This window comes from Amycolatopsis sp. ATCC 39116 (assembly GCF_000231075.2).
GTDB lineage: Bacteria > Actinomycetota > Actinomycetes > Mycobacteriales > Pseudonocardiaceae > Amycolatopsis_E > Amycolatopsis_E tucumanensis.
Genome location: NZ_AFWY03000050.1, coordinates 1 through 57,178 on the forward strand (window position 1 = coordinate 1; position 57,178 = coordinate 57,178).

Sequence of the window (57,178 nt, forward strand, 5' to 3'; positions counted from 1 at the left end):
CGCGCTCCTGGGATGGCGCGGGTGAGCGCGCCCGTGGTGTGGCCGGTGGAACCCGTTGCGGGGCCGGCCGTTGTGCCCGTGGTGATCTCAGCCGGAGGTGGCCGATGAGCGAGGTGTCCGTCCGACCGGCCCGCCCCGAGGAGTACGCGGCCATCGGCGAGTTGACCGCCTCCGCCTACCTCGCGGACGGCCTGATCACCGCCGACGACGACTACGTCCGCGAACTGGCCGACGCCGCCCACCGCGCCGAACACGCCGAACTCCTGGTCGCCACGGACGACGACGGCCTGCTCGGCTCGGTCACGATCGTCCACCCGGGAACGCACTACGCCGAAATCGCCCGCGACGGTGAGCTGGAGTTCCGCATGCTGGCCACCGCACCCGCCGCCCGGGGCCGCGGCGTCGGCGAGGCCCTCACGCGAGCAGTGCTCGACCGGGCGCGTGCCCTCGGCGCCCGCGCCGTGGTGATGTCCAGCCTGGACACCATGAAGACAGCGCACCGCCTCTACACCCGGCTCGGTTTCATCCGCCTGCCGGAACGGGATTGGGAGCCGTTGCCGGGCCTGTGGTTGCGGGCTTTCCGGTTGCTTCTGTGAGGGGGCAGTGACGCCGGGGGCGTTCGTGCCAGGGTTGTGGTGCTGGCGGGGGTGAGGCGCTGCCTGGCTCTGCGGCGGGTGGGTTTCAGTCGCGGTCGGGGTTGGGGACCGTTGCCGGGCCTGTGGTTGCGCGCCTTCCGGCTGCAGCTGTGACGCGCCGGCTCGCGTTCACCGGCGGGTGAACTCAGCCAAGCCCCATGGCCTCTACCCGCGGCTCAGCCGGCGGGCTCGGGAGCCGTCGCCGGGGCCGGGGCCTCACCAGCAGCAATCGCGGCGTGCCGCTCCTCGATCGCGGCCGTCCGCTGCTCGATCGCGTGCACCACCGCCGCCATGTCCTCCGCGCCGTGGCCGAGCCGCAGCGTCTCCCCGTACAGCTCGTGGCACACGTCCAGCAGCGGCGACGCCAACCCCGCCCCGCGAGCCGCCTCCGCGACCAGCTGGTTGTTCTTCAGCACGTCCGCGATCGCCGCCTGCACCCCGAAATCCCGGGCCACCAGCTTCGCCACCTTCACCCGGGACACGTCACTGGCCATCGGGCCCGCGTTCAGCACCTCCACGAACCGCGCCAAGTCCAGGCCCTGCCGCTCCGCGAAGTGCGTCGCCTCGGCCAGGCCCGTCACCATCGTGATCAGGTACAGGTTCACCGCGAGCTTCATCAGCAACGCGCCCGGCACCGGCCCGCACTCCACCACCTGACGGCACACCGGCGCCAGCAACGGCCCCACCTCGGCCACCGCCCCCGGCTCGCCCGCCAGCATCGCCACCAGCTGCCCCGCCTCGGCCGGCTTCCGCGACCCCGACACCGGCGCCTCGACGTACCGGCCACCAGCTGCGGCGACATCGGCCGCCAGCCCGCGCGAGTACTCCGGCGACGTCGTCCCCATGTGCACGACGATCCGCCCGCCGACATTCGCCGCGAACCCGCTCCCGCCGCGGCCCAGCACGGCATCCACCGCCGCGCCGTCGGCGAGCATCAGGAACACCACGTCCGCCCGCCGGCACACCTCCGCCGCGCTCCCGGCGACCGCCGCCCCCGCCGCACGCAGCACCTCGGCCTTGGCGGCGGTCCGGTTCCAAACCACGAGCGGCGTGCCCGCGCGGACGAGGTTCAGCGCCATCGGCGTGCCCATCGTGCCCAGCCCCAGGAAACCCAGCTCCATCCCAGCACACTAGCGCGCGACTATGACACTTGTCATGAGCCGGTCAGGTGCCCGATCAGTTCGATCAGCTGCCGCCGGAAGGCCGCGTCGTCGCCGAGGGCGCCGATCACCGACGAGTCCTCCCGCGCGATTTGCTCCGAGGTGGCCAGCACCTCTTCGCCCGCGGGGGTGAGCCGCGCCAGGGAGCGGCGGCCGTCGAGCGGATCGGGCACCCGCGTGACGTAGCCGGATCTGGACAGTCGGTCCAAGGTGCGGCTCATCGTCTGGTCCGTCACCTGGCACCGGCGGGCCAGCGCGCGCTGCGACAACGGCCCGCCGCGCAGTGTGTGCAACGCGATCAGCCCGGCGTGCGACAGCCCGAGCGTCTCCAGCCGCGCCGTCCACCGCTGCTCGACCAGTCGCGCCGCCGCGGACAGCAACCGCCCGGTGGGCCAGGAGGCCATCCCTTCCGCACCCTCGAGCGATGTCCGATTTGCCGGGCCTTCCTCTGCGGGCAACCGCACCTCCCGGTAATGTTCAGCCTGCTGAACAACTCTCCGATCCCTAGGACTGTATTAGCCCATGAGGACCGCACGCTGGCTCGTCCCCGCCCTGCTCGTCGTCGCCTGGCTGGCGCTCGGGGGCTTCGGCGGCCCCTACGCGGGCAAGCTGAGCGACGTCGCTACCAACGACAACTCCGCCTTCCTCCCGGCGTCCGCCGAATCCACCCGCGCGCTGAACGAGCAGCGCACCTTCAGCACCGACCAGACCCTCCCGGCGATCGTCGTCGCCGAGCGCACCAGCGGCGTCACGCCCCAGGACAACGCCTTCCTCAGCGAGGCGGCGGCCCGCATCCAGGCCGTCCCCGGCGTCACGCAGGTCGCGAGCCCGCAGCCGTCCCAGGACGGCCAGGCCCTCGAACTCACCGTCTCCGTCCTGGTCGGCGGCGAACCCGGCGAGGTCGTCGAGCAGATCCGCGCCGAACTCCGCCAGGCGCCGCCGGGGCTGACCGTCCTCGTCGCCGGACCGGCCGCGCAGATCGCCGACCTCGTCACCGCGTTCGGCGGCATCGACGGCCTGCTCCTGCTGGTCGCCGGGATCGTCGTGGCGCTCATCCTCGTCGTGGTCTACCGCAGCCCGCTGCTGCCCGTCGTCGTGCTGCTCTCCGCCGTCTTCGCGCTCGGGCTGGCCAGCCTGGTCGTCTACCTGCTCGCCGACCACGACGTCCTCACCCTCAACGGGCAGAGCCAGGGCATCCTGTTCATCCTGGTCTTCGGCGCGGCCACCGACTACGCGCTCCTCCTGGTCTCCCGGTTCCGCGAACAACTCCGCGACACCGAGAGCCGCTACGAAGCCGTCAAACTGGCCTGGCGCGCCACCCTGCCGCCGATCGCCGCCTCGGCCGGGACCGTCGTGCTCGGCGTGCTCTGCCTGCTGTTCTCCGACCTGCAGTCCAACCGCGGTCTCGGCCCGGTCGCCGCGATCGGCATCGCCGCCGCGTTCGCAGCCTCCGTCACGTTCCTGCCCGCCGCGCTCGCCCTGCTCGGCCGGGCCGCGTTCTGGCCGGTCCGGCCCAAGCTCGGCTCGCCGCACCCGGAATCGAGCGGCATCTGGGGCCGGATCGCCAAGGCCGTCGCGGCCAAACCGCGGGCGATCTGGATCGGCACCACCGTCCTGCTGCTGGCGGGCGCCGCGTTCGTCCCACAGCTCAAGGCGGGCGGCGTCGCGCAGTCCGACCTGTTCCTCACCCCGGTCGACTCGGTCGCCGGCCAGGAGGTGCTGGTCAAGCACTTCCCCGGCGGGTCCGGCTCGCCGACCACGATCATCGCCAACGCGGGCCAGGGCGAGGCCGTCGCGCAGGCCGCGCGGGTGGACGGGGTGGCGCAGGTCGCCGCGGTTCCCAACGTGGTCGACGGCCGCGTCCAGGTCGTCGCGATCCTCACCGACGCCGCCGACTCGGAAGCCGCGCTCGGCACCGTCGGCCGCATCCGGGAGGCCGTGCACGCGGTGCCCGGCGCGGACGCCGTCGTCGGCGGCACCACCGCCACCCAGCTGGACACGCAGGAGACCTCCGAGCGGGACCGGGCGGTGATCATCCCGATCGTCCTCGTGGTGATCTTCGCGGTGCTCGCGCTGCTGCTGCGGGCCCTGCTCGCGCCGCTGCTGCTGATCGCGACCGTCGTGCTGTCCTTCGCCGCCACCATGGGCGTGTCCGCGCTGGTGTTCAACCACCTGCTGGACTTCCCCGGCGCGGACCCGGCGGTGCCGCTGTTCGGGTTCGTCTTCCTGGTGGCGCTCGGGATCGACTACAACATCTTCCTGATGACCCGGGTGCGCGAGGAGGCCCTCCGCACGAACACGCACGAGGGCACGTTGCGCGGTCTCACGCTCACCGGCGGCGTGATCACCTCGGCCGGGGTGGTGCTCGCCGCCACCTTCGCGGCGCTGGCGGTCATCCCGATCCTGTTCCTGGCCCAGATCGCGTTCATCGTCGCGTTCGGCGTCCTGCTCGACACCCTGATCGTGCGGTCGCTGCTGGTGCCGGCCCTGACGCTGGACGTCGGGCGGCGGATCTGGTGGCCGTCGAAGGTGCCGTGATCAGCCGTCGAGCACGACGGCGACGATCCCGGCCAGGTGCGCCAGGCGCGCGACCTCGGCGGCCCGGAACATCGGGCCGCCCGGGCGGCCGACGAGCAGCGCCTTGTCCGGCTTGCCGAGCGGCGTCGCGGCCAGCTCGGTGCCCAGCTCCTGCCAGGTTTCCGGCACCCAGGAGTCCTCGGAGTCCAGGATCGTGGCCCGCTCCAGCGGCAGCCACGGCAGATCGGTGATCGGCGCCTCGGGCGCCGCGCTGGAGGAGGCCAGGCGGTCCACGCCCGGCTCGCTGACCGACACCACGATCGCCCAGCCCGCCCGGATGATCCGCGGCACGCCCTCGACCAGCACCGCCAGCCCGGAGGCCGGCTGCGCGGCGATCTCCTCGACCAGTTCCAGCTCGCGGTGGGTGTCCAGCACGCCGGCGTACGGCCGCACCGCGTCGACCTCGACGCCCTCCACGCTCTCCGCCGCGGTGATCACGGCGTCCGGCAGCCTGCCGGAGGGCAGTTCCACGACCATGTCGTCGATCGCGACGCCGCCGCCGCGCTCGACCACGTCCACCGAGAGGATGTCCGCCCCGATCATGCCGAGAGCCGTCGCGACCGCTCCGAGGGTTCCTGGCGTGTCCGGGAGCTGCACCCGGATCAGGAAGGACAACGTGAACCCCTCTCGGGTCCGGCGCTCCCGCCTCGCCGGGGAGCGCAACCGGCCGCTGATTGTGACAGACGAAGGCCGTCACGGGGAGCCATCGTCTGCCTACCGAGACCGGATCGCGAGCCCGCCGTGCACAACCCGGTCGAGGTCGCAAGGCCCGCCGCCATAGACTTGTGACTCACCGAAACACCGATCCGCACACCCCGGGAGTCACCCGCGTGCCCAACATTTCCCGCGACGAGGTCGCGCACCTGGCCAAGCTCGCCAGGCTCGCGGTCACCGACGACGAGCTGAACGTTTTCGCAGGTCAGCTCGACCAGATCCTGGACGCGGTCGCCAAGGTCAGCGAGGTCGCCGCCGACGACGTGCCGCCGACCTCGCACGCCGTGCCGCTCACGAACGTCTTCCGCGAGGACGTGGTCCGGCCCGGGCTCACCCAGCAGCAGGCGCTGGCCGGTGCGCCGGCCGCCGAAGAGGGCCGCTTCCGGGTGCCGCGGATCCTGGGGGAGGAACAGTGACCGACCTAACACGGCTGTCGGCCGCCGAGCTGGCCGAGAAGATCCACGCGCGCGAGGTGTCGGCCGCGGAGGTCACGCAGGCGCACCTGGACCGCATCGGCGAGGTCGACGACCACGTCCACGCGTTCCTCAACGTCGACGCCGAGGGCGCGCTCGCGGCGGCCCGTGAGGTCGACGCCGTGCTGGCCGGCGGCCAGGCCCCGGCCTCGCCGATCGCCGGTGTCCCGCTCGCCCTCAAGGACGTGCTGACCACCCAGGGCCTGCCCACCACCTGCGGCTCGAAGACCCTGGAGAACTGGATCCCGCCGTACGACTCGACGGTCACGCGCAAGCTGCGCGAGGCGGGCGTGCCGATCCTGGGCAAGACCAACATGGACGAGTTCGCGATGGGCTCCTCCACCGAGAACTCCGCGTTCGGCCCGACGCACAACCCGTGGGACCACGCCCGCATCCCGGGCGGCTCCGGCGGTGGCTCGGCCGCGTCGCTGGCCGCCTTCGAGGCGCCGCTGGCGATCGGCACCGACACCGGCGGCTCGATCCGCCAGCCGGGCGCGGTCACCGGCACGGTCGGCGTGAAGCCGACCTACGGCGGGGTGTCCCGCTACGGGCTGGTGGCGTTCTCGTCCTCGCTCGACCAGGCCGGGCCGTGCGCCCGCACCGTGCTGGACGCCGCGCTGCTGCACGAGGTCATCGGCGGGTGGGACCCGCTCGACTCGACCTCGATCAACGCGCCGGTGCCGCCGGTGGTCGCCGCCGCCCGCGAGGGCCTGCGCGGTGACCTCAAGGGCGTCAAGGTCGGCGTGGTCAAGGAGTTCAGCGGCGAGGGCTACCAGGCCGGCGTGCAGCGCTCGTTCGAGGGCGCGGTCGAGCAGCTCACGGCGCTCGGCGCCGAGGTCGTCGAGGTGTCCTGCCCGAACTTCGTCTACGCGCTGCCGGCGTACTACCTGATCGCGCCGAGCGAGGCGTCGTCGAACCTGGCCCGGTTCGACGCCATGCGTTACGGCCTGCGGGTCGCCGACGACGGTTCGCACAGCGCCGAAGAGGTCATGTCGGCCACCCGCGAGGCCGGTTTCGGCGCCGAGGTCAAGCGCCGCATCATGCTCGGCACGTACGCGCTGTCCTCCGGCTACTACGACGCCTACTACGGCTCGGCGCAGAAGGTGCGGACGCTGATCTCCCGCGACTTCGCGGCCGCGTTCGAGAAGGTGGACGTGCTGGTCTCGCCGACCACCCCGACCACCGCGTTCAAGATCGGCGAGCGGGTCGACGACCCGATGGCCATGTACCTCGCCGACCTGTGCACGATCCCGGCCAACCTGGCGGGCAACGCCGCCATGAGCGTGCCCAGTGGACTGTCCGATGAGGACGGGCTGCCGGTCGGCCTGCAGATCATGGCCCCGGCGCTCGCCGACGACCGGCTCTACCGGGTCGGCGCCGCCTACGAGGTCGCGCGCGGGTCGATCATCGACCGGGTTCCGGAGCTGAAGGGAGTCTCGGCGTGACCGCCGTTGCCGAAGTGATGGACTACGCCGAGGTCGTCGAGCGGTTCGACCCGGTGCTCGGGCTCGAGGTCCACGTCGAGCTGAACACCAAGACGAAGATGTTCTGCGGCTGCGCCAACGAGTTCGGCGGCGAGCCCAACACCAACGTGTGCCCGACCTGCCTCGGCCTGCCCGGCGCGCTGCCGGTGCTCAACGGCAAGGGCGTCGAGGGCGCGATCCGCATCGGCCTCGCGCTGAACTGCGAGATCGCCGAGTGGTGCCGGTTCGCCCGGAAGAACTACTTCTACCCGGACATGCCGAAGAACTTCCAGACCTCGCAGTACGACGAGCCGATTGCGTTCAACGGCTACCTGGACGTGACGCTGGACGACGGCGAGGTCGTGCGCGTGGAGATCGAGCGCGCGCACATGGAGGAGGACACCGGCAAGTCGCTGCACGTCGGTGGCGCCACCGGCCGCATTCACGGCGCGGAGCACTCGCTGCTGGACTACAACCGCGCCGGCGTGCCGCTCATCGAGATCGTCACCAAGCCGATCGTCGGCATGGGCGAGCGGGCCCCCGAGGTCGCCCGCGCGTACGTGACCGCGCTGCGGGACCTGCTGCTGGCGCTGGACGTCTCCGACGTGCGGATGGACCAGGGCTCGCTGCGCTGCGACGCGAACGTGTCGCTGATGCCGAAGGGCGCCACCGAGTTCGGCACCCGCACCGAGACCAAGAACGTCAACTCCTTCCGCAGCGTCGAGCGCGCCGTGCGGTACGAGATGACGCGGCAGGCAGCGGTGCTGGTCGCGGGCGGCACGGTCACCCAGGAGACCCGGCACTTCCAGGAGTCCGACGGCACCACATCGCCGGGCCGCACCAAGGAGACCGCCGAGGACTACCGGTACTTCCCGGAGCCCGACCTGGTCCCGATCGCGCCGTCGCGCGAGTGGGTCGAACAGCTGCGCGGGACGCTGCCGGAGATGCCGGCCGCGCGCCGCAAGCGGATCCAGACCGAGTGGAACCTGTCCGCCGAGGAGCTGCGCGACCTGTTCAACTCGGGCGCGGTCGAGCTGGTCGAGGCGACCGTCGCCGAGGGCGCGAAGCCGAACGACGCCCGCAGCTGGTGGGTGAACTTCCTGGCGCAGGAGGCCAACGCGCGCGAGACCGAGATCGCCGCGCTGCCGATCACCCCGGCGCAGGTCGCCAGGGTGGCCGCGCTGGTCGACGCCGGCGAGCTGACCAACAAGCTCGCGCGCGAGGTCGTTAAGGGCGTGCTGGCCGGTGAGGGCGAGCCGGACGAGGTCGTGGAGAAGCGGGGCCTGAAGGTCGTCTCGGACGACTCGGCGCTGCTCGCCGCGGTCGACGAGGCGCTGGCCGCGCAGCCGGACATCGCGGACAAGATCCGTGGCGGCAAGGTGCAGGCGGCGGGCGCGATCGTCGGCGCGGTCATGAAGGCGACCAAGGGCCAGGCCGACGCCAAGCGCGTCCGCGAGCTGATCATCGAGCGGGTGGGCGCCTGAGGATGCCGTCGAAGGTGTCCGCAGAGCCCGAGCGGTTCTCGCTCGCCCGCGTCAGCTGGCGCGAGTGGACGGCGTTCGGGGCGGGCGTGGTGGCCACGCTCGCCCTGTTCCTGCCGTGGACGAACCTGTCCGCGACGAACCAGGTCGTCGACGAGGCCCTGCGGGAACTGCCGTCCTCCGACGTCGCGCGGGACGCCTGGACCACCGGCTTCCTCGCCTGGTGCGGGCCGTTGCTGCTGCTCCTCGCCGGTGTCGCGGTGGTCGCGTTCGGACAGTTCCGCAAGGTGCGCGTCGCCGGGCTGCCGCACCTGTGGCTGATCTTCGCCGGGGTCGCGCTGTTGTTGATGGTCCTCGGCTGGTTCGCGATGGGCTGGCAGTTCGACGAGGACACGCGCGAGCTGCTCGACGAGGGCGGCATCGGGCTGTACGCCGGGATCGGCCGGTACCTGGGGATGCTCGGTGCGCTGGCCTCGCTGGTGGCGGCTGTGCTGGACGTTCGGGCGCTGCGCCGCCGGGCCTGAGGTTTTCGCTACGCGGGTTTCTACTGCGCCGGCTTCGCTTCGCTACGCCCGGATTTGGTGCCCTCCCGAACCCGATCTTTCAGTGTTCGGTTGCCGAGACACCGCGTCAAGGCGGGAAAGCGTGCCTTGACCCGGTGGCTCGGCAACCGATTTGGCTGGGGATCGGGTTGCGGGAGGGGAGTGGTTCGGGGCGTTTCGGGCTTGCGTTGCCGGCCTGCGGTTCCGGGTGTGGGGCTGGTCGGCTTTCGTTGCCGGGGCGCCGACCTGGCTCCTAGTCCTTGCCGCTGCCGCCGCTCGGGGTGGCCTGCAGCGAGATCAGCACGACCCGGTCGTCGCTGGAAATCGGCTGGCCGCCGTCCTTGTTGACGGTGCCCACGAGCGCGAACTGGCTGTCGATCTGGTCCAGCCCGCCGTAGCGGCCGTACGCGGTGCCGTTCTTGCCGTCCATCAGCGTCTTCGGCTTGCCGCCCACCGAACCGTCCAGCGTGATGGGCAGTTCCTGCAGGTTGGCGCCCGCCGAGGTGGCGATGACGACCGCCGAGCCGCTGTCCGCGCAGCCCGCCAGCGCCGGCTTCTCCGGCCACGTCCACGTCGGCACCGCGAGCGACGCGCCCGGCGTGATCGCGTACAACGCGTCCGCCGACGAGCCCCGGTCCGTGATCCACATCCGGGAACCGTCCGTCGCCTTGCAGAGGCCGCCGGGGGAGTGCACCCCGCTCGCGTACACCCGCGAGCCGGGCGTCGGGTTGCCCTGCGCCGCGTTGCCCGCCGTGTCGATGCGCAGGACCTTCCCGGCCAGGGAGTTCGGGTCCGCCGCCGCCGACGGGTTGCCCGCGTCGCCCGTCGCGACCAGCAGCGCGCCCTTGCCGTCGGTCATGATCGCGCCCCGGTTGCCCGTCGCGCCCTTCGGGATGCCCGTCAGCAGCGCCTTCGGCTGCTGGCCACGCGTGAAGCGGACCACCCGGTTGTCGGTGGCCGTCGTGACGTAGGCGAACACCAGCTGGTCCTCGGCGAACGTCGGGGACAGCGCCAGCCCGGTCAGGCCGCCGTCACCGGTCGCCTGCACGTCCAGGCGGATGACCTCGGCCGGCGTGTGGCCGCTCGACACCTGCAGCACGCGGCCCGTCTTGCGCTCCGCGGCCAGCGCGCTCGGCGCGGCGCCGGTGTCCGGCAACGCGGCGAGCGCGGACACGGTGTCCAGGCACGTCGCGATCACCGACTGGTCGTAGTCGGTGCATCCCTGCGGCGGCGGGATCGACGTCTGCGGCGAGCTGGGCCGCGACTCGTCGTCACCGCCGTCCACCTCGGGCAGCTCCGGCTGCGGCCCGGCCGGGGCGGTCAGCTCCGGGGCAGGCTCGAACGTCTGGTTCGCGGCCCGGTCGTCGAACTGCGCGCAGCCGGTCAGCAGCAGCCCGCAGGCCGCCACCAGCCACCACGGCGCCTTCCCGTTCCCGACACGCACGCTCCCAGCCTAGGTGCCGGTGGGTGAACGACGGGTAAGTACCGTGGCGATCATGCCCGTCACGGTTCTGGTCCCCGACGAAGACGGCCTGCACGTGCTCGGCGAGCTGCCCGGGGTGCGGCCCGTCCGCTACAGCTGGCGCGAGCCGCTGCCGCCCGAGGCCGCCGACGCCGAGGTCCTCGTCCCCGGCGCGCACCGGCCCGAGGAACGCGACGCGGTGCTCGGGGCGCTGCCGAACCTGAAGCTCATCCAGCTGCTGTCGGCGGGCGCGGAGAACTGGATCGGGACCGTGCCGGACGGTGTGCTGCTGTCCACCTGCCGCGGCGCGCACGGCGGCAGCACGGCCGAATGGGTCGTCGCCGTGCTGCTGTCGATCTACCGCGAGCTGCCCGGGTTCGCCGCCGACCAGGCCGCGCACCGCTGGAACCTGCACGCCACCGACACGCTGCAGGACAAGCGGGTGCTCGTCGTCGGGGCCGGTGACCTGGGGCGGCAGCTCAAGCGCCGCCTGGTGGCGTTCGACGCGCGGGTCACGATGGTCGGCGTCAGCGCGCGTGAGGGCGTGCACCCGGTGGACGAGCTGCCCGCGCTGCTGGGCGCGCACGACGTCGTCGCGCTGATGGTGCCGCTGACCTCGCGCACCCGGGGGATGGTGGACGCGAAGTTCCTCGCCGCGATGCCCGACGGCGCGATCCTCGTCAACGCCGCGCGCGGACCGGTGGTCGACACGGACGCGCTGGTGGCCGAGCTGACCGCGGGCCGCCTGCGGGCCGCGCTGGACGTCACCGATCCCGAGCCGCTGCCCGCGGACCATCCACTGTGGACCGCGCCGAACGTGCTGCTGACGCCGCACGTGGCCGGCTCGGTGACGGGCAGCAAGCGGCGCTCGTACGCGGTGGTCGCCGCGGAGATCGCCCGCTACGCCGGCGGGGAGCTGCCGCAGAACCTCGTGCACGGGGAGTACTAGGGATGATCCTCCGCCACGTGACGATCGACTGCGCCGAGCCCTACGAGCTGGCCCGGTTCTGGAGCGAGGTGACCGGCTGGCCGGTCTCCGGCGAGGATTCGCCCGGCGACCCCGAGGTGCTGGTCGAGGCGCCCGCGCCGCTGCCGGGCCTGCTGTTCATCCGGGTTCCCGAGGACAAGACGGTGAAGAACCGCGTCCACTTCGACTGGATGCCGGACGAACGGTCCCGCGACGCGGAGGTCGAGCGCCTTCTCGGGCTCGGCGCGCGGGTGCACGAGGACCACCGGACACCCGACGGGCTCGGCTGGGTCACGCTGCTCGATCCCGAAGGCAACGAGTTCTGCATCGAGCGCAGCGCGGGCGAGCGCGAAACCACCTGACAAACCCCGGGGTGTGTCAGGCGCCGTGTCAGCGCGGAGGCGGTGCGGTGTCAGGCCGGCGGGCGAACGTAATCGCATCGACCACGTTGCACCGATACCGAAGTAACACACAATGCAGAACGTCGACGCCCCCGCCGTCCAGGTCGCCGAGCCGGACCGGCCCGAGCGGCGGCAGGCTGTCCAGGCCCTCGTCGACGCCGGGTTCGCCGCCGCCGAGATGTGCGTCCGCGACGACCGCGGCCGCTGGACCGGTCGTGCGGATGCTGTTGCAGCACACCAGCGGCCTCTACAACTACACCGGCGAGCTCGACGCCGACGGCACGTTCGTCATGGGGCTCCCGTCGCAGGGCAAGGCTCTGACCGGCGCCCGGCTCGAACCGCGGCGGCCGCGACAGCGCGAACGCCGTCACCGGCAACACCTACGCCGAGGAGGCCCAGCGGCGCATCCTCGGGCCGCTCGGGCTCGCGGACACCGTGGTGTCGGCGACCTCGCCGGACCTGCCTGGACCGCACGCGCACGGCTACTACCGCTGCGAGGACGGCACCCTCGTCGACGTCAGCCGCCAGAACCCCACCCTGCTGGCCGGCGCCGGTGACCTGATCTCGACCGCCGAGGACCTGAACACCTTCATCTCCGCGTTGCTCGGCGGCCGGCTCCTGCCCGCCCCGCTGCTGGCCGAGATGCTCACCCCGCACGGCGAGCTCAACCTCGGACTCGGCCTGTGGGTGCAGGACCTCGGCCAGGCGGGCACGATCGTGCACCACAACGGCGGCGCCCCGGGCGGCTACGGCGCCCTGATGATCAGCACGCCGGACGGCGGCCGCACCCTGACGGCGACGCTGACCACCGGCGAGGCCGACCCGGCAGAGGTGTTCCCCGCGGCGCTGGGCGCGCTCATCCTGTCGGTGTTCGGCAGCTGAACACCGGAACCTGTCGCGCATCCGACACGGATGGCCTAACCTGCGCGGGTGACCAGCCCTCAGGACGAGTCGAAGACCCAGAACCTGTTCACGGAATCCGGGTACTACCAGCCCACCGAGAGCAGCAGCACCAGCATGCTCTCCGACGTCGAGGACCGGCCGTCGCCGCCGGTGAACCGCTACCACGGCGGGATCGACTTCGGTCTGCTCGCGCTGCGGCTGGCGCTCGGGGCGATCCTCGGCGCGCACGGGTTGCAGAAGGTGTTCGGGCTGTTCGGCGGCCCCGGCATCGACGGCACGGCGCGGATGCTGGAGTCGATGGGCTACACGGCCCAGCCGACGCTGCTCGCGTGGATCACCGGGTTGAGCGAACTGATCGGCGCGGTGCTCGTGGTGCTGGGCCTGTTCACCCAGATCGGCGCCGCGGCGATCCTCGGCGTCACCGTGAACATGGTCTACGTCCAGTGGCGCGGCGGGTTCTTCGAGCCGAACGGGTTCGAGTTCGAGCTGCTGCTGGCGACCGTGGCGTTCGCGCTGCTGTTCACCGGCTCCGGGCGGATCGCGCTGGACGTCAACACCCCGTGGCGGCGCCGCCCGGTGCCGTTCGGGTTGTTCTTCCTGCTGATCGCCGCCGCGGCCGCCGTCGTGGTCATCGTGCTGGCCCGCTGAACCCGGACGACGAAAAAGGGCCCCGGCTGCTCGCAGCCGGGGCCCTTTTCTCGTCAGGCCTACTTGTTCGGGTCGCGCACCGCGCCCGTGTCGGCGGAGGTGGCCATCCGCGCGTAGGCGCGCAGGGCCGCAGTCACCGGCCGCTGGCGGTCCACCGGCTGCCACGGCCGCTCCGAGGCCTCCATCTTCGCCCGGCGCTCGGCCAGCACGTCGGCGTCCACCAGCAGCTCCAGCTTCCGCTCGTGCACGTCGATCAGGATCTGGTCGCCGTCCTGGACCAGGCCGATCGTGCCGCCCGACGCGGCCTCCGGCGAGATGTGCCCGACCGAGATCCCGGACGAGCCGCCGGAGAACCGGCCGTCGGTGATCAACGCGCACTTCTTGCCCAGCCCGGCGCCCTTGAGGAACGCCGTCGGGTGCAGCATCTCCTGCATGCCAGGGCCGCCGGCGGGACCCTCGTAGCGGACCACGAGCACCTCACCCGGCTGGATCTTCTTGCTCAGGATGACCGAGACGGCCTCCTCCTGGCTCTCGACCACGCGCGCCGGGCCCTGGAACCGCCACAGCTCCTCGTCGATGCCCGCGGACTTGATCACCGCGCCGTTCTCGGCCAGGTTTCCGCGCAGCACCGCGAGCCCGCCGTCCTTGGTGTAGGCGTGCTCGATGTCGCGGATGCACCCGTTCGCCGCGTCCGTGTCCAGCTCGGTCCACCGGTTGGACGTGGAGAACGCCTCCGTGGTGCGGACCCCGCCGGGCGCGGCGTGGAACAGCTCGATCGCTTCCTCGGAAGCCGACCCGCCGCGGATGTCCCACTTGGACAGCCACTCCTCGAGCGAAGAGGAGTGCACGGCAGTGACATCCCGGTTGAGCAGCCCGGCCCGGTTCAGCTCGCCGAGGATGGCGGGGATGCCGCCGGCCCGGTGCACGTCCTCCATGTGGTAGTCGGAGTTCGGCGCGACCTTCGACAGGCACGGCACGCGGCGGCCGATCTCGTCGATGTCGGAGATCGTGAAGTCGACCTCGCCCTCCTGCGCCGCGGCCAGGATGTGCAGCACCGTGTTGGTCGAGCCGCCCATCGCCATGTCCAGCGCCATCGCGTTCTCGAACGCCTTGCGGTTGGCGATCGACCGCGGCAGCACGCTGTCGTCGTCCTCGCCGTACCAGCGCTTGCACAGCTCCATCACCGTGCGGCCGGCGTCCTCGAACAGCTTGCGGCGCGCGGCGTGCGTGGCCAGCGTCGAGCCGTTGCCCGGCAGCGACAGGCCCAGCGCCTCGGTCAGGCAGTTCATCGAGTTCGCGGTGAACATGCCCGAGCACGACCCGCACGTCGGGCACGCGGACCGCTCCACAATGGACAGCCCGTCCTCGTCGACGGCGGGGTTGGCCGAGGCGGAGATGCTGGTGATCAGGTCGGTCGGCGCGTGCGCGACACCGTCCACGACCACCGCCTTGCCCGCCTCCATCGGGCCGCCGGAGACGAACACCACCGGGATGTTCAGGCGCATCGCGGCGTTGAGCATGCCCGGGGTGATCTTGTCGCAGTTGGAGATGCAGACCAGCGCGTCGGCCTGGTGCGCGTTGACCATGTACTCGACCGAGTCGGCGATGATCTCGCGCGAGGGCAGCGAGTAGAGCATGCCGCTGTGCCCCATGGCGATGCCGTCGTCCACCGCGATCGTGTGGAACTCGCGCGCCACGCCACCGGCCTCGCGGATCGCCCCGGCCACGATGTCGCCGAGGTCCTTGAGGTGCACGTGCCCGGGCACGAACTGGGTGTAGGAGTTGGCGATCGCGACGATCGGCTTGCCGAAGTCGCCGTCGGTCAGCCCGGTGGCCCGCCAGAGGGACCGGGCGCCCGCGGCGTTGCGGCCATGGGTGGTTGTTCGGGAGCGCAGAGCAGGCATGGCAGCCAGGTTACGCCCGGTCCCGCGCGTCCCGATCAACCGGCGGCCCATCACACACCGAATTCGGCGCATCGCCTCGCCGCGGGACGAAAACCGCAGGTCAGCGCGGTGTTCAGAGAGTGAGAAGCGGCGTAACCGGGCGCAATGCCGTCGGATACGCGGCCGAAATACGCGATTCCTAGCTTTCGCCGCACCCGAGCGAAGGGATCGCACATGGGCCTCGCTGACAACCCGGAAATGGAAGACTACTCACTGCGGTACACCCCGGCGGCGTTCCGGAAGTGGTCGCCGTGGATGGTGTTCCTGTCCTGCCTCGTCGGCATCTCCGCGATGGCGGGCTACGCGCTCGACGCCGCGTTCGTCGACGCGTTCGGCTTCGCCAACGCGCTGACCGGCTTCCTGGTCGCCGCGGCCGTGACGCTGCCGCTGACCCTGGTGATCGCGTTCGCGATCGCCCGCGGGCACGTGGACATCGACCTGCTGACCCGCGGCTCCGGCTTCGGCTACCTCGGATCCACGCTGACCTCGCTGGTCTACGCCACCTACACGCTGATCTTCCTGGCCTACGAGGGCGCGATCATGGCGCAGGCGGTGACCGCGCTGACCGGGCTGGACATCCACCTGTCCTACGTCGTGGTGTCCGCGGTGATGATCCCGCTGACCCTGTACGGGATGACGTTCAGCGCGAAGTTCCAGGCCTGGACGTGGCCGGTGTGGATCGCGTTGATCGGGCTCGCGCTGGGCACGGCGGCGACCGCGCCGGACGCCGGGCACAACATGGTCCACCCGGCGACCGTCTCGCCGTCCGGCCTGGCCGGGATGACCGTGCTCGCGGTGTTCACCATCGCCGCCGCGCAGCTGTCGCTGGCCACCCAGGTCGGGGAGCAGGGCGACTACCTGCGGCTGATGCCCGACCCCGAACCCGGCAGGCGGGGACGGTGGCGGCTCGCGGTGATCATGGGCGGACCGGGCTTCGCGTTGTTCGCGGTGGGCATCTTCTTCGCCTCGACGCTGCTGGTCGGGTACGCCTCGACGAAGATCGGCGCCGACCACGTCGGCGTCCCGGTGGACCTGTTCACCGCCGTCTACGAGCGGCTGACCGGGAACCACACCGTCGCGCTGGTCCTCGCCGGCGTCCTGGTGCTGCTGTCCCAGATCAAGATCAACATCATGAACACCTACTCGGGGTCGCTGTCCTGGTCGAACTTCTTCTCCCGGCTGCTGCACCGCCACCCCGGGCGCGCCGCGTGGGTGTTCCTGCAGGTCGGGCTTTCCCTGGTGCTGATGGAGATCGACATCTTCAGCCACATCGTCGAGGTGCTCGCCTGGTACTCGAACGTCGGCGTCGCGTGGATCGCGGCGATGGTGTCCGACCTGGTGATCAACAAGCGCTGGCTGAAGCTGGCCCCGTCGCGGCTGGTGTTCCACCGCGCGCACCTCTACCACGTCAACCCGGTCGGCTTCGGGTCGATGATCGTGGCCGGGGCGGTGTCGATGGCCGCCTACTACGGCGCGTTCGGACCGACGGCGGCCGCGTTGTCGCCGTTCATCGCGCTGGGCGTCGCGGTGGTCCTGCCGCCGGTGGTCGCCGCCGCGACGCGCGGCCGCTGGTACATCGCGCGGGAGTCGGTGCTGCCCGCGGGCGCGGAACTGCCCTGCTCGGTGTGCGCGGGCAGCTACGACCGCGCGGACATGGCGACCTGCCCCTTCCACGGCGGCACGATCTGCTCCCTGTGCTGCTCGACCGAGGCCGCGTGCCGGGACGCCTGCAAACCCAGCGCGTGGCGGCCGCCCAAGGGTTCCGTGCCGCTCGGCATGCCGAAGTTCGCCCCCGACAAGGAACTGGAGGTCGCCTGATGGGCACCGCACTGCTGGTGGTGGACGTGCAGAACGGGTTCTGCCACCCGGACGGCTCGCTGCCGCGGCTGGGCCGGGAACTGGACGGCGCGGCGGCGGCGGTGGCGAACACCGCGGCCGCGGTGGCCCGGGCCAGGGAGGCGGGCGTGCCGGTGGTCTTCACCCGGCACGTCTACCGGCCCGGCCGCGTGGACGAGGGTCCCCGGCTGGCCGAGCTGTCCGGTGGGCTGGCCGGGCTGCACGGCCTGGAGGTGGGCACCTGGGACGCGGACGTGGTCGACGAGCTCGGTTGCACGGACGCGGACCTGGTGGTCGACAAGGCCCGCTTCGACGCGTTCCTGTGGACCTCGCTGGATCCGCTGCTCCAGGGGCTCGGCGTGACCGAGCTGGTGGTCTGCGGCGTGGTGACCAACATCTGCGTCGAGTCCACCGTGCGCGCGGCCTTCATGCGGGACTACCGCGTCACGCTGCTCGAGGACTGCTGCGCGGCGATGACCCGGCGGCAGCACGAGATCGGCGTCGAGGTCATGCGCGACATCGGGTTCGCCACGATCGCCTCGATCGGCGGCGGCTTCACCTTCGGCGCTGTCCCGGTGGCCGCGTGAGCAGCGGTAACACGGCGGTGATGCCGTGGAGACCGAGCGGCAAACGACGCTCCTTAGCGTCCCCGGGAATGAGGAGCGCGGCACAGCGGGGTCACGAGGTGCGCCGGTTGCGGGACATGCTCCGGGCGGCCGTCCAGGGCGGCCGCTACCCCGACGGGCAGCTGCCTGCCGAGGCCGAGCTGATGGCGGCGCACCACGCGTCCCGCGCCACCGTCCGGGAAGCGCTTTCCCTGCTGCGCGCGGAGGGGCTGATCGAGCGCGTCCAGGGCATCGGCACGCACGCGGTCGTCCGGCCCGCCGACGAACGGCTCGTCGAAGCCCACGGCGTGATCCGCCCGGACCAGCACAGCCTGCTCAACCGCCGGACCCGGCCCCGGCTGCTCGACCGCTCCGAGATCGCCGCGCCCGCCGTGGTCGCCGACCGGCTCGGCGTGCCTGTCGGGACCCCGTGCCTGCGCCTGGAGTACGTCGCGCTGCACCAGGAGGAGCCGGTCTGGCTCGCCACCAACTACGCCCTCTTCCCGGAGGCCGCGCGGTTGCGGGACTGCCCGTTCGTCACCGACTGGTACGCGCTCATGGCGGACGCCGGTGTCGAGTTCGGACAGTCCGAGTTCATCATCGGCGCCGAGCCGGCCGACCCGCTCGTCGCCGCCGTGCTCGGCATCGCGCCCGGCGCGCCCGTCCTGGTCACCGAGCAGACCATCGCCGACCCCGCCGGGCGCCTGTTCGACCTGGCCTTCATCCACACCCGCGCCGACCGGTTCCGGTTCGTCTCGCGCGGCACCCGAGTCCCCGGGAGGGAAGCATGATCCACACCGTCACCGACGCCGCCGCCGCGCTGCGGGCAGGCGCCACCACGTCCGTCGCGCTCACCGAAGCGGCCATCGCGGCCGCCGACCGCCACGACGCGGAGATCGGCACCTACCTGCACCGGCTCGACGACTACGCGCTCGAGCGCGCCGCGGAGGCCGACGCCGAACTGGCCCGCGGTGTGGACCGCGGCCCGCTGCACGGGATCCCGTTCGGCGTGAAGGACAACATCGCGATGGCCGAGGGCCCGACGACCGCGCAGAGCCTGGTGCTCGACCCGGCGTGGGGCGCGGGCCGGGACGCGCCCGTCGTCGCCCGGCTCAAGGCCGCCGGCGCGGTCATCACGGGCAAGACCTCGACGATGGAGTTCGCCTGCGGGATGCCGGACGACACCAAGCCGTTCCCCGTGCCGCGCAACCCCTGGAACCCGGACACCTGGCCCGGCGGGTCCAGTTCCGGCACCGGCAGCGGGGTCGCGGCCGGGATGTTCCTGGCCGGGCTGGGCACCGACACCGCGGGCAGCATCCGCATCCCGGCCGCGTTCTGCGGGGTCAGCGGCCTGATGCCGACGTTCGGCCGGGTGCCGAAGTCCGGCTGCGTGCCGCTGGGCTACAGCCTCGACCACATCGGACCGCTGGCGCGCTCCGCGCGGGACTGCGCCGCGGTGCTGGAAGTGCTGGCCGGCCTGGACACCAGCGACCCGGACTGCGTGGACGCGCCGTTCAGCGCGCCCGCCTTCGACGGCGACCTGTCCGGCCTGCGCGTCGGCGTGGTGCGCGAAGGGCACTTCCCGGACCACGCGGACCCCGCGCTGGCCGGCGCGTTCGACGCGGCCGTCGCGGTGCTCGCCGAGCAGGGCGCGACGGTCGTCGAGGTCACGCTGCCGTACTGGACCGAGATGATCACCGCGGACATGGTGACCATGGGCTGTGAGGCGCTGGCCTACCACCGCAACGACCTCGCCGGCCGCTGGGGCGACTACTACGCGGCCACACGCGCGATGCTGGTGACCGGCGCGATGGCGTCCGGCGCGGACTACGTGCAGGCCCAGCGGGTGCGCCGGGTCGCGCAGGACGCGCTGGCCCGGTTGTTCGAGACGGTCGACGTGATCGCCGCGCCGACCGCCGCGGTCGGGGCGCCGGCCTTCGACAGCATCACCACGCCCGGCGGGGGAGTCGACGTGAGCGAGCTGTTCTCGCTGATCTTCACGCCGTACTGGGACAGCGTCGGCAACCCGGTGCTGGCCGTGCCCATGGGTTTCACCGCGGACGGGATGCCGTTGTCCCTGCAGTTGGCCGGTCCGGCCTTCGGCGAAGCGGCGATCCTGCGCGCGGGCGACGCGTTCCAGCAGAGCACCGACTGGCACCTGCGGGTGCCGCGGCCGGCCGGCGTGGCCGCCGCCTGAAAGGAGAGACGATGGACGACCTGACGATGGTGCGCGGCCTGCTCGACGCCGCCGGGATCACCGCGAGCGAGGCGGAACTGGCCGCCTACGTCCCGGCCTACGTGGGACAGCGCGCGTCGCTCGACGCCCTCTACGACGTGCCGGAAGCCCGCTACACCGACCCGGCGCTGCGCTTCCGCGCCGGCGCCCGCATCGAGGACTGGGCCCGCTAGTCCGTCGCCTCGTCCTCGGCGTCCAGGTCGTCGGTCAGGCCGCTCGGGTCCTTCATGCGGCCCTCGCTGACCAGGGAGATCACCGGCAGGTGGCGGGTGCGGACGGACGGCAGCGGGACCTCGCTGCCGTCCGTCAGCACCGCGCGGACCTTGGCCTTGTCGTTGATCGCCAGCCCCTTGAGCGAGGACCACGGCAGTTCGCGGTGGCCGAACACCGTCCGCACGTCCAGGCCGCGCGCGGAGGCGACCGTGCGGGTGCGCACCACGAAGACGAACAACCCGATCGGGATGACGTACATCAGCCACAGCCCCGGCACGTCGGCGAAGGCGGCGGGGATCATGCAGACCGCCAGGAACACGACGGCGAGCAGGGTGATCAGCGGAACGCGGAAGATCGCCTTCCGGCCCTCTTGCTGGGTTTCGGCCACGCCACCATGGTGCCTCCCGCCCACCGGGACGCCACGGCCGGGTGCGCCCAGTATCCGGGATCACCGTCCCGCAGAGTTGACACTGTTCGACGCGACCCGATAACGTCACCGCCGTGAACCCGCAGATTGGCCTCGTACTTCCCCCGCGCGTCGACGCGTAGGGACCATCGAACCCACTGCGTCGACGCGCGACCCTCGTGCGACCTGGAAAGGTCGGCGGGGGTTTTTTGTTGCCCACCGCCAGCCCCGAACCCCACCACCCGACGAGAAGCCCGACGAGACCCACGAGGCAGAACTGATGACAAGCGCCACGTCGCGATCGGAAACGAAACCCGGAGCGAATCCGGCCGCCGCGTCGCCGGCCCAGCTCGGCAGCCGCCCCAAGCCAGCCCCGCCCGCAGGCACGCCGGTCCGGGTGACCGGCGCGCAGTCGCTGGTGCGCTCGCTCGAGGCGATGGGCGTCGAGGTGGTCTTCGGCATTCCGGGTGGCACCATCCTGCCTGCCTACGACCCGCTCCTGGACTCGACGAAGGTGCGGCACGTCCTGGTCCGCCACGAGCAGGGCGCCGGGCACGCGGCCACCGGGTACGCGCAGGCCACCGGCAAGGTCGGCGTGTGCATGGCGACCTCCGGTCCCGGCGCGACCAACCTGGTCACCCCGCTGGCCGACGCGAACATGGACTCCGTCCCGGTCGTCGCGATCACCGGCCAGCAGACCCGGCCGCTGATCGGCACCGACGCGTTCCAGGAAGCCGACATCTGCGGCATCACGATGCCGATCACCAAGCACAACTTCCTGGTCACCGACCCCATCGACATCCCGCGCGTGATCGCCGAGGCGTTCCACCTCGCCTCCACCGGCCGCCCCGGCCCGGTCCTGGTCGACATCCCCAAGGACGTGCTGCAGGAGACCACCTCGTTCTCCTGGCCCCCGGAGCTGCACCTGCCCGGCTACCGGCCGACGCTGCGCCCGCACGGCAAGCAGGTCCGCGAGGCCGCGCGGCTCATCGCGCAGGCCCGCCGCCCGGTCCTCTACGTCGGCGGCGGCGTGATCAAGGCGCAGGCCCACGCGCAGCTGAAGGAGCTGGCCGAGCTGACCGGCATCCCCGTGGTCACCACGCTGATGGCCCGCGGCGCGTTCCCCGACTCGCACCAGCAGCACCTGGGCATGCCCGGCATGCACGGCTCGGTCGCCGCGGTCGCCGCGATGCAGCGCGCCGACCTGCTGGTCGCGCTCGGCGCCCGGTTCGACGACCGGGTGACCGGCCAGCTGTCGTCGTTCGCGCCGGAGGCCAAGGTCGTCCACGCCGACATCGACCCGGCCGAGATCTCCAAGAACCGCAAGGCCGACGTGCCGATCGTCGGGGACTGCGCGGAGATCATCACCGAGCTGATCGACGCGGTGAAGGCCGAGACCGACCGCATCGGCGAGCCGGACCTGGCCCCGTGGTGGACGCAGATCGACGCGTGGCGCCAGACCTTCCCGGCGGGCTACGAGTGGCCCTCCGACGGCACCCTGTCGCCGCAGTACGTCATCGAGCGCATCGGCCAGATCGTCGGCCCGGACGCCGTCTACACCGCGGGTGTCGGCCAGCACCAGATGTGGGCCGCGCAGTTCATCAAGTACGAGAACCCGCGCACCTGGCTCAACTCCGGCGGCCTCGGCACCATGGGCTACGCGGTGCCCGCCGCGATGGGCGCCAAGTTCGGCGTGCCGGACAAGCAGGTGTGGGCCATCGACGGTGACGGCTGCTTCCAGATGACCAACCAGGAGCTGGCCACCTGCGCCATCGAGGGTGCGCCGATCAAGGTCGCCGTCATCAACAACGGCAACCTGGGCATGGTCCGCCAGTGGCAGAACCTGTTCTACGCCGAGCGGTACTCCAACACCGACCTCGGCACCCACAAGCACCGGATCCCGGACTTCACGCTGCTGGCCGAGGCGCTGGGCTGCGCGGGCCTGCGGTGCGAGACCAAGGACGAGGTCGACGACGTCATCCGCCGCGCGATGGAGATCAACGACCGCCCCGTCGTGATCGACTTCGTGGTCGGCAAGGACGCCCAGGTCTGGCCCATGGTGGCGGCCGGGACCGGCAACGACGAGATCATGGCCGCGCGCGGCATCCGCCCGCTGTTCGAGGACGACGAGGTTTCGCAGTGACCAGGCATACGCTGTCCGTGTTGGTGGAGAATGTCCCCGGGGTGCTCGCCAGAGTCGCCGGGTTGTTCTCCCGCCGCGGTTTCAACATCGAGTCCCTCGCCGTCGGGCCCACGGAAAACCCCGAGGTGTCCCGGATGACGATCGTGGTCGCCGTTGAGGAGCTACCGCTCGAACAGGTGACCAAGCAGCTCAACAAGCTGGTCAACGTCATCAAGATCGTGGAGCTCGAGCCCGCCTCGTCGGTGCAGCGCGAACTGCTGCTCGTCAAGGTGCGGGCCGATGCCACCGTGCGCAGCCAGGTCCTCGAGACCGTCCAGCTGTTCCGTGCGAAGGTGGTCGACGTGTCGCCCGAGGCGCTCACCATCGAGGCCACCGGCACCGGTGACAAGCTCGGTGCCCTTCTGCGCATGCTGGAGCCGTACGGCGTGCGTGAGATCGTGCAGTCCGGCATGGTCGCGGTCGGCCGGGGTCCCCGGTCGATCACCGCCTCCGCGCCCCGCTAGCAGTTTTTTAGAACCGAAAGGAATCAGTTCCCCTCATGTCAGTCGAAATCTTCTACGACGACGACGCCGATCTCAGCATCATCCAGGGTCGCAAGGTCGCCGTGATCGGTTACGGCAGCCAGGGCCACGCGCACGCGCTGAGCCTGCGCGACTCCGGGGTCGATGTGCGCATCGGTCTTCCGGAGGGGTCGAAGTCGCGCGCGAAGGCCGAGGAGGAGGGCCTGCGGGTGCTCACCCCGGCGGAGGCGTCCGCCGAGGCCGACCTGATCATGATCCTCGCGCCGGACACCAAGCAGCGCTTCATCTACAGCGAGGACATCGAGCCGAACCTGAAGGACGGCGACGCCCTGTTCTTCGGTCACGGCTTCAACATCCGCTACGAGCTGATCAAGCCGCCGGCCAATGTGGACGTGGCGATGGTGGCGCCGAAGGGTCCGGGTCACCTGGTCCGCCGCCAGTTCGTCGACGGCAAGGGCGTGCCCGCCCTGATCGCGGTCGAGCAGGACGCCTCCGGCAACGCCCAGGCGCTCGCGCTGTCCTACGCCGCCGCCATCGGCGGCGCCCGCGCCGGTGTCATCAAGACGACCTTCAAGGAGGAGACCGAGACCGACCTGTTCGGTGAGCAGGCCGTCCTCTGCGGTGGCGCCTCCGCGCTGGTGCAGACCGGGTTCGAGGTGCTGACCGAGGCCGGTTACGCGCCCGAGATCGCCTACTTCGAGGTGCTGCACGAGCTGAAGCTCATCGTCGACCTCATGTACGAGGGTGGCATCGCCCGGATGCGCTACTCGATCTCCGACACCGCCGAGTACGGCGACCTCACCCGCGGCCCGCGTGTCATCACGCCCGCGGTGAAGGAGGAGATGAAGAAGATCCTGGGCGAGATCCAGGACGGCACCTTCGCCCGCGAGTGGGTCGGCGAGGACGAGGCAGGCCGCGCCAACTTCCGCAAGCTGCAGGAAGCCGGCGAGCAGCACCCGATCGAGGAGACCGGGAAGAAGCTGCGCGGCCTGATGTCGTGGGTCGACCGGCCGATCACCGAGACCGCCTGAGTTTCCCGGTGAGGAAGGGACCGCTCCGGGGTGCGCCCCCGGGGCGGTCCCTTTTCGTTTCCGGAGTTACCGTGATCACGTGGACGACAAGGTGCGGGTTCGCGAGGAACTGGATCTCACCGGGGCGCGGTGGCAGGCCACGGACGGTGAACTGGAGTTCGCGCAGGTCGAGCACGTCGACGGTCTCGTCTACACGGCGCTGCGCAAGGCGACCGACCCGGACGGGCCGGTCCTGGTCTTCACACCGTCCGAATGGGACGCGTTCGTCGCCGGTGCCCGGGACGGCGAGTTCCACGACCTGGCGGGGCTGACCGCGGACTGAGCGGCCGCCGTCAGAGCAGCAGGCCGGCCAGCCGCCGCCAGCCGGCCAGGGGCAGGCCGGGCTCGTCGGTGATCACCTGCAGGCACACGTGGTCCGCGCCGGCGTCGAGGTGGGCCTTGACCCGGCCGGCGATCTCCTCCTCGCCGATCGCGATGACGGCCTCGACCAGCCGGGTGCTGCCCGCGAGGTCGTCGTCGGTGAAGCCGAGGCGCTTGAGGTTGACGCGGTGGTGCTCGGCCCGTTCGAGGTAGAAGCCCACCTCCGCGCGGGCGATGTCCAGGCCCCGCTCGCGGTCGAGCACCACGCCCTGCTCGACCGCCAGGTAGGCGTCCGGCCCGAGGGTCTCCCGCGCCAGCGCGGTGTGCTCCGGCGGCACGAAGTACGGGTGGGCGCCGTCGGTGCGTTCGGCGGCCAGCCGCAGCATGCGCGGGCCGAGCGCGGCGAGCACCCGCCGTGCCGGTGGCGCCGGTTCGGGGCTGGTGAACTCCACCGCGTCCATCTCGTCCAGGTAGGCGCGGATGCTCTCGACCGGGCGCGCGCCGCGCGCGTGCCCGCCGAGGCCCAGCACGAACCGGCCGGGGTAGGCCTCGGCCAGTGCGCGCGCCCCGCCCGCGACGCCGGCCGGACTGCGCCGGTCGAAGCGGGCGACGCCGGTGGCGACGGTGATGCGCGAGGTCGCGCCCAGCAACAGGGCGGCCTGGGTGAGCGCCTCGCGCCCCGGGTACTCGCCGAACCACAGGCTGTCGAACCCGAGCTCCTCGATCTCGGCCGCCGCCTCGCGGACCTGGCCGATCGGCGCGGCGTCGAAGGCGAAGGTCCAGATGCCGATGCTCACGCGGCCACCCCCGGCAGCGCCGGGGCGAGACGCGCCAGCTGGTCCACCGCGCCGGGCAGATCCGCCGCGGTGGGGGAGATCAGCACCTGGTCCGCGCCCGCGTCCAGCTGCCGGCCGGCGCCGTGGCCGAATGTCCGCCCTGGCACCCCGTCGGTGCCGACCCGCGGGATCTGCCCCACTGACGATCGCGCCGTGGCGGGCTGCGCATCGAGCTCCCGGCGCGGGCTCAGCAGCTCGTCCTGGCCGTACAACGCGGTGCGCAGACGGTAGTCCCGCATCCCGCGCGGTGGATTCGCGAACGACTGCCCGAGGCTCGCGGCCTGGAACGGGTGCCCGATCCCCAGCCCGAGCACGAACCGCCCGGGGTGGGCCTCGGCGACGGTGCGCGCCGCCGCCTGCGCGGTCACCGCCGGCCGCGACCACACGTTCGCGATCCCGGTGCCCACGGTGATCCGCCCGGTCGCGCCGAGGAAGACCGCGGACCGCGCGAACGCGTCCCGTCCGCCGACGGTCTCGCCCATCCACACCGACGCGTAACCGAGCTCGTCGATCCGCGCCGGCTGCTCCCGTTCCACGTCGGCGGTCACCGGGTTCCCGCCGTAGAGCCACACACCCACTGAACTCATCGAGATCCTTTCGGAGGGGTCCTCCGGTTCACTGTACGGAGGCGCCCTCCGGTTTGTCACGCCTAAAGTGAATCGTGATGAGCAGCACCCGTCCCCTCCGCGCCGACGCCCGCCGCAACTACGAGCGCCTCCTGGCGGAGGCCCACACGGCCTTCGCCGAGTTCGGTGTGGACGCCTCGCTGGAAGAGATCGCGCGCCGCGCCGGGGTCGGGATCGGGACGCTCTACCGGCACTTCCCGACCAGGGAGGCGCTGCTGGTGGCCTTGCTCGGCGAGCGGTTCGAGGCGCAGGCCCGCGCCGCCGAAGAACTCCTCGAAGACCGGGACCCGCTGGACGCCCTGCGCACCTTCGCGCGGAGCCTGCTCGACGCCGCCACCACGTTCCGCGGCCTGGCCGACGCCACCGCGGAGGCGCTCAACGACGAGACCTCGGACCTCCACGCCGCCTGCGCCGGGATGCGCGCGGCGGTCGCGCGACTCGTCGCCCGCGCGCAGGAATCCGGTCAGCTGCGCGCGGACCTCAAGCCCGACGAGGTGTTGCTGATGGTGCACGCGGCGGGGTGGGCCGGTGAGCACGCGGGCACCCCGGACCGGCTCCTCGATCTCGTCTTCGCCGGGTTGCGCTCCCGTTAACAGGCCCGGTGAGCAGCGCGACTAGACTCGCGGGCGTCGTTTGAGCCCAGCCGCGTCAACGGGAGCCCCATCGTGACCAACCCCAGCAAGCCGGTCGTCCTCATCGCCGAAAAGCTCGCCCCGTCCACGCTGGCCGTGTTCGGCGACGAGGTCGAGGTCCGGCACGTGGACGGCACCGACCGCCCCGCTCTGCTGGAGGCCGTGAAGTCCGCCGACGCGCTGCTGGTCCGCTCCGCCACCAAGGTGGACGCCGAGGTGCTGGCCGCCACCACGCGCCTGAAGGTCGTCGCCCGCGCCGGTGTCGGCCTGGACAACGTCGAGGTGCCCGCCGCCACCGCGCGCGGTGTGCTCGTGGTGAACGCCCCGACCTCGAACATCGTCTCGGCCGCCGAGCACGCCGTCGCGCTGCTGCTTGCCGTGGCCCGCCGCGTGCCCGCCGCCGACCAGAGCCTGCAGGGTGGCGCCTGGAAGCGCAGCCAGTTCACCGGTGTCGAGCTGAACGGCAAGACCGTCGGTGTCGTCGGCTTCGGCAAGATCGGGCAGCTGTTCGCGCAGCGCCTCGCCGCGTTCGACACCAAGATCGTCGCCTACGACCCGTACGTCCCGGCCGCCCGCGCCGCCCAGCTCGGCGTCGAGATGCTCAGCCTCGACGAGCTGCTCGCGCGCGCCGACATGATCTCGATCCACCTGCCGAAGACCCCGGAGACCAAGGGCCTGATCGACGCCGAGGCGCTGAAGAAGACCAAGCCGGGCGTGATCATCGTCAACGCCGCGCGCGGTGGCCTTGTCGACGAGGACGCGCTGGCCGAGGCCATCCGCAACGGCCACGTCGGCGGCGCCGGCATCGACGTGTTCGTCACCGAGCCGACCACCGAGAGCCCGCTGTTCGGCCTTCCCAACGTCGTCGTCACCCCGCACCTGGGCGCCTCGACCGCCGAGGCGCAGGACCGCGCGGGCACCGACGTCGCCCGGTCGGTGCTGCTCGCCCTGCGCGGCGACTTCGTGCCGGACGCGGTGAACGTCGCCAGCGGTGGCGTGGTGGGCGAGGAGGTCCGCCCGTACCTGCCGCTGACCCAGAAGCTGGGCACCGTGCTGGCCGCGCTGAGCCAGAAGGCGCCGTCGGCGGTCACCGTCGAGGTGCGCGGCGAGCTGTCGTCGGAGGACGTCAGCGTGCTGTCGCTGGCCGCCCTGCGGGGCGTGTTCGCCGGCGTGGTCGAGGACCAGGTCACGTTCGTCAACGCGCCGCGCCTCGCCGAGGAGTTCGGTGTGCGCACCGAGATCGTCACCGAGCCGGAGAGCCCGAACTGGCGCAGCCTGGTCACCGTGCGCGCGGTGCACGACGACGGCACCACGCTGTCGGTGTCGGGTTCGGTCACCGGCAACAACCAGGTGGAGAAGCTGGTGGAGGTCAACGGCCGCCACTTCGACCTGCGCGCCGAGGGCCACATGCTGCTCCTGGAGTACCCGGACCGCCCGGGCATCATGGGCCGCGTCGGCACCCTGCTGGGTGAGGCCTCGGTCAACATCGAGGCGGCGCAGATCAGCCAGACCACCGACCGGTCGGACGCGGTGATGATCCTGCGCGTCGACCGCGAGGTGGACTCCCACCTGCTGGAGCCGATCGCCGCGACCGTGGGCGCGCGCACCATCCGCGCCGTCACGTTCGCATAACGCGCACTACCTCCCAAAGTCGGATTACTCCGATGCGCTCTAGGCGCATCGCGGGAGCACCGGCTAAGTTCGCACCCTCGCCTTGATCGGAGTGAGGGTGCGAACAAGCATGAGAAACACGACCCGGCGGTCGCTCGCCGCCGTCTTCGCCGCCGCGCTCGCCGCGACCGGTTTCGCGTCGGGCAGCGCGGCGGCCCAGGACGAGCCGCTGGCGGCGGGCAAGCCCGTGGCCAAGGTGTCCGCGGACGGCCTGCAGGGCAAGCTGTCCCCACGGCTGGCCTCGGCCAAGGGCCGGACGACCGCCTTCATCGAGCTGACCCAGCAGCCCGCGGTGGACGCGTTCAACGCCGAGCGCGGCGCGGGCAAGGACCGCGCCAGGCAGGCGGCGAACAACGCGCGCGCCGGCGTCGCCGGGGTGGTGAACTCCGTGCTGGGCCAGCTGCGTTCGCTCGACGCGGGCACCGAGGTGCTCTACTCGACCGCGAACGCCGTGTCCGGTGTCGTGGTGACCGCCGACGCCGCGAAGATCCGCGAGCTGGCCGCCCGCCCGGACGTCGCGTCGATCCGTACCGTCGTGCCGAAGACGCGCAGCAACTCGAGCGCCGCTCAGCTGACCAACACGCTCAACGCGTGGCAGCAGACCGGCCGCCTCGGCGACGGCATCAAGGTCGGGGTCATCGACGACGGCATCGACTACACCCACGCCGACTTCGGCGGCCCCGGCACGAAGGAGGCCTACGACTCGGTCGACCGGGACGCGCCGACGCCGCTGTTCCCCAACGCCAAGGTGGTCGGCGGCACCGACCTGGTCGGCGACGAGTACGACGCCGGCACCGAGGGCGCCGACACCCCCAAGCCGGACCCCAACCCGATCGCCTGCGGCGAGCACGGCACGCACGTCGCAGGCACGGTCGGCGGCTACGGCGTCAACGCCGACGGCAGCACCTTCACCGGTGACTACTCGAAGCTGACCACCGAGTCGCTGAACGCCATGAAGATCGGCCCTGGCATGGCGCCCAAGGCCTCCCTGTACGCGATCAAGGTGTTCGGCTGCGAGGGCTCCACCGACGTCACGTCGCAGGCGCTGGACTGGGCGCTGGACCCCAACGGCGACGGTGACTTCGACGACCGCCTCGACATCGTCAACCTGTCGCTGGGCAGCGACTTCGGCGCGCCCGACGACCCGGACTCGCTGTTCGTGCGCAAGCTGGCCGCGAACAACGTCCTGTCCGTCATCGCCGAGGGCAACGGCGGCGACCTCTACGACGTCGGCGGCTCGCCGGGCAACACGCCCGAGGCGCTGACCGTGGCGTCCAGCCGGGACGTCTCCGTCCTGCGTGACGCGGCGGACGTGACCGCCCCGGCCGGTGTGGCCGGCCCGAAGGGCGGCCAGTACAGCCAGAACTACACCGGCTACGACACCCTCGACCGCACCGCGGCGGTGGCGAAGCTGTCCTCGGCGAACGCCGACGGCTGCGCGCCCTACTCCGACGCCGACAAGGCCGCGGTCGCGGGCAAGTACGCGTGGCTGGAGTGGGACGACAACGACGCCACCCGCGCCTGCGGTTCGGCCGCGCGGGCCAACAACGCGCAGGCCGCCGGCGCCGCCGGTGTGCTGCTGTCGTCGAGCCTGGAGCACTTCGCCGCTGGCATCGCGGGCAACTCGGCCATCCCGATGTTCCAGTTCACGGCGTCGGCGACCAGCCAGATCCGCCCGGCGCTGGACGCGGGCACGCTGACCGTCCGCCTGTACGGGGCAGGCCGGGCGAGCCTGCAGACCTACGACCCGGCGATCGTGGACACCCCGAGCTCGTTCACCTCGCGCGGCGTGCGCGGCCCGGCCGTCAAGCCGGACGTGTCCGCGCCCGGTGACACGATCTCGTCGGCCCTGCGCGGCAGCGGCAACAACCGCACCGTCCTGTCCGGCACGTCGATGGCGACGCCGCTGACCGCCGGTGTCACCGCGCTGCTGCGCCAGGCGCACCCCGACTGGTCCGTCGAGGAGATCAAGGCCCTGGTGATGAACACCGCCGGGCACGACATCGTCGCCGGCGGCAAGACCTACGCGCCGCAGCGCGTCGGCGCCGGGCGGCTGGACACCCAGGCCGCGCTGAACGACCAGGTGCTGGCCTACTCGCGGGACGACCGGGGCGCGGTCAGCGTCACCTTCGGCACCGTCGAGGTGGACCGGCCGACCACGCTCACCAAGACCATCCAGGTGGTCAACAAGGGCGACAGCTGGGCGCGCTACGCCGTGGCCTACGAGGGCATCACCAACCTGCCCGGCGTGCAGTACCAGCTGTCGGACCGCTCGGTGACGGTGCCGCCGCGCGGCACCGCGTCGGTCCGCGTCACGCTGCGGATCACCGATCCCACGGCGCTGCGCAAGGTCATCGACCCGACGGTCGCGACCGAGCAGGCCGGGATGGCCCGCCAGTTCGTCGCCGACGCCTCCGGCCGGGTCGTGCTCACCCCGCCGCCCGGCGGCAACAGCCCGGCGCTGCGCGTGCCGGTCTACGCGGCGCCGAAGCCGGTGTCGTCGATCGACACCCCGAAGTCGCTGAACTTCACGGCCGACACCGCGCGCTTCACGCTCACCGGCCGCGGCGTCGACCAGGGCACCGGGAGCCAGCGCTACGAGTCGCTGATCAGCGTGCTGGAGCTGCAGGGCGAGTCCCCGCGGCTGCCCGAGTGCCGCGGCAGGCTGACCGACGGCTGCACCATCAACGAGACGGCCAAGGCCGGTGACCTGCAGTACGTCGGCGCGGCGTCCACCATCGCGCAGGCGCGGCAGGCCGGCCACGCCGACCAGGCGCTGCTCGCCTTCGGGATCTCGACCTGGGGCAACTGGGCGAACCTGGGCAGCAACACGATCCCGTTCGTCGACATCGACACCACCGGCGACGGCGTGCCCGACTTCGAGTCCTACGTCACGAAGGCGAGCGGCACCGACGTCTGGCTGGTCAACACCGTGGACCTGAACGCCGAGGGCTTCCCCACCGTGGACGTCCAGGCGGTCAACGGCCAGCTCGGTGACGTGGACACCAACGTGTTCGACACCAACGTCGTGCTGCTGCCGGTCAGCATCACGGCGCTGGGCATCGACCCGGCCGCGGCCTCCCACAAGATCAGCTACACCGTCGGCACCACCGGGTACTACGTGGCGCCCAGCAGCGAGAACGGGCTCATCGACGCCATCGGCACGCCGATGACGTTCGACGCGCTCGCGCCGGCCTACTCGGTCGCCGGGGCCAACGGCTCCGCGCTGATGTACTCGGCCAAGCCCGGCACGGCGCTCGACGTCACGCGCAACCCGGCGTCGGCCGACACGGTCCTCGGGCTGCTCGCGCTGAAGCACCACAACGGCAACGGCAACCGGGTGAGCGTGATCCGGGTGAACGGGGGTAGCAGGCCCTGACGACCGGGGCCGCTCCACCATCCGGGTGTCTCACTTCTCGGGAGATTCCGTCATAAGGGTGGTGCCGCTTCGGCTCGTTGGCGACAGCCGGTAACCTGCCGTCGCTGGAGTATGTGGGCAAACGGGTGCGAACGAGCCCCGTGGCCCTGATCGACGGAGGTGTCTGATGCGGCTGGCGGTGATCCCAGGTGATGGGATCGGACCCGAAGTGATCACCGAGGCCCTGAAGGTACTCGGCGAGGTCGCTCCCACAGTGGAGTACACGAACTACGACCTCGGCGCGGCCCGCTGGCACGCCACCGGCGAGCTGCTCCCCGAGTCGGTCCTCGGCGAGCTCCGGCAGCACGACGCCATCCTGCTGGGCGCGGTCGGCGACCCGACCGTGCCCAGCGGGATCCTGGAGCGGGGCCTGCTGCTCCGCCTGCGGTTCGAGCTGGACCACCACGTGAACCTGCGCCCGGCCAAGCTGTACCCGGGCGTGCGCGGCCCGCTGGCCGACAGCAACGCCGAGATCGACATGGTGGTCGTGCGCGAGGGCACCGAGGGCCCGTACGCCGGCAACGGCGGCCTGCTGCGCAAGGACACCGAGCACGAGATCGCCACGGAGGTCAGCGTCAACACCGCGTTCGGCATCCGCCGCGTGGTGTCCGACGCGTTCAAGCGGGCCGAGGAGCGGCCGCGCAAGCACCTCACGCTGGTGCACAAGACCAACGTGCTGCTGCACGCCGGTTCGCTGTGGTCGCGGATCGTCGAGGAGGTGTCGCTCGAGCACCCGGAGGTCACGGTCTCCTACTCGCACGTCGACGCCGCGACGATCCACATGGTCACCGACCCCGGCCGCTTCGACGTGATCGTCACCGACAACCTGTTCGGCGACATCATCACCGACCTGGCGGCCGCCGTGACCGGTGGCATCGGCCTCGCGGCCAGCGGCAACCTGGACATCACGCGCCGCAACCCGAGCATGTTCGAGCCGGTGCACGGCAGCGCGCCGGACATCGCCGGGCAGGGCATCGCCGACCCGACCGCCGCGGTGCTTTCGGTGTCGCTGCTGCTGGACCACCTCGGCCAGCGCGAGGCGGCGCGCCGCATCGAGGCGTCCGTCGCCTTCGACCTGGCGACCCGCGACCAGGCCAACCCGGGCACCACCCAGGCGATCGGCGACCGCCTGGCGGCCCTGGTCTCGTCGAACACGCGACCGGTCGCCTGATCGTTTCCCGCGCCGTGGAGGCCATCCCCGCACCGGGGGTGGCCTCCGCCGCATTTTTGCCCTTTCGCGCACCGGTGTGGCATGATGCGGGCATGGCTTCCTCTTTCGCCGTGATCATTATCGGCAGGCGCGCCGGGTAGTGTCCGCATCGGACACCTGGCGCGCAGACCTCTCGCATCCGCGGGAGGTTTTTTTGTTGCCCGAGAAGCCTTCCACCACGCAAGGAGACGACCGTGACCCGCACGGAGCCAGCCGGACTGCCGCTCGGTGACGACTTCCACCTGTACGACACGACTTTGCGGGACGGCGCCCAGCGCGAGGGCATCTCCTACTCGGTGGCGGACAAGCTCGCCGTCGCGCGCCTGCTGGACGAGCTGGGTGTGGGCTTCATCGAGGGCGGCTGGCCGGGCGCGCTGCCGAAGGACACCGAGTTCTTCGCCCGCGCCGCGGACGGGGAGCTGATCCTCAAGCACGCGGCGCTCGTTGCGTTCGGGTCGACGCGCAAGGCGGGCGCGAAGGCGGCGGAGGACGCCCAGGTGCGGGCGCTGCTCGACTCGCGGGCGCCGGTGGTGACGCTGGTCGCGAAGTCCGACCGCCGCCACATCGAGCGCGCGCTGCGCGTCGACGTCGACGAGGCCTGCGCGATGGTCGCCGACACCGTGTCGTTCCTGGTCGGCGAGGGCCGCCGCGTGTTCCTCGACGCCGAGCACTTCTTCGACGGCTACGCCTTCGACCCGGACACCGCGCTGCGCGTGCTGGAAGCCGGGTTCACCGCGGGCGCCGACGTCGTCGTGCTGTGCGACACCAACGGCGGCCAGCTGCCGCTCGGGATCGCCGAAACCGTGCGGGAAGTCGCCGCCCGCACCGGTTTCCGGCTCGGCATCCACTGCCAGGACGACACTTCCTGCGCCGTCGCCAACAGCATCGCGGCGGTGCAGGCCGGCGCGACGCACGTGCAGTGCACCGCGAACGGGTACGGGGAGCGGGCCGGCAACGCCGACCTGTTCGCCGTGACGGGAAACCTCGTGGCCAAGCTCGGCATGGACGTGCTCCCCACCGGGGGCGCCGCCGAGCTGACCCGCGTCTCCCATGCCCTTGCCGAAATCGCGAACATCGCACCCGACACCCACCAGGCCTACGTCGGGTCGTCGGCCTTCGCCCACAAGGCGGGGCTGCACGCGAGCGCGATCAAGGTGGATCCGTTGCTGTACAACCACATCGATCCATCTTCCGTCGGCAACGACATGCGGGTCCTGGTCACCGAGATGGCCGGCAGGGCCAGCCTGGAGCTCAAGGGACGTGAGCTCGGGGTGGACCTTGCCGGCCGGCCTGAGGCGGTCACCAGCGTGGTGGCGAAGGTGAAGGAGCTGGAGGCCGAGGGCTGGTCGTTCGAGGCCGCCGACGCGTCGCTGGAACTGCTGCTGCGCAAGGAGGTCGACGGCCCGGCCGAGCCGCCGTTCACGCTGGAGTCCTACCGCGTGGTGCTGGACCACCGCGGTGACGGGGAGGTGATCTCCGAGGCGACGGTGAAGGTGCACGTCGCGGGGGAGCGGGTGATCGCGACCGCGGAGGGCAACGGCCCGGTGCACGCGCTGGACGCGGCGCTGCGGAAGGCGCTGTCCCCGGCGCTGTCCTGGTTGGACAGTGTCGAGCTGTCGGACTACAAGGTGCGGATCCTGCCGAGCCACCCGGGCACCGACGCGGTGACGCGGGTGCTGCTGAAGTCCAGCGACGGCGACCAGGAGTGGACCACGGTCGGCGTGCACGGCAGCATCGTCGAGGCGAGCTGGCTCGCCCTGTGCGACGCCCTGGTGCACAAGAGCATGCGCGGCTAGGACTCTGTTTCGGGATGCTTGCGGGCCGGTGCGGGTGGCGGCCCCTCCCGCCAGCCCGCCACCGCCCTCAACGGTCAGGCTTCGCGTGACGGTCTCGTTCAAGGCGGCCCCTGGCTGTGGGATCGCCTCCTCATGACCTCCCACCCGCCAGCCCACCGCCACCCTCAACGGACACGCTGCGCGCGGCTCTGCGCGTTCGAACCCGCGGCGGTGCCGGTTGACGGCCCACCGCAAGCGGCTCCACCGCTTCCCAGGGCCCCGGCGGCGGGACTCGCCTCCCTGCAACTGCCGTCCCTGAGCGGCCAGGGTGGGTGCGGTGGAGCCATGGCGGGCAATCCTCGACGGCCTCCCGGACAACGCCCGGGTCGTGCTGCGCTGCCCCACCGGCGACGCGTTCGCCGAGCTGCTGCTGGCCTGCGCCGACCGCAGGCTGGTGGCGGTTCCGCTGCGTGCCCGCGTGCCGGACACCGAGGTGGCCAGGGTCGCCGCGGCGGTCGGGGCCTCCGCGCTCGTGGACGGGCCGCCCCGCGCGTCGCGGGTGAGCCTGCTCGACGGCGAGCCCGATCATCCGGACGCCGCCGGCTTGGCGTTCCTCGTGCACACCCCGGGCGCCGGCCGGTGCGTCATGCTCGGCCGCGACGAGGTGGCCGGCAACGCGGCGCGGACCGCGGCCCTGCACGGCTTCTCGCCGGTCCGCCCGCACGCCACCGCGCTGCCGCTGCACCACGTCACCGCGCTGGTCATGTCGCTGGTCGGCACCCGGCTCACCGACGCGCCCCTCGTGCTGACCGAGAAGTTCGACCCCGTCACGTTCTTCGCGGCGGTCGAGGCGAAGGGCGCGCAGACCGCGTCGCTCGTGCCGGCGCAGCTGCGCGAGGTGGTCCGCGCCGGTGTCCACTGGCCGGACTGCCTGGAGTACGTGATCACCTCCGGCGCGCCGCTGTCGCGGGAACTGGCCGCGGACTTCGCCGCCCGGTACGGGCCGCGGTTGCGGCAGGCCTACGGGCTCACCGAGGCGGTCAACCTCAGCACCACCATGCCGCTGCTCGACGCCGCCGGGTTCCGCGAACAGTACGTGCGGCACCAGGGTCCGGTCGGGGTGCCGTTGCCGGGCACGGAGCTGCGCCTGGAGGACGGGGAGGTGTGGCTCCGTGCGCCGGAGCTGATGCGCGGGTACTGGGGTGCCCCGGAGGTGGACCCGGTGACGCCGGACGGCTGGCTGCGCACCGGGGACCGCGGCGAGCTGCGTGACGGTTTCCTGGTGCTGCACGGGCGTTCCGCGGAACTGATCGAGCGCGGCGGGCAGCGGCTGCACCCGGCCGACGTCGAGGGGGAGTGGCGCGAGGCCGGGCTGTCCGGGGAGTTCGCCGCGGTGGCGGTGCCGGAACCCGCGCTGGGACACGAAGTCGCGCTCGTCGGTGCGGTGCACGGGTTGCGGGAGGTGTGCCGGACCGCGCGGGTGCGGCCCGCGGTGTTCTCGTCCTCCGGGTTCCTGGCCGCGGAGAACGGGCAGCCGCTGCGCGAGGCGATGGCGCGCGGGCTCACCGTGCGGCGGGAGAGCGCGTTGCGGTACGAGGAACTGCTCGACCACGCCTGCCGTGCGGCGCGGGCGATCCTGGCCTCGCCGGTGCGCCCGGAGTGCGCGCGGGCACGCCACGTGTACCGCGAGGCCCTGGCGCTGACCGCGGCGCATTCCCCGCCGCGGCAGGCGCTTCCGGGCACCCGCACCGCCGCGCACGACGCGCTCGACGCCCTCGTCGCGGCCTGGCCGGATCTCGCGGAGGGCGCGCCGTTCGAGGAGTGGCGCCGCGTGCCGGGCGACTGGCCGATGTCCGTGTACGCCGAGTACGCGGCGGAGGTGGTGATCGCGTCGGGGCGCACGCGTGGCCGGGTTCTGGACGCGGGACCGGACGATCTGGACAGTGGGCCGGGCCCGGAGATGTTCGACACCATCGTGGCCACGAACACCGTGCACCGCGCCGCCGACAAGGAGATGTCGCTGCGCCGCCTGCGCGACATGCTCACCGACGGCGGACGGCTGGTCCTGGCCGAGGGCACGAGCCCGACCGCCGGGGCGACGCCGTGGGCGCTGGACCTGCTCTTCGCCGCCGTCGACGGCTGGTGGGACCGCGGTGGACTCCGCAGCCGCTGGGAGTGGCTGCACTTGCTGCACGAGGCCGGGTTCCGCGAACCGGGGTACGCCGCACTGCACGCCGGGCACCACGACCTCGGCGGGGTCGTCTGGGCGACCAAGTAGGAAGGGGACGCAAGTTCCGGACCCGTCACGCCGGTCCACAGCGGACACGCCGAACCAGGCGTGCACCCGCGTCCCTGTGAACGGGGACGCCTTGGTGAGCAACGCACTGACGTCATCCTGGCCGTGGGGCTCACCGCCCCACGCGTGCGCCGGTCAGAACGCCGGTTCGTCGGCGCCTGCCGGGACGGGGATCTCCAGCTCGACGTAGAACGCGTCGTCCGCGACCTGTTCCAGCACGCTCACCGCGGTGCGGCAGAGCGGGCACCGGGATCTCCGCCAGGAGCCGGTGAAGATCCAGCGGCGGCAGCCTTCGCAGTAGCCCCAGCGCGGGGTTTCGTCGTGGCGCCTCAGCATCGCGTCACTCCGGTGCGCAGCCGGGCGAGCTCGGCGTGGTCGGGTTCGTCTTCGAGCCGTTCCAGGTGCTCGAAGACCCGGCGCAGCAGGACGACCGCGCCGTCGGTCTTCACGGGCACGTCCTCGTGGCCCCGCTCGGGGTGGGCGAGCATGGACTGCTGCGCCTCGATCGCCCACCGGTATTCGGGGATCATCGCGGCGATCCCGTCCGCGACCCGGTCGGCCAGCTCCCGCGACCGGCAGCTCGCGGTCCACCACCACCGCAGCCGCCCCGGCGCGACCGGCGTGTGCAGGTGGTGCAGGACGTACCCCTTCTCCCGCTCGCCGCCCAGCCCGCCCGGCCCGACGCGCAGCTCGATCCGCGTCAGGCCGGGGTTGAGCACGTGGTGGGTGTGCTCGCGGTCGACGACGTCGTAGCCGAACCACTCCCGCATCACGTCGGGCAGCTGCTGGTCCCGGGCGCGGCGCACCGTCTTCACGGTCTCGACGCCGCCGATGGTGCGGCGTTCCAGGCGCACCGCGATCCGGGTGCCGCCGGACAGCCTCCGCACGTGCAGCGGGTACGAGCGCCGGATGTCGAGCAGGTTCTCCACCAGCAGGCGGCTGCTCGCGGCGACCTCCACCGGCTCGGACCGGACCGTCACCCAGCCCGGGATCTCGGGGGTGTCCGGCACGGCGACGCGTTCGGCGCGGTGGGGTGCGCCCGGCCACACCCAGACGAGTCCGTCCTTTTCGGTCACCGGACGACGGGGGAGCACGGTGGACGGTGCGGATCCGGGGGAGCACGGGCCCGGCTGGTCGTAGCAGACTCCGTGGTTGGCGCACCGCAGCTCGCCGCCGGAGCGGAGCAGCGGGAACCGCTTGTGCCGGCACCGCCCGTCGTAGGCGACGACCTCACCGTCGAGGGTCCGCCACAGCACGAGGGGCAGCCCGGCGACGACGGGTGCGTGCAGGCGGCCGCGCACGAAGTCGGGCGAGAACCCGGCGACGTACCAGGCGTTGGTGATCACCGAGCCTCCACGTTTCGGTCATCGAAATGAAGGTGCCGTTTAATGAGACGCCTGTGGGATAGCCCGTGTCAATGACCACCCGTGTGCCCGGGGGAGGGCGGCTGGTTAGGGTGGGTGGGTGCGTCTAGCTCGAGTTGCTCATGCCGGTGGGGTCGCCTTCGCTTCCGTCGACGGCGACGAGCTCCTGGAAATCGCCGACCACCCGTTCGGACAGCCGAATTACACGGGCAAGCGGTTCTCGCTCGCCGACGTGCGGCTGCTCGCGCCGATCCTCCCGTCGAAGGTGATCGCGATCGGCCGGAACTACGCGGAGCACGCGGCCGAGTTCGGCAACGAGGTGCCGGAGTCGCCGATGATGTTCCTCAAGCCGTCGACCAGCGTGATCGGCCCGAACGCCGCCATCAAACTGCCGGCCGCGTCGCAGCGGGTGGACTTCGAAGGCGAGCTCGCGGTGGTCATCGGCCAGCCGATCCGCAACGTGAAGGCCGCGCAGGCCCCGGCGGCGATCCTCGGTTACACGGTCGCCAACGACGTCAGCGCGAGGGACCTCCAGAAGGCCGACGGCCAGTGGGGCCGAGCGAAGGGCTTCGACACGTTCTGCCCGCTCGGACCGTGGATCGAGACCGCCGTGGACGCCTCCGACCTGGCGATCCGCACCGAGGTCGACGGCGAGCTCAAGCAGGACTCGCGGACGTCGCTGCTGATCCACAAGATCCCCGAGCTGGTCGAGTTCGTGTCCGGCGTGATGACGCTCCTGCCCGGCGACGTCATCCTCACCGGCACGCCCGCCGGAGTCGGCCAGATCACCGACGGCCAGACGGTGTCCATCACGATCGAGGGCATCGGCACCCTGACCAACCCCGTGCAGAACGCCTAGCACCGAACCAAAACCCGAGCTGGGTGGTCATCCCGTCGCCTGACACGTGACGATCACCTTGAGCCAGGGCCGCAACATCCGCTGCCAACCGGCGGCCGACCATGCCAACCTTGCGGCCCTGGCTCAAGGTGATATGCACAAACCGGAAGGCGACGGGATGACCACCCGGCGACCACCTCACCAAGGTGGGACGAGGCACCCAACCGCTGGTCATCCCAGAGCCTGCCCGTCCGGCGAGGACTCTTTTGATCTTTAAAGCCGCGCGCTAGGCAGACGAAGAGCCCGCCCTGCGGGCGGAAAGCGCCTCACGGCGCCGGAAGGTCACCTTCCGACCACCCCCGCCCCCGATGCCTGATTGTGTTTCAGTCGCCGAGCAGCCGTGTCAAGGCGGGAAAGCGTGCCTTGACACGGCTGGTCGGCGACTAAAGATCGGCTGTGGATCGGGGGCGGGGGAGGTCTGGTTGGGGTAGTCGCTTGCTTTTCGTTGCCGGCTTGCGTTTTTTTTATTTGTTTTCGGTGTTGTTGTTTCGCTGTGCCCATTTTGGTGCGTGTTCGGGTAGTAGGCCGACCCCGATCACGTATGCCGGGATTCGGCGTGCGGCCGGCACCGCGTTCATCAGCGTCACCAGTGGTTTCGGCGGTCCGTTTCGCCGTCCCTCGATCACGGGCCGGATCACCACCCGGTGCATCAACCGCTGGATGGCCTGCACCACCAGCGTCGGCAGCAGCCTGCGCCGCCGGATTCGTGCCAGGTCCCTCGCCGCCACTCCGCGCCGCAATGGGGCGGCCAGCAACCTGGCCGTCGCGACGGCGTCCTGCACCGCCAGGTTGATCCCCACGCCCCCGATCGGCGACATCGCGTGAGCCGCGTCCCCGATGCACAGCACTCCCTCGCGGTGCCAGCGCGGTAGCAGGTTGAGCCGCACGTCCAAGTGCTTCACGTCGTCCATCGACGCGATCGCGTCCACCCGGTCGGCCAGCTGGGGCACCACCGCCCGGATCCGGTCGCGGAACGCCTCCACCCCCTCCGCGCGCAACCGGCCGTCCAAGCCCTTCGCCGCGAGGTACGCGATCTGGAAGTACTCCTCCCGCGGAATGACCACCCCGAAGTGCCCGTCGCGCATTTCCGGCACCAGGTGCGCCCGTTCGTTCCCCTCCCGGGGCAGCCGGAACCACCACGTGTCGATCGGCACGGGGAACTCCCGCGGCCGCAGCCCGGCCTCCCGCCGCACCACCGACCACCGCCCGTCGCAGCCCACCGTCAGGTCCGCCCGGATCTCATCCGTCGTCCCGTCCGCCGTCCGGTATCGGACGCCCGCCACCCGGCCGGCCTCCCGGACCAGCGACGTCACCTCGGTGTTCATCCGCAGGTGGAACGACGGCTCGGCACGACCCGCGTCGGCCAGCAGGTCCAGCAGATCCCACTGCGGGACCATCGCCACGTACGGGTGCGCGATTTTGAGCTTGCGGAAGTCGGCGATCGCGAGCGCGGGCGGTCCCGGCACCGACACCGTGTCCAGCCTGCTCTGCGGCAGCTTCGCGAACCGCTCGCCGAGGCCCAGCTCGTCCAGCAGCTGCAGCGTCGACGGATGCACCGTGTCGCCCCGGAAGTCCCGCAGGAAGTCCGCGTGCTTCTCCAGCACGGTCACCTCCACCCCGGCCCGCGCGAGCAGCAGTCCGAGGACCATCCCGGCCGGCCCGCCACCGACGACGACGCAGGTCGTGCGCTCAGCCATGGCCACCACTCCCTTAATTCATCTAGTGTTGAATAAGACCAGCATGGCGCTCTCCGAACGCCTGGTCAAGCGGGATAGGCTGAACGGGTTATGACTGAGACAGTCCGCGCCCGCTTCTGCCCGTCGCCCACCGGAACCCCGCACGTGGGGCTCATCCGCACGGCGTTGTTCAACTGGGCCTTCGCCCGGCACCACGGCGGCAGCCTGGTGTTCCGCATCGAGGACACCGACGCCGCCCGGGACAGCGAGGAGTCCTACCAGCAACTGCTGGAGGCGCTGCGCTGGCTCGGTCTCGACTGGGACGAGGGCCCCGACGCCGGCGGCGAGTACGGCCCGTACCGGCAGAGCGAGCGGCGCGACATCTACGCCGACATCGCGCGCCGCCTGCTGGATGCAGGCGAGCTGTACGAGGCGTTCTCCACCAACGAGGAGGTCGCCGAGCGCCGCAAGGCCAAGGGGCAGGACCCGCAGCTCGGCTACGACAACTTCGACCGCGACCTCACCGAGGAGCAGCGCGCGGCCTACCGCGCCGAAGGCCGCGCCCCGGTGCTGCGGCTGCGCATGCCGGACGAGGACCTCGCCTGGAACGACCTGGTGCGCGGGGACATCAGCTTCCCCGCGGGCTCGATCCCGGACCCGGTCCTGGTGCGCGCCAACGGCGACCCGCTCTACACGCTGACCAACCCGGTCGACGACGCGCTGATGCGGATCACGCACGTCCTGCGCGGTGAGGACCTGCTCCCGTCGACGCCGCGCCAGATCGCGCTCTACCGGGCGCTGGAGCGGATCGGCGTCGCGGAGTTCACACCGCGGTTCGGCCACCTGCCATATGTGATGGGCGAGGGCAACCGCAAACTGTCCAAACGGGACCCGCAGTCCAACCTGTTCAACTACCGCGACCGCGGGTTCATCCGCGAGGGCCTGCTGAACTACCTGGCCCTGCTCGGCTGGTCCATCGCCGACGACCGGGACACGTTCACCGTCGACGAGCTGGTCCAGGCGTTCGAGATCTCCAAGGTGAGCGCCAACCCGGCCCGCTTCGACGTCAAGAAGGCCGAGGCGATCAACGGCGTGCACGTCCGCGCCCTCGACGCCGAGGACTTCGTGCAGCGGGTCGTGCCCTACCTCCAGGCGGCCGGGCTGCTGCCCGCCGAGCCGTCCGAAGAGCAGCTGGCCAAGTGGCGCACCATCGCGCCACTCGTCCAGGAGCGGGTGACCGTGCTCGGTGACGCGGCGCCGCTCGTGCGGTTCCTGTTCGTGCCCGAGGAGGAGTTCGCGCCCGAGGAGGACGCGGCCGCCAAGAACCTCAAGCCGGACGCCGAACCCGTGCTGCGCGCGTCGATCGAGGCGCTGGAGGCGCTGCCGTCGTGGGAGACCGCGGCGATCGAGCAGGCGCTCAAGGACGCCCTGGTCGAGGGCCTCGGCCTCAAGCCGCGCAAGGCTTTCGCCCCGGTTCGCGTCGCCATCACCGGTCGCACGGTGTCGCCGCCGCTGTACGAATCGATGGAGCTGCTCGGCCGGGAAGTTTCACTCGGACGTCTGCGTAACGCTCTGCCCGGCAACGCAGAGTAGAAGCAGTCGCGGTCGAAACGACGCACTGAATCACCTTGTCGGCCGAACCGCTCAGCGTAGTTCTCGCCTAGCCTCGCTGGGTGGATTTTGCGCGTCCCGGCACACCTACCCGCGTCCGTGTCCCCGAGCCCGGTCTGGGGGATCCGGCGGATCCGTGGAGACCGTCCAGCCTTCGGCTGGTGTGCCTGGACATCGACGACACGTTGATCGACTTCACCTCTGCGGGCAAACGCGCGTTGTCGCTGCTGATCGGCCGGGGCGACCTGTGGCCGCTGTGGGAGCGGATCACCGACTGGCACGTCGCCCGCGTCGTCGCCGGTGAGATCGACTACGCGTCCATGCACCACCGGCGCACCCAGTGCTTCCTCGCCGAGATCGGCGTCGTGCTGGAAGCGGAGGACGTGGCCCGGTTCGAGCGCCGCCGCAAGGAGGTGCTGCGCAGCTCGTGGCGCCTCTTCGACGACGTCCTGCCGTGCCTGGAGTGGCTGCGCGCGGCGGACGTCCTCATCGCCGCCGTAACGAACGCCTCCGGCGCCCACCAGCGGGCCAAGCTCGCCGATCTGGGGCTCACCCGCTTCTTCGACCACGTGGCGATCGCCGGCGAGGTCGGGGCGGCCAAGCCCGACCCGGTGATGTTCCACGCCGTGTGCGCGGTGCTCGACTGCGACCCGAGTGAGGCCGCCCACGTGGGCGACAAGCTGCACACCGACGCCGTCGGCGCCCGGGACGCCGGCCTGGAGGGGGTGTGGCTCGACCGGACCGGCGGTGACGCGGAGGTGCCGGAGGGCGTGCACGTCATCGGCGGGCTCGACGAGCTCCCGCAGCTGCTGGTCAGCGAGTTCGCGCGGATCGGCGTGCCCGCCCAGCGCTGAACCCCACCCCCCGGTTACGCACCGCTGACGGGGCTAGGCTATATTTCTTCCCAGCGGAGCTGCTCCGAGTCGCGAATCGGAGTGGCAAACCGTTGGGGTATGGTGTAATTGGCAGCACGACAGATTCTGGCTCTGTTAGTCTAGGTTCGAGTCCTGGTACCCCAGCTGCAAGAGGAAAAACCGCCTCTGGTAAGGTTCCTCTCGCAACAAGGGAAAGAGCGAGTACCTAGCCCCCGTCGTCTAGCGGCCTAGGACGCCGGCCTCTCACGCCGGTAGCGTGGGTTCGAATCCCATCGGGGGTACGTACAGCCAAGGAGCGCCGACTCATCGAGTCGGCGCTCCTTGCTTTGTTGTGGGGTATGGCTTCGATTCTCCTCACTACTGTGTCGGTGACGTCTGGGACACAGTTGCTCTTGAGTCACACCGCCGGGCACAGGGGCCGGTGAAAACTGGGCGGGCACCTGGCCCCGGCGCCCGCCCAGTGATCGTCCACTCGGGATCGTTCAGATCACGACACCGGGCGTCGCAGACGCCGGCGCAGTGCCCAGCCGCCGCCGAACAGGCCCAGCACCCCGGCGACACCCGCCGCCACCACCGGCACGGTCACGACCGTCACCGCGGCGTTGGAGGTGTTGTTCGCGGGTACCGGGTCCGGCTGGATGCCCCGCACGGTCGCGGTGTTGCGCATCAGCTCCACCGTGCCGTCCGCGGTCGCGGTCACCGTGATCTGACTGCTCTGCCCCGCGGGCAGCAGCCCGCCGGTGCAGGTCAGGGTCGAACCGGAGACCGCGCAGCCCGGCGTGCTCGACGACACGTTCGTCAGCCCGGCCGGGATCTGGTCGGTGACCGTGTAGCCGGACGAGTCGCCGCGGCCGTTGTTCGTGACGACGAGCAGGTACGTCACCGTCTCGCCCGCGTTCACCTGCGGCGTCGCGGCCTTCGCGATCGCCAGGTCGGCCGGGAGCGGGGTGTTGGTGATGGTGCACGTGATGTCGTCACCGGGTTGCGGGGTCACCGCCTTGCTGGTTCCCGCCCCCGAGGGCAGCGCGGTCGTGCTGCCCGTGGTCGCGTTGCGGCACGTCCACGCCTGCGAGTAACTCGCCAGCGAACTGCCCGGGCTCGCGGCCTCGCTCAGGGTGTAGCGGCCGCCGTTGGCGCGTGGCAGCACGGTGAGCGTGCCGGTCGTCGCCGTCGCGGCGGTACCGGTTGTGGCCGAGCCCGACAAGGTCCCCTCCGGCGAGGTCACCCGCAGGTCGAAGGAATCGCCCGGCCGCACCCGCGAAGGCACGGACTTGGTGAGCGTCAGTTTCGAGGTCATCACCGCGAACGCCACCGCTTCACCGCCCCCGGTGCTTTGCAGCGTCTGGGAGAACGAGGTGGCCCCCACCGACTTGACCAGCACCGTGCCCCACGTGCCGTTGGTGCTGTTGGCGCCCGCGCAGCTGACGGTCGTGGTGCCCAGCCCGGTCACGCTGTTCTGGCAGCCGCCCGCACCCGCGCCCGGCGTGAGCCTGGCGAGGAGGTCGATGCGCTGGTTCGACCGCCACGTGATGCCCTCGTTCGCCGCGGTCGCCTCGGCGTCCGCACCGACGAGCGCGTAACCGGTCACCTGCGCGCCCGCCGAGTCACGGACCACGATGTTGCGCAGGGTCACGACGTCCACCCAGACACCGGGCGCCCCGCCGCCGTTGGCCGCCAGCGCCGGCCGCCCCGGGATGCCGCGATAGGCCCGGTTGCCGAGGTAGGCCGGGCCCCACGTGGGCACCGCGGCGGAGCTCAGCGGCCGGAACGCGTTCGAGCCCTGGGGACGGTTGATGACGTTGAAGGTCATCGTGTAGCCGCCGGGCAGCTTCATCGTCATGTTCTGCCCGGCACTCGACCGGGCCTGCGTGTCGTTGTAGTTCGCCATGTTGATCCAGCACAGTGTGGAAGCGCTGGGTCCCCCGGTGCCGTAACCGCACGAGGCGGCCGCTTGCGCACCGGCGCTCGGTGCCGAGACCATCGCGGCCAGTGCCGCCAGCCCGCCCACGGCGAGCAGGCTGCCCAGCCGCGCCAGGCGTCTGCCGATTCGTGACATCGATCCCCTCCTTGGGTTCGCCAGATGTCACTGCTCAGACCGGGCGGCGCTGGAAAACCTCACGTCGTCGTCACACCGGGCTCATCCAAGCGGAGGAGAGCCGCCCGTCCACCGTGGACAAACCGGATGACAGCACCGGCCGGCCCGGCCTAATCTCCGGGCATGGCCGAGATCACTCCCACCCTCCAGGTGTCCCACACGGCCGATCTCGGCGCACCGGCTCTCGGCGCGGCCCGTGAGCTCTTGTACGACGTGTTCGAAGGCGACCTGACCGAACACGACTGGGAGCACGCCCTCGGCGGCGTGCACGCCCTGCTGTGGGAGGGCCCGGAACTGGTGGCCCACGCCTCCGTGGTGCAGCGCAGGATGGTCCACGACGGGCGGGCCTGGCGCACCGGGTACGTGGAGGCCGTGGGAGTTCGCGCGGACCGGCGCAGGCGTGGCTACGGCGGGCTGGTGATGGAGCCGCTGGAGCGTGTGGTGCGCGAGGCCTACGAGGTGGGTGCGCTCAGCGCGTCGGATGAGGCGATCCCGTTCTACCGCTCCCGCGGCTGGACGTGCTGGCGCGGGCCGCTGTCCGCGCTCACGCCGTCCGGGATCACGCCGACGCCCGAGGAAGCGGGCGGGGTTTTCGTGCTCGGCACGTCGCTCGACCCGGACGGGGAGCTGACGTGCGACTGGCGCGACGGCGACGTCTGGTGAGCCGGTGGCGCCGCGGGCGCGGCGCCACCGGGGGTCACGCCAGGTTCGCGTAGACGACGATGTTGTCGGTGTAGCTGTGCTCGGCGTGGTCGAACACGCCGCCGCACGTGATGAGCCGCAGCTGCGGCTCGTCGGTGTTGCCGTAGACCGCGTCCTGCGGGAACTGGTCCTTGGGCACCTGCGTGGTGTGGTCGACCACGAACCGCAGCTGCCGCCCGTCGCTGCGGTCGACGAAGATCTCGTCGCCCGGCCGGACGTCCTTCAGCTTGTAGAAGATGCCCGGCTGGTGGTTGCCGTCGACGTGACCCAGGATGATCGCCGGGCCGACGTCGCCGGGCACGGGGGACAGGCGGTACCAGGCGGCCTGCATCGGCTTGTCGACCGACGGCACCGCGATCTCGCCGTCCTTGTTCACCGCGACCGAGATGAGCGAGGACTCGGCGCCGATCTTCGGGATCCGCACCTGCGTCGGGCGCAGCTTGTCGTAGGGCTTGGTCACCGGGACCGACGTGGTGGGCGCCGCCGCCTGCGTGGGCTGCGGCTCGGAGCCGCAGCCGGTCAGGACGAGGGCGAGCAGAACCGCCGGGGCGGCCGCGAGAACGCGACCGCCCCGGCCGGTGAACGGGTTGCGCATGGCGGTCAGAACCGGGCGGTGCCGCCGGCCCCGGTCTCCACGCCCGCCTTGGGCGCGAACGAGACCTGGGCGTCGCCGCCGTTGCTCTGCTGCCACTCGCCGGCCTCGCCCGAGCCCGGGACCGGAGCCACGCCGCCGCCGGACGCGCCGCCGCCCTGCGGGGCGCCCGCGCAGGTCCAGTCGGCGGTGACGGTGCCGTCGTCGAAGGACTTGCCCTCGTGCAGCTGCACCAGGTAGTCCCAGTACCGGCCGTCCTGCTCCTCCTGGTACGGGCCGTCGAGGATGTCGAAGTCCGGCGACCACACGCCGGTCGGCTGGCCCGCGGCGCAGGCGATGATCAGCACGCCGGTGCCGTCGCCGAGGTCGATGCCGTAGGCGGTGTCGTCCTCGTACGGCGGCTCCTCCGGGGCGCTGCTGGAGGTCGACGACGGCTCGCTCGACCCGGTGGTCGTCGTGACGGGCGTCGTCGTGGTGCCCGGGCTGCTGGTGAGGCTCGGCCGGCTGGTCGTGCTGGTGGCCGAGGACGTCGCGCTCGTCGTCTCTGCGGACGAGCTCGGCGCGGACGTCTCCGTGCTCTCCGGCGCGGCCGACGTCGTGGTGGTGACCTCCGGGGTCGTGCTCTCCTCGGCGAGCGCGGCCGGGGCCGTGGTGAGGGTGATCAGCGCACCGCTGATCACGGCCGCCGCGAGGCGGCCCAAGGGCTTACGCAAAGTGACTCCATGGTGTTGCTCGGAACGCGCGGTGACCCCGACCGCCCTCGGCGCGCGCGTCATCACTCTTCTGGCCGAGGGTCTCGCGTGATCTTCCCCGATTCCGGTCACAGGGAGAAACGAAAAGGCATGTGACAGAAATTGCGCCGGAAATGTGTAACGCGGACGCCCTAATCGACGATCGCGAATCAACGCGTTACATCAAGGGACGATAACAGCGGTCCGCGGCCGTGACCAGGCCGGTCCGGCGCGAAAATTTCCCACGCGATCGGCCGTGGTCGCGGATCGCCAGGTGGAGGCGGTCACGGAGCGTGGCCCCGGGTCCGGCGGGAAAGCCCTTTCGGTCGATGTCGTGAACCGTTCACCGGTGTCAGCATGGAGAGATCCCGATCTTGAGCGGTTGTGAGGGGCGGCTCACAGCGGTCTTGGTCTCGTTTCAGTGCCAATTCGGGTACGGGCGAGGCACAGTGGGTATTGCGATTGTGCTTGCCGAGGTGGCAGAGGAAGGGGGATTAGACCGTGACCGGACCAATCGGGCGTTTCTGGCGGCGCCTGCACATCGGTCGCAACCCGTTGGCCAGAACGTCCGACCGGGTCGAGGCTGCGCTCCTGTTGGTGGTGGTGCTGGGGCTGCTCGTCGCGGTTCCGCTGGCGTTGTTCACCGGGTCCCGGACTTACGGGGGTCAGCTGGCGGTTTCCGAAGAGCAGCGCGCTTCACGGCACCTCGTGACCGCGACGCTGCTTGAGGACGCGCCGGCGCCGGTGCCGGCGACCGAGGGCGCGTTCTCGACCGGCAGCACGGCCGGGGTGCACGCGACGTGGACCTACAACGGCGGGGAGCCGAAGACGGGCATCGTGGCGGCCGACCCCGGCGCGACGGCCGGGTCGACGGTGCCGGTGTGGATCAACGACGCCGGTGACCCTGCGCCCGCGCCGATCAGCTCGACCGACGCGGCCACGACCGGCGTGCTGGCGGGGATCTTCGCCTGGCTCGTGGCGGCGCTCGTGCTGACCGCGGCGTACTGGATCACGCGCTTCGTGCTGGACCGCAGGCGCGCCGCGAGGTGGGAAGCCGAATGGGCCACGCTCGGCGACCGCTGGGCGCGTTCCTGACTGTTCTTACTGGGGGCCTCTCACTGGGGTTCTGACACGCCGCTCGCGGGCATCCGACGAGGATGCCCCCTGCGGCGCTCCTCCGCTGCGGCGGACACCACCGGGGTGAGGGCTGCTGTTTGCAGCGCACGCCGCGGGGGTTGAGCGCTGCCGCCTTTGGTGCGTTCTCCGGTTCGTTGGTGCGAACCGCACCGCCGCTCGTGTTGCCGACTGCTGTTGTCAGCGCACGCCGCGGGGCCGGAGTCGGATGCTGATCGCTGCTGGCGCACTCCGCTCCAGCGAACACCACCGGGGTCGAGCGCTGCCGCCGTTGCCGGACTGGTGCGCACCCGCAGGGTGTCTTCCGGATCGTTTTCTGGCGCTGCTGTTGTCAGCGCACGCCGCGGGGCCGGAACTGGATGCTGATCCTCGGCCCGATAGGGCGGCTCGTCTTCGGAATGGCGTGCTCCCACGTCCGCTGGCACGAGCCGCCCATCACGATGAGGTCGCCGGGGCCCAGGAGTTGCCGCACGGTCGCCCCGCCGCCGCGCGGCCGCAGCAGCAAGCTCCGCGGCGCGCCGACCGACACGATCGCCACCATGGTGTCCTCCCGCGAACCCCGGCCGATCGTGTCGCCGTGCCACGCCACGCTGTCCCTGCCGTCGCGGTACAAGCACAGCCCCGCCGTGCGGAACGGCTCACCGAGCTCGTCCGCGTAGTGCCGGCTCAACGCGGCCCGCGCGTCGTCCAGCACCGGGTCCGGCAGGCGCTCGTCCTCGCCGTAGAAGCACAACAGCCGCGGCACGTCGACCACCCGGTCGTACATCCGCCGCCGCTCCGCGTGCCACGGCACGTCCGCCGCCAGGCGCTCGAACAACACGTCCGCGCCCGACAACCACCCCGGCCGCAGATCGATCCACGCGCCGTCGCCAAGTTCCGTGCGCCGCGTCTCGGTCAGGGACCCGAGCGAACATTCCTCGGCCTGACCGAACAGCGAACCCTGCAGCCCTGCGGTCATGACCCGAGGCTACCTCAAATCGAACGTGTGTTCTACCCGGCGCCGGATCGTCGAGCGGCCGGACCGGCCGGACCGGCCGGGAACTACAGCCGCTCCTGCAACGCCTCCGCCGCCGCGAGCAGATCCGCCGCCCAGCGCGCGCCCGGCTTGCGCCCTATCCGTTCCACCGGACCGGAAACCGACACGGCCGCGATCACGTTGCCCGCGGAATCCCGCACCGGGGCGGAAACACTCGCCACGCCCGGCTCCCGCTCGGCCACGCTCTGCGCCCACCCGCGGCGGCGCACCTCCAGCAGCGTCCGTTCCCCGAACACCGCGTCCGCCAAGATGGTGCGCTGCGTGTGCGGATCGGACCACGCGGCAAGCACCTTCGCGCCGGAGCCGGCCGTCATCGACAGCCGCGTCCCGATCGGGACCGTGTCGCGCAGCCCGCTCATCGGTTCCGCGGTCGCCACGCACACGCGCTGCACCCCGTCGCGCCGGTACAACTGGACGCTCTCCCCGGTGATGTCCCGCAGCTTCGGCAGCACCGAACTCGCCGCGTCCAGCAACGGATCCGCGGTGCCGCCCGCGAGTTCGGCGAGCGCGGATCCCGGGCGCCAGCGGCCGTCCGGACCGCGCCGCAGGAGCCGGTGCACCTCGAGGCCGACGGCGAGGCGGTGCGCGGTCGCGCGCGGCAGCCCGGTCCGGGTGCACAGTTCCGCGAGCCCGCACGGATCTTCGGCGACGGCCTGCAGCACGGCGACGGCCTTGTCCAGAACGCCGATACCGCTCTGCTGGTCAGAAGAGCTATGCTGTCCCACGACGCGATACTAGCTTCCCGGGATTTGGGAAGTCCAGAATCTGGGAAAATCGAACCCGAGGTCGCTGACGTTCCCGCGCCGGTCCTCAGGTTCCTTTGCTCCCAATCAACCTCGTGGGAGGAGCACAGATGACCACCACGCGGCCGCGGACACTGGCCGAGAAGGTGTGGGAGGCGCACACCGTGCGCCGCGGTGAAGGAGCGGAGCCCGACCTGCTCTACATCGACCTGCACCTGGTGCACGAAGTCACCAGCCCGCAGGCGTTCGACGGTCTCCGGCTGGCCGGCCGCAAGGTGCGGCGCCCGGACCTGACCATCGCGACCGAGGACCACAACGTCCCGACCGTCGACATCGAACTCCCCATCGCCGACCCGGTGTCCCGCACCCAGGTCGAGACGCTTCGGAAGAACTGCAAGGAGTTCGGCGTCCGGCTGCACCCGATGGGCGACGCCGAGCAGGGCATCGTGCACGTCATCGGCCCGCAGCTGGGCCTGACCCAGCCCGGGATGACGGTCGTCTGCGGTGACAGTCACACCTCCACCCACGGCGCGTTCGGCGCGATGGCCTTCGGCATCGGCACCTCCGAGGTCGAGCACGTGCTGGCCACCCAGACCCTGCCGCTGCGGCCGTTCAAGACGATGGCCATCAACGTCGACGGCAGGCTCCGGCCGGGTGTCACGGCGAAGGACGTCATCCTCGCCGTCATCGCCAAGATCGGCACCGGCGGCGGCCAGGGCTACGTCCTGGAGTACCGGGGCAGCGCGATCGAGGCGCTGTCGATGGAAGCCCGCATGACGATCTGCAACATGTCGATCGAAGCCGGCGCCCGCGCCGGGATGATCGCCCCGGACGAGACCACCTTCGCCTACCTGAAGGGCCGCCCGCACGCCCCGCAGGGCGCCGACTGGGACGCCGCGGTGGAGAACTGGAAGTCGCTGCGCACCGACGAGGGCGCGGTGTTCGACGCCGAGGTCCACCTCGACGCCGACTCCCTGACCCCGTTCGTGACCTGGGGCACCAACCCCGGCCAGGGCCTGCCGCTGAGCGAGTCGGTGCCGGACCCGGAGCAGATCGCGGACGAGACCGAGCGGTTCGCCGCCGAGAAGGCCCTGTCCTATATGGACCTCAAGCCGGGCACCCCGCTGCGGGAGATCAAGGTCGACACCGTCTTCCTCGGCTCGTGCACCAACGGCCGGATCGAGGACCTGCGGGCCGCCGCGGACGTGCTCCAGGGCCGCAAGGTGGCCGAGGGCGTCCGGATGCTCGTCGTGCCCGGCTCGATGCGGGTGCGCCAGGCCGCCGAGGCCGAGGGACTGGACAAGGTCTTCCTCGACGCCGGCGCGGAGTGGCGCCAGGCGGGCTGCTCGATGTGCCTGGGCATGAACCCGGACCAGCTGGCCCCCGGCGAGCGCAGCGCGTCCACCTCCAACCGCAACTTCGAGGGCAGGCAGGGCAAGGGTGGCCGCACCCACCTCGTCTCGCCGCTCGTCGCGGCCGCCACGGCCGTCCGCGGCACGCTGTCCAGCCCCGAAGACCTGAACTGAAGGAGCCCCCACCACCATGGAGCCGTTCAAGACGCACACCGGCATCGGAGTGCCCCTGCGCAGGTCCAACGTGGACACTGACCAGATCATCCCGGCCGTCTACCTCAAGCGGGTCAGCCGCACCGGTTTCGAGGACGGCCTGTTCGCCGCCTGGCGGACCGACGAGTCGTTCATCCTGAACCAGGAGCCGTTCAAGGCCGGCAGCGTGCTCGTCGCCGGTCCGGACTTCGGCACCGGGTCCTCGCGCGAACACGCTGTCTGGGCATTGATGAACTACGGCTTCCGGGTCGTCATCTCCTCCCGCTTCGCCGACATCTTCCGGGGCAACTCCGGGAAGCAGGGTCTGGTGGCCGCCCAGTGCGAGCAGTCGGACGTCGAGCAGCTGTGGAAGATCCTCGAGAACGACCCCGGCACGGAGGTCACGGTCGACCTCGAGGCGAAGACCGTGCGGGCCAAGGACTTCCAGACGACCTTCGCGATCGACGACTACACCCGCTGGCGGCTGCTGGAGGGGCTGGATGACATCGCTCTCACCCTGCGACACGCCGACGAGATCGACCGGTTCGAGTCGCAGCGTCCCAGCTGGAAGCCGGTGACCACCCCGGTGGCGGCCGGATAACACGAATTCCCTGCTCAGCAAGGGATTCGCACCCGGTCCGAGGCCGGGAACACCACGCCGAACGGCGCGCGGAAGGGCCCGAGAGGGTCGCTCAGGAGGCGGAAACCACGCCCCGCCTGCAGAAAAATTCCGCGCGCCGTTTGGAATTTTGGGCGAGTTGGTAATACCGTGTGCGTGAAGTCGGCCGATGTGGCCGTGTGACACGTAGTTCTTCATGGAGGACTGGAATGGCCAACAAGGCCCAGCTGATCGAGGCGCTCTCCGAGCGTCTGGGCGACAAGAAGGTTGCTTCCCAGGCGGTCGACAACCTGGTGGACATCATCATTCGCACCGTGCAGAAGGGCGAGAAGGTCAACATCACCGGTTTCGGTGTGTTCGAGAAGCGTGCCCGCGCGGCCCGCACCGCTCGCAACCCGCGCACCGGTGAGACGGTCAAGGTGAAGAAGACCAACGTTCCGGCCTTCCGCGCCGGCACGACCTTCAAGGACGTCATCAGCGGTGCCAAGAAGCTGCCGAAGGCCACGGCGGCGAAGCGCACGACGACTTCGACCCGCAGCGCTGCCGCTTCGACCCGCAGCACCGGCACCACCGCGTCGCGCTCGACGAGCTCGCGGGCCACCACCGCGAAGGCGACCACCACGCGTCCCACCGCGACCCGCAGCACCAGCACGCGCAGCCGCGCCGCGGCCGCCACCAAGACGGCGGCCCCGAAGGCCACGGCTTCGAAGACCACGGCGGCGAAGTCCACCGCGGCCAAGAAGACCACCGCCACCAAGGCGGCCCCGAAGGCCACCGCGGCGAAGACCACTGCCGCGAAGAAGACCACCACGACCCGGAAGAAGAAGTAAGCGCCGTAGCGATTGCTTCTCGGCAGGGCCCCCGCGGTTGTCCGCGGGGGCCCTGCCGCGTTTGAGCCCTGGGGGTTTGGGTCCAAACCCCCGGCCACCCACCCAAGGTGACACGAGGGGCTCTTCTGTCATCCCGGAGCCTGCCCGTCCGGCGAGGACATCCTTGATCTTTAGAGGTGCGGGTTCGCTGGCGGGGAGTTCGCCCTGCGGGCGGTGCGCCCTGCGGGCGGGAGGCGCCTGACGGCGCGAGGAAGGTCGCCTTGGGTGCCGACCTCCCCCGCCCCCGATTCCTGATTGTGTGTCGGTCGCCGAGCAGCGGCGTCAAGGCGGGAAAGAGTACCTTGACCCCGCTGATCGGCGACCAAAAGCAGGCTGTGGATCGGGGGCGGGGGAGATCTGGGGCTTGGTCGGTCCGCTTGCGTTGCCGGCTCGCGTTGGGGAGGTGGGGGAGGGCCGGGGTGTGGTCGGGCCCCTTGGGTTGCCGGGTGGCGGTTGCGGGCTGGGGGCGTGGCCTGGCGCGTTGGTCTGCCCGCGCTGCCGGCTTTCTGTCCGGCATGCTGCAACCACCGTCGCAGGCGGACTGAGCTACACCTGGCTCGTGGCGGGGGTTGGCAGCGCTGTGGGCAGGTAGTCCGCCGCCACGAGCTGGGGGCCGCCGTTGCCTGGCGCGGCCCGGAACGAGAGCACCCACACCGAGCCCTTCTTGCTCGGCACCTTCTCACCCTCATCCACCGGCAGGCGCACGCCGTCGCGGGCCGCCAACCTCGTCACCAGGTCCGGGATCACCCCGCCCTGGCTGCACACCACGGGCGTCCCGCCGACGGACACCAGCGCCAGCAGCCTGGCGAGCCCGGCGTCCCGGTCGTCCCAGTAGTGTTCCTCCGCCATCAGGTCCTCGTGCTCCACCGGAACACCGAGGTCGTCCGCCAGGCCGCGCACCGTCTGCTCGCACCGCAACCGGGGAGCGGCCACCACCCTGTCCGGACCGAACAGCGGCAACAACGCCCGCAGCGCGGCCGCCTGCCGGATGCCGCTCGGGGACAGCGGGCGCAGGTCGTCGTCACCGCGCCACTCGTCCCGTTTCCCGGCCTTCGCGTGCCGCACCAGCAACAGCGTGGTCAACCCCGCCGGCAATGCTTCGAAATCCTCGAGCACCGACCGGTCACTGTCGTACGACAGCAAGCCGGCCGCCTCTGCGGGCGTGAGCCACCGAAGCTCGTCGACCTCCTCGTTGGGCTCGAAAGCCCCCGAAACAGCCGCCGCGCTGTAGTAGTCCACCGACTTCGGCCCGGCCGCCACCGAGTACCGCACCGTCCGCAGGTGCCGCCCCAGGCGGGCCCGGAAACCGGTCTCCTCGGCGATCTCCCGCACCGCCGCGGCGGGCAGGGTCTCCCCGCTGTCCAGCTTCCCCTTCGGCAGCGACCAGTCGTCGTACCGGGGACGGTGCGCGACGGCCACCTCGACCCCGCCCGGACCGGTCCGCCACAGCACCGCACCCGCGGCGCGGACACGAACAGAACTCACCCGTTGGCCCCGTGCTTCTTCAACAACTCGTTCTGGTGGTCGCGGACCTGCGTGGTGTCCGCGGGCGACGGCTGCCACTCCCCGCTGTCGGTGAGCACCCAGCACCGCGTCGCCGGGTCCAGCGCCGAATCGAGGATGTCGTCCAGCTGCCTGGTCAGCCGCGCGTCCTTGACCTGCACCATCGCCTCGATCCGGCGGTCCAGGTTGCGGTGCATCATGTCCGCGCTGCCGATCCAGTAGGTGCGCCCGGCGAGGAAATGGAAGATGCGGGAATGCTCCAGGAACCGCCCGAGAATGGACCGGACGGAAATGTTCTCGGACAGTCCGGGCACGCCGGGTTTCAGGGCGCAAATACCCCGCACCACGATCTCCACCGGAACCCCTTCGGCGGAGGCCCGGTAGAGCGCGTCGATGATTTGCTCGTCGACGAGCGAGTTGCACTTGATGCGGATACCGGCTTCCGCGCCGGCGTGCTTGTGCTCGATCTCCTCATCGACGAGGCGCAGGATGCCGCGCCGGATCCCGGCCGGTGAGGTGAGGATGTTGCGGTAGGTGTCCTGCCGCGAATACCCGGTCAGCACGTTGAACAGGTCGGTGATGTCCGCGCCGATGTCCGGGTCCGCGGTCAGCAGGCCGACGTCCTCGTAAAGCCGCGCCGTCTTCGGGTTGTAGTTGCCGGTGCCGATGTGGCAGTAGCGGCGGATGGTCGAGCCCTCCTGGCGCACCACCATCGCGACCTTGCAGTGCGTCTTCAGCCCGACGAGCCCGTAGACCACGTGCACCCCGGCCCGCTCCAGGGTGCGGGCCCAGGTGATGTTGGCCTCCTCGTCGAAGCGGGCCTTGATCTCCACCAGCGCCACGACCTGCTTGCCGGCCTCGGCGGCGTCGATGAGCGCGTTCACGATGGGGGAGTCACCGGAGGTGCGGTACAGGGTCTGCTTGATGGCCAGCACCTTGTCGTCCCGGGCGGCCTGCTCGATGAACCGCTGCACGCTCGTGGAGAACGAGTCGTACGGGTGGTGCACGAGCACGTCGCCCTCGCGCAGGGTCGCGAAAACGCTCTTCGGCGTCTCGTGCTCACCGAACGCCGGGTGCGTGGCCGGGACGAAAGGGCGGTCCTTCAGTTCCTTGCGGTCCAAACTGGAAAGCTGCATCAGGCACGTGAGGTCCAGCAGCCCGGGCACCTCGACCACGTCGTGCGGGTCGACCTCCAGCTCCCGCAGCAGCAGGTCGAGCACGTGCTCGCTCATGTCGTTGGCGACCTCGAGCCGCACCGGCGGGCCGAACCGGCGCTGCGCCAGCTCCCGCTCCAGCGCCTGCAACAGGTCCTCGTCGCGGTCCTCGTCCACGTCCACGTCGGCGTTGCGGGTCACCCGGAAAACGTGGTGCTCGGTGACCTCCATGCCGGTGAACAGCTCACCGAGGTGCGCGGCGATCAGCTCCTCCAGCGGCAGGAACGTCGCGACGCGGCTCTCCCGCTGCTGCTCGACGCGGATCAGGCGCGGCACGTTGTTCGGCACCTTGACCCTGGCGAACCGCTCGGTGCCCAGGTCCGGGTCCCGCACCGTCACGGCCAGGTTCAGCGACAGCCCGGAGATGTAGGGGAACGGGTGCGCCGGGTCGACCGCCAGCGGCGTCAGCACCGGGAAGATCTGCTCGGTGAAGTAGTCCGACAACCGCGCCTGGTCCGCCTGCTCCAGGTCCGCCCAGCACACGATCTGGATGTCGTGCTTGGCCAGCTCCGGGCGGACGTGCTCCTCGAACGCGGCGGTGTGCCGCTCCACCAGGTCCTGGTTGCGCTTGGCGATGTAGGCCAGCTGCTCGCGCGGGGTGAGCCCGTCGGCGCTGCGCACCGGCAGCCCGGTCTCGTCGCGGCGCTTCAGCCCGGCCACCCGCACCATGTAGAACTCGTCCAGATTGGACGCGAAGATGGCGAGGAACTTGGCCCGCTCCAGCAGCGGCTGGGACGCGTCCTCGGCCAGCGCCAGCACGCGGGCGTTGAAGTCCTGCCACGACAGCT

Annotated in this window: 51 protein-coding genes and 2 tRNA genes (1 of these 53 cut by a window edge); 35 read left to right on the top strand and 18 right to left on the bottom strand. The window is 71.4% G+C overall.

The window, feature by feature from the left end:
* Positions 1-104: 104 nt before the first annotated feature.
* The gene (locus AMY39116_RS0333350) at positions 105-596 is read left to right on the top strand and encodes a GNAT family N-acetyltransferase (protein WP_020421936.1); all 492 of its coding nucleotides are present in this window, start codon (positions 105-107) and stop codon (positions 594-596) included.
* Between the two features lie 215 nt (positions 597-811).
* On the opposite strand, the gene AMY39116_RS0333355 is transcribed toward AMY39116_RS0333350, so the two are convergent.
* The gene (locus tag AMY39116_RS0333355; protein WP_020421937.1) at positions 812-1,756 is read right to left on the bottom strand and encodes an NAD(P)-dependent oxidoreductase; all 945 of its coding nucleotides are present in this window, start codon (positions 1,754-1,756) and stop codon (positions 812-814) included.
* A gap of 32 nt (positions 1,757-1,788) precedes the next feature.
* Positions 1,789-2,199 (bottom strand): MarR family winged helix-turn-helix transcriptional regulator, encoded by a 411-nt coding sequence (locus tag AMY39116_RS0333360; protein ID WP_020421938.1) that lies wholly within the window; start codon positions 2,197-2,199, stop codon positions 1,789-1,791.
* 118 nt (positions 2,200-2,317) lie between these two features.
* On the opposite strand from AMY39116_RS0333360, the gene AMY39116_RS0333365 reads away from it, so the two are divergent.
* Positions 2,318-4,333, top strand: coding sequence for an MMPL family transporter (locus AMY39116_RS0333365; protein WP_020421939.1), 2,016 nt, complete (start codon positions 2,318-2,320; stop codon positions 4,331-4,333).
* Here AMY39116_RS0333365 and AMY39116_RS0333370 read toward each other — a convergent pair whose 3' ends face one another.
* Positions 4,334-4,987: an amino acid-binding protein gene (locus tag AMY39116_RS0333370; RefSeq protein ID WP_027936445.1), complete on the bottom strand. Its 654-nt coding sequence runs from the start codon at positions 4,985-4,987 to the stop codon at positions 4,334-4,336.
* A gap of 215 nt (positions 4,988-5,202) precedes the next feature.
* Between AMY39116_RS0333370 and gatC the strand changes: the two genes are divergently transcribed.
* Genes gatC through AMY39116_RS0333390 form a run of 4 tightly spaced genes read left to right on the top strand, consistent with a single transcriptional unit; the run spans position 5,203 to position 9,027 of the window.
* A complete protein-coding gene (gatC, locus tag AMY39116_RS0333375; RefSeq protein ID WP_017987443.1) occupies positions 5,203-5,502 on the top strand; it encodes an Asp-tRNA(Asn)/Glu-tRNA(Gln) amidotransferase subunit GatC in 300 nt (99 codons plus the stop codon).
* Complete coding sequence (gatA, locus tag AMY39116_RS0333380) at positions 5,499-7,004, top strand: Asp-tRNA(Asn)/Glu-tRNA(Gln) amidotransferase subunit GatA (protein WP_020421941.1); 1,506 nt, start codon at positions 5,499-5,501, stop codon at positions 7,002-7,004. The genes gatC and gatA overlap by 4 nt, the downstream gene beginning before the upstream one ends.
* On the top strand, positions 7,001-8,506 hold the full coding sequence (gene gatB, locus AMY39116_RS0333385; RefSeq protein WP_020421942.1) for an Asp-tRNA(Asn)/Glu-tRNA(Gln) amidotransferase subunit GatB: 1,506 nt from the start codon (positions 7,001-7,003) through the stop codon (positions 8,504-8,506). The genes gatA and gatB overlap by 4 nt, the downstream gene beginning before the upstream one ends.
* A gap of 2 nt (positions 8,507-8,508) precedes the next feature.
* Complete coding sequence (locus AMY39116_RS0333390) at positions 8,509-9,027, top strand: hypothetical protein (protein ID WP_020421943.1); 519 nt, start codon at positions 8,509-8,511, stop codon at positions 9,025-9,027.
* A 271-nt stretch (positions 9,028-9,298) separates the two neighbouring features.
* Here AMY39116_RS0333390 and AMY39116_RS0333395 read toward each other — a convergent pair whose 3' ends face one another.
* Positions 9,299-10,489: a sorbosone dehydrogenase family protein gene (locus AMY39116_RS0333395; protein WP_020421944.1), complete on the bottom strand. Its 1,191-nt coding sequence runs from the start codon at positions 10,487-10,489 to the stop codon at positions 9,299-9,301.
* 52 nt (positions 10,490-10,541) lie between these two features.
* Between AMY39116_RS0333395 and AMY39116_RS0333400 the strand changes: the two genes are divergently transcribed.
* The 4 genes from AMY39116_RS0333400 to AMY39116_RS0333415 all read left to right on the top strand — a co-directional run bounded on the left by AMY39116_RS0333400 (position 10,542) and on the right by AMY39116_RS0333415 (position 13,426).
* Positions 10,542-11,456 (top strand): 2-hydroxyacid dehydrogenase, encoded by a 915-nt coding sequence (locus tag AMY39116_RS0333400; protein WP_027936446.1) that lies wholly within the window; start codon positions 10,542-10,544, stop codon positions 11,454-11,456.
* Positions 11,457-11,458: 2 nt separating this feature from the next.
* Entirely contained in the window at positions 11,459-11,836 is a 378-nt protein-coding gene (locus AMY39116_RS0333405; RefSeq protein WP_020421946.1) for a VOC family protein, read from the top strand.
* A gap of 444 nt (positions 11,837-12,280) precedes the next feature.
* On the top strand, positions 12,281-12,757 hold the full coding sequence (locus AMY39116_RS47200; RefSeq protein WP_084506201.1) for a serine hydrolase domain-containing protein: 477 nt from the start codon (positions 12,281-12,283) through the stop codon (positions 12,755-12,757).
* 48 nt (positions 12,758-12,805) lie between these two features.
* Positions 12,806-13,426: a DoxX family protein gene (locus tag AMY39116_RS0333415; RefSeq protein WP_020421948.1), complete on the top strand. Its 621-nt coding sequence runs from the start codon at positions 12,806-12,808 to the stop codon at positions 13,424-13,426.
* 59 nt (positions 13,427-13,485) lie between these two features.
* Here the strand turns inward: AMY39116_RS0333415 and ilvD are convergent, their stop codons facing one another.
* Positions 13,486-15,330: a dihydroxy-acid dehydratase gene (gene ilvD, locus AMY39116_RS0333420; RefSeq protein ID WP_020421949.1), complete on the bottom strand. Its 1,845-nt coding sequence runs from the start codon at positions 15,328-15,330 to the stop codon at positions 13,486-13,488.
* A 213-nt stretch (positions 15,331-15,543) separates the two neighbouring features.
* Between ilvD and AMY39116_RS0333425 the strand changes: the two genes are divergently transcribed.
* The 5 genes from AMY39116_RS0333425 (at position 15,544) to AMY39116_RS0333445 (ending at position 20,219) form a co-directional block, all read left to right on the top strand.
* Positions 15,544-17,187 carry a cytosine permease gene (locus AMY39116_RS0333425; protein WP_020421950.1) on the top strand — a complete coding sequence of 548 codons (1,644 nt, stop codon included), beginning with the start codon at positions 15,544-15,546 and terminating at the stop codon, positions 17,185-17,187.
* Positions 17,187-17,792 carry a cysteine hydrolase family protein gene (locus AMY39116_RS0333430; protein ID WP_020421951.1) on the top strand — a complete coding sequence of 202 codons (606 nt, stop codon included), beginning with the start codon at positions 17,187-17,189 and terminating at the stop codon, positions 17,790-17,792. The genes AMY39116_RS0333425 and AMY39116_RS0333430 overlap by 1 nt, the downstream gene beginning before the upstream one ends.
* A 68-nt stretch (positions 17,793-17,860) precedes the next feature.
* Positions 17,861-18,601, top strand: a complete 741-nt coding sequence (locus AMY39116_RS0333435) for a GntR family transcriptional regulator (protein WP_164470608.1) — start codon at positions 17,861-17,863, stop codon at positions 18,599-18,601.
* On the top strand, positions 18,598-20,007 hold the full coding sequence (locus AMY39116_RS0333440; RefSeq protein ID WP_020421953.1) for an amidase: 1,410 nt from the start codon (positions 18,598-18,600) through the stop codon (positions 20,005-20,007). The genes AMY39116_RS0333435 and AMY39116_RS0333440 overlap by 4 nt, the downstream gene beginning before the upstream one ends.
* An 11-nt stretch (positions 20,008-20,018) precedes the next feature.
* On the top strand, positions 20,019-20,219 hold the full coding sequence (locus AMY39116_RS0333445; RefSeq protein ID WP_020421954.1) for a hypothetical protein: 201 nt from the start codon (positions 20,019-20,021) through the stop codon (positions 20,217-20,219).
* On the opposite strand, the gene AMY39116_RS0333450 is transcribed toward AMY39116_RS0333445, so the two are convergent.
* Positions 20,216-20,647, bottom strand: a complete 432-nt coding sequence (locus AMY39116_RS0333450) for a PH domain-containing protein (RefSeq protein ID WP_020421955.1) — start codon at positions 20,645-20,647, stop codon at positions 20,216-20,218. The genes AMY39116_RS0333445 and AMY39116_RS0333450 overlap by 4 nt on opposite strands.
* A gap of 298 nt (positions 20,648-20,945) precedes the next feature.
* On the opposite strand from AMY39116_RS0333450, the gene AMY39116_RS0333455 reads away from it, so the two are divergent.
* The 4 genes from AMY39116_RS0333455 to AMY39116_RS0333470 all read left to right on the top strand — a co-directional run bounded on the left by AMY39116_RS0333455 (position 20,946) and on the right by AMY39116_RS0333470 (position 24,682).
* Entirely contained in the window at positions 20,946-22,808 is a 1,863-nt protein-coding gene (locus AMY39116_RS0333455; RefSeq protein ID WP_039791902.1) for an acetolactate synthase large subunit, read from the top strand.
* Complete coding sequence (ilvN, locus tag AMY39116_RS0333460) at positions 22,805-23,311, top strand: acetolactate synthase small subunit (RefSeq protein ID WP_027936447.1); 507 nt, start codon at positions 22,805-22,807, stop codon at positions 23,309-23,311. Before AMY39116_RS0333455 ends, ilvN begins: the two co-directional genes overlap by 4 nt.
* A 35-nt stretch (positions 23,312-23,346) precedes the next feature.
* Complete coding sequence (ilvC, locus tag AMY39116_RS0333465) at positions 23,347-24,360, top strand: ketol-acid reductoisomerase (RefSeq protein WP_017987460.1); 1,014 nt, start codon at positions 23,347-23,349, stop codon at positions 24,358-24,360.
* 79 nt (positions 24,361-24,439) lie between these two features.
* Positions 24,440-24,682, top strand: a complete 243-nt coding sequence (locus tag AMY39116_RS0333470) for a DUF397 domain-containing protein (RefSeq protein ID WP_020421958.1) — start codon at positions 24,440-24,442, stop codon at positions 24,680-24,682.
* Between the two features lie 10 nt (positions 24,683-24,692).
* Here the strand turns inward: AMY39116_RS0333470 and AMY39116_RS0333475 are convergent, their stop codons facing one another.
* On the bottom strand, positions 24,693-25,517 hold the full coding sequence (locus tag AMY39116_RS0333475) for a TIGR03620 family F420-dependent LLM class oxidoreductase (protein WP_020421959.1): 825 nt from the start codon (positions 25,515-25,517) through the stop codon (positions 24,693-24,695).
* Positions 25,514-26,143 carry an LLM class flavin-dependent oxidoreductase gene (locus AMY39116_RS44900; RefSeq protein ID WP_084506202.1) on the bottom strand — a complete coding sequence of 210 codons (630 nt, stop codon included), beginning with the start codon at positions 26,141-26,143 and terminating at the stop codon, positions 25,514-25,516. The genes AMY39116_RS0333475 and AMY39116_RS44900 overlap by 4 nt, the downstream gene beginning before the upstream one ends.
* Before the next feature lie 77 nt (positions 26,144-26,220).
* Here AMY39116_RS44900 and AMY39116_RS0333485 point away from each other — a divergent pair, with 77 nt between their 5' ends.
* The 6 genes from AMY39116_RS0333485 to AMY39116_RS0333510 all read left to right on the top strand — a co-directional run bounded on the left by AMY39116_RS0333485 (position 26,221) and on the right by AMY39116_RS0333510 (position 37,166).
* The gene (locus AMY39116_RS0333485; RefSeq protein WP_020421961.1) at positions 26,221-26,775 is read left to right on the top strand and encodes a TetR/AcrR family transcriptional regulator; all 555 of its coding nucleotides are present in this window, start codon (positions 26,221-26,223) and stop codon (positions 26,773-26,775) included.
* Between the two features lie 72 nt (positions 26,776-26,847).
* Positions 26,848-28,446 (top strand): phosphoglycerate dehydrogenase, encoded by a 1,599-nt coding sequence (gene serA, locus AMY39116_RS0333490; protein WP_020421962.1) that lies wholly within the window; start codon positions 26,848-26,850, stop codon positions 28,444-28,446.
* Between the two features lie 109 nt (positions 28,447-28,555).
* Positions 28,556-31,864, top strand: coding sequence for a S8 family serine peptidase (locus tag AMY39116_RS0333495; RefSeq protein WP_020421963.1), 3,309 nt, complete (start codon positions 28,556-28,558; stop codon positions 31,862-31,864).
* A 166-nt stretch (positions 31,865-32,030) separates the two neighbouring features.
* Entirely contained in the window at positions 32,031-33,074 is a 1,044-nt protein-coding gene (locus tag AMY39116_RS0333500; protein ID WP_020421964.1) for a 3-isopropylmalate dehydrogenase, read from the top strand.
* Between the two features lie 233 nt (positions 33,075-33,307).
* A complete protein-coding gene (cimA, locus tag AMY39116_RS0333505; RefSeq protein ID WP_020421965.1) occupies positions 33,308-34,909 on the top strand; it encodes a citramalate synthase in 1,602 nt (533 codons plus the stop codon).
* A gap of 316 nt (positions 34,910-35,225) precedes the next feature.
* Positions 35,226-37,166 carry an AMP-binding protein gene (locus AMY39116_RS0333510; RefSeq protein WP_039791903.1) on the top strand — a complete coding sequence of 647 codons (1,941 nt, stop codon included), beginning with the start codon at positions 35,226-35,228 and terminating at the stop codon, positions 37,164-37,166.
* 153 nt (positions 37,167-37,319) lie between these two features.
* Here AMY39116_RS0333510 and AMY39116_RS0333515 read toward each other — a convergent pair whose 3' ends face one another.
* Both AMY39116_RS0333515 and AMY39116_RS44060 read right to left on the bottom strand, forming a co-directional pair.
* Positions 37,320-37,520 (bottom strand): hypothetical protein, encoded by a 201-nt coding sequence (locus AMY39116_RS0333515; protein ID WP_020421967.1) that lies wholly within the window; start codon positions 37,518-37,520, stop codon positions 37,320-37,322.
* Entirely contained in the window at positions 37,514-38,530 is a 1,017-nt protein-coding gene (locus tag AMY39116_RS44060; protein WP_020421968.1) for a Rieske 2Fe-2S domain-containing protein, read from the bottom strand. Before AMY39116_RS44060 ends, AMY39116_RS0333515 begins: the two co-directional genes overlap by 7 nt.
* Before the next feature lie 118 nt (positions 38,531-38,648).
* Here AMY39116_RS44060 and AMY39116_RS0333525 point away from each other — a divergent pair, with 118 nt between their 5' ends.
* Positions 38,649-39,407: a fumarylacetoacetate hydrolase family protein gene (locus AMY39116_RS0333525; RefSeq protein WP_027936448.1), complete on the top strand. Its 759-nt coding sequence runs from the start codon at positions 38,649-38,651 to the stop codon at positions 39,405-39,407.
* Positions 39,408-39,910: 503 nt separating this feature from the next.
* Here AMY39116_RS0333525 and AMY39116_RS0333530 read toward each other — a convergent pair.
* Complete coding sequence (locus AMY39116_RS0333530) at positions 39,911-41,143, bottom strand: FAD-dependent oxidoreductase (protein WP_027936449.1); 1,233 nt, start codon at positions 41,141-41,143, stop codon at positions 39,911-39,913.
* Positions 41,144-41,233: 90 nt separating this feature from the next.
* Here AMY39116_RS0333530 and gltX point away from each other — a divergent pair, with 90 nt between their 5' ends.
* From gltX to AMY39116_RS0333550, 4 genes are all read left to right on the top strand, one after another.
* Positions 41,234-42,715, top strand: coding sequence for a glutamate--tRNA ligase (gltX, locus tag AMY39116_RS0333535; RefSeq protein WP_027936450.1), 1,482 nt, complete (start codon positions 41,234-41,236; stop codon positions 42,713-42,715).
* 179 nt (positions 42,716-42,894) lie between these two features.
* The gene (locus AMY39116_RS0333540) at positions 42,895-43,587 is read left to right on the top strand and encodes an HAD family hydrolase (protein ID WP_020421972.1); all 693 of its coding nucleotides are present in this window, start codon (positions 42,895-42,897) and stop codon (positions 43,585-43,587) included.
* Positions 43,588-43,680: 93 nt separating this feature from the next.
* Positions 43,681-43,752 (top strand) — tRNA-Gln (locus AMY39116_RS0333545).
* 64 nt (positions 43,753-43,816) lie between these two features.
* Positions 43,817-43,889, top strand: a tRNA-Glu gene (locus AMY39116_RS0333550).
* Between the two features lie 206 nt (positions 43,890-44,095).
* On the opposite strand, the gene AMY39116_RS0333555 is transcribed toward AMY39116_RS0333550, so the two are convergent.
* Positions 44,096-45,664: a DUF11 domain-containing protein gene (locus AMY39116_RS0333555; RefSeq protein WP_020421973.1), complete on the bottom strand. Its 1,569-nt coding sequence runs from the start codon at positions 45,662-45,664 to the stop codon at positions 44,096-44,098.
* Between the two features lie 162 nt (positions 45,665-45,826).
* On the opposite strand from AMY39116_RS0333555, the gene AMY39116_RS0333560 reads away from it, so the two are divergent.
* Positions 45,827-46,366, top strand: coding sequence for a GNAT family N-acetyltransferase (locus tag AMY39116_RS0333560; RefSeq protein ID WP_020421974.1), 540 nt, complete (start codon positions 45,827-45,829; stop codon positions 46,364-46,366).
* 34 nt (positions 46,367-46,400) lie between these two features.
* Here AMY39116_RS0333560 and AMY39116_RS0333565 read toward each other — a convergent pair whose 3' ends face one another.
* Positions 46,401-47,000, bottom strand: a complete 600-nt coding sequence (locus tag AMY39116_RS0333565; protein ID WP_020421975.1) for a class F sortase — start codon at positions 46,998-47,000, stop codon at positions 46,401-46,403.
* A gap of 5 nt (positions 47,001-47,005) precedes the next feature.
* Entirely contained in the window at positions 47,006-47,710 is a 705-nt protein-coding gene (locus tag AMY39116_RS0333570; RefSeq protein ID WP_235716264.1) for a hypothetical protein, read from the bottom strand.
* A 519-nt stretch (positions 47,711-48,229) separates the two neighbouring features.
* Here AMY39116_RS0333570 and AMY39116_RS0333575 point away from each other — a divergent pair.
* Entirely contained in the window at positions 48,230-48,823 is a 594-nt protein-coding gene (locus tag AMY39116_RS0333575) for a hypothetical protein (protein ID WP_020421976.1), read from the top strand.
* Between the two features lie 370 nt (positions 48,824-49,193).
* Here the strand turns inward: AMY39116_RS0333575 and AMY39116_RS0333580 are convergent, their stop codons facing one another.
* On the bottom strand, positions 49,194-49,820 hold the full coding sequence (locus tag AMY39116_RS0333580) for an alpha-ketoglutarate-dependent dioxygenase AlkB (RefSeq protein WP_020421977.1): 627 nt from the start codon (positions 49,818-49,820) through the stop codon (positions 49,194-49,196).
* An 83-nt stretch (positions 49,821-49,903) separates the two neighbouring features.
* Positions 49,904-50,623 carry an IclR family transcriptional regulator gene (locus AMY39116_RS0333585; RefSeq protein WP_027931891.1) on the bottom strand — a complete coding sequence of 240 codons (720 nt, stop codon included), beginning with the start codon at positions 50,621-50,623 and terminating at the stop codon, positions 49,904-49,906.
* Between the two features lie 128 nt (positions 50,624-50,751).
* Here AMY39116_RS0333585 and leuC point away from each other — a divergent pair, with 128 nt between their 5' ends.
* From leuC to AMY39116_RS0333600, 3 genes are all read left to right on the top strand, one after another.
* Entirely contained in the window at positions 50,752-52,167 is a 1,416-nt protein-coding gene (gene leuC, locus AMY39116_RS0333590) for a 3-isopropylmalate dehydratase large subunit (RefSeq protein ID WP_020421979.1), read from the top strand.
* Between the two features lie 16 nt (positions 52,168-52,183).
* Complete coding sequence (gene leuD, locus AMY39116_RS0333595) at positions 52,184-52,786, top strand: 3-isopropylmalate dehydratase small subunit (RefSeq protein ID WP_017987479.1); 603 nt, start codon at positions 52,184-52,186, stop codon at positions 52,784-52,786.
* 227 nt (positions 52,787-53,013) lie between these two features.
* On the top strand, positions 53,014-53,634 hold the full coding sequence (locus tag AMY39116_RS0333600; RefSeq protein WP_020421980.1) for an HU family DNA-binding protein: 621 nt from the start codon (positions 53,014-53,016) through the stop codon (positions 53,632-53,634).
* A gap of 585 nt (positions 53,635-54,219) precedes the next feature.
* Here AMY39116_RS0333600 and AMY39116_RS0333605 read toward each other — a convergent pair.
* Both AMY39116_RS0333605 and AMY39116_RS0333610 read right to left on the bottom strand, forming a co-directional pair.
* The gene (locus AMY39116_RS0333605; RefSeq protein WP_084506203.1) at positions 54,220-55,158 is read right to left on the bottom strand and encodes an NUDIX hydrolase; all 939 of its coding nucleotides are present in this window, start codon (positions 55,156-55,158) and stop codon (positions 54,220-54,222) included.
* Positions 55,155-57,178: the 3' portion of an RNA degradosome polyphosphate kinase gene (locus AMY39116_RS0333610; protein ID WP_020421982.1), read on the bottom strand. Its footprint extends 163 nt past the window's final position; the window shows 2,024 of its 2,187 coding nt (coding positions 164-2,187); its start codon lies off the right edge, out of view; it ends in the stop codon at positions 55,155-55,157. Before AMY39116_RS0333610 ends, AMY39116_RS0333605 begins: the two co-directional genes overlap by 4 nt.

Coding starts and splice junctions, on each gene's coding strand:
- AMY39116_RS0333350 (WP_020421936.1), top strand. CDS start 105: ATGAGCGAGGTGTCCGTCCGACCGGCCCGCCCCGAGGAGTACGCGGCC.
- AMY39116_RS0333355 (WP_020421937.1), bottom strand. CDS start 1,756: ATGGAGCTGGGTTTCCTGGGGCTGGGCACGATGGGCACGCCGATGGCG.
- AMY39116_RS0333360 (WP_020421938.1), bottom strand. CDS start 2,199: ATGGCCTCCTGGCCCACCGGGCGGTTGCTGTCCGCGGCGGCGCGACTG.
- AMY39116_RS0333365 (WP_020421939.1), top strand. CDS start 2,318: ATGAGGACCGCACGCTGGCTCGTCCCCGCCCTGCTCGTCGTCGCCTGG.
- AMY39116_RS0333390 (WP_020421943.1), top strand. CDS start 8,509: ATGCCGTCGAAGGTGTCCGCAGAGCCCGAGCGGTTCTCGCTCGCCCGC.
- AMY39116_RS0333400 (WP_027936446.1), top strand. CDS start 10,542: ATGCCCGTCACGGTTCTGGTCCCCGACGAAGACGGCCTGCACGTGCTC.
- AMY39116_RS0333405 (WP_020421946.1), top strand. CDS start 11,459: ATGATCCTCCGCCACGTGACGATCGACTGCGCCGAGCCCTACGAGCTG.
- ilvD (WP_020421949.1), bottom strand. CDS start 15,330: ATGCCTGCTCTGCGCTCCCGAACAACCACCCATGGCCGCAACGCCGCG.
- AMY39116_RS0333425 (WP_020421950.1), top strand. CDS start 15,544: ATGGGCCTCGCTGACAACCCGGAAATGGAAGACTACTCACTGCGGTAC.
- AMY39116_RS0333430 (WP_020421951.1), top strand. CDS start 17,187: ATGGGCACCGCACTGCTGGTGGTGGACGTGCAGAACGGGTTCTGCCAC.
- AMY39116_RS0333435 (WP_164470608.1), top strand. CDS start 17,861: ATGAGGAGCGCGGCACAGCGGGGTCACGAGGTGCGCCGGTTGCGGGAC.
- AMY39116_RS0333440 (WP_020421953.1), top strand. CDS start 18,598: ATGATCCACACCGTCACCGACGCCGCCGCCGCGCTGCGGGCAGGCGCC.
- AMY39116_RS0333445 (WP_020421954.1), top strand. CDS start 20,019: ATGGACGACCTGACGATGGTGCGCGGCCTGCTCGACGCCGCCGGGATC.
- AMY39116_RS0333455 (WP_039791902.1), top strand. CDS start 20,946: ATGACAAGCGCCACGTCGCGATCGGAAACGAAACCCGGAGCGAATCCG.
- ilvC (WP_017987460.1), top strand. CDS start 23,347: ATGTCAGTCGAAATCTTCTACGACGACGACGCCGATCTCAGCATCATC.
- AMY39116_RS44900 (WP_084506202.1), bottom strand. CDS start 26,143: ATGAGTTCAGTGGGTGTGTGGCTCTACGGCGGGAACCCGGTGACCGCC.
- AMY39116_RS0333485 (WP_020421961.1), top strand. CDS start 26,221: ATGAGCAGCACCCGTCCCCTCCGCGCCGACGCCCGCCGCAACTACGAG.
- AMY39116_RS0333495 (WP_020421963.1), top strand. CDS start 28,556: ATGAGAAACACGACCCGGCGGTCGCTCGCCGCCGTCTTCGCCGCCGCG.
- AMY39116_RS0333500 (WP_020421964.1), top strand. CDS start 32,031: ATGCGGCTGGCGGTGATCCCAGGTGATGGGATCGGACCCGAAGTGATC.
- AMY39116_RS0333515 (WP_020421967.1), bottom strand. CDS start 37,520: ATGCTGAGGCGCCACGACGAAACCCCGCGCTGGGGCTACTGCGAAGGC.
- AMY39116_RS0333530 (WP_027936449.1), bottom strand. CDS start 41,143: ATGGCTGAGCGCACGACCTGCGTCGTCGTCGGTGGCGGGCCGGCCGGG.
- gltX (WP_027936450.1), top strand. CDS start 41,234: ATGACTGAGACAGTCCGCGCCCGCTTCTGCCCGTCGCCCACCGGAACC.
- AMY39116_RS0333555 (WP_020421973.1), bottom strand. CDS start 45,664: ATGTCACGAATCGGCAGACGCCTGGCGCGGCTGGGCAGCCTGCTCGCC.
- AMY39116_RS0333560 (WP_020421974.1), top strand. CDS start 45,827: ATGGCCGAGATCACTCCCACCCTCCAGGTGTCCCACACGGCCGATCTC.
- AMY39116_RS0333565 (WP_020421975.1), bottom strand. CDS start 47,000: ATGCGCAACCCGTTCACCGGCCGGGGCGGTCGCGTTCTCGCGGCCGCC.
- AMY39116_RS0333580 (WP_020421977.1), bottom strand. CDS start 49,820: ATGACCGCAGGGCTGCAGGGTTCGCTGTTCGGTCAGGCCGAGGAATGT.
- leuC (WP_020421979.1), top strand. CDS start 50,752: ATGACCACCACGCGGCCGCGGACACTGGCCGAGAAGGTGTGGGAGGCG.
- leuD (WP_017987479.1), top strand. CDS start 52,184: ATGGAGCCGTTCAAGACGCACACCGGCATCGGAGTGCCCCTGCGCAGG.
- AMY39116_RS0333600 (WP_020421980.1), top strand. CDS start 53,014: ATGGCCAACAAGGCCCAGCTGATCGAGGCGCTCTCCGAGCGTCTGGGC.